Source organism: uncultured Psychrobacter sp. (assembly GCF_947500265.1).
Classification (GTDB): domain Bacteria; phylum Pseudomonadota; class Gammaproteobacteria; order Pseudomonadales; family Moraxellaceae; genus Psychrobacter.
This window is the reverse complement of sequence record NZ_CANMRN010000010.1, coordinates 57,672-105,188: the sequence shown is the minus strand read 5'-3', so window position 1 is coordinate 105,188 and position 47,517 is coordinate 57,672. Positions and strand designations below refer to the sequence as shown.

At 42.7% G+C, this 47,517-nt stretch carries 32 protein-coding genes and 1 tRNA gene (1 of these 33 cut by a window edge); 28 read left to right on the top strand and 5 right to left on the bottom strand.

The window, feature by feature from the left end; all coding sequences use genetic code 11:
* Nucleotides 1-336: 336 nt before the first annotated feature.
* The 10 genes from Q0788_RS12810 (at nucleotide 337) to Q0788_RS12765 (ending at nucleotide 14,194) form a co-directional block, all read left to right on the top strand.
* Nucleotides 337-412 (top strand) — tRNA-Trp (locus tag Q0788_RS12810).
* Nucleotides 413-463: 51 nt separating this feature from the next.
* Nucleotides 464-949 (top strand): preprotein translocase subunit SecE, encoded by a 486-nt coding sequence (secE, locus tag Q0788_RS12805; RefSeq protein WP_298811282.1) that lies wholly within the window; start codon nucleotides 464-466, stop codon nucleotides 947-949.
* A gap of 71 nt (nucleotides 950-1,020) precedes the next feature.
* Nucleotides 1,021-1,551, top strand: a complete 531-nt coding sequence (gene nusG, locus Q0788_RS12800; RefSeq protein WP_057761729.1) for a transcription termination/antitermination protein NusG — start codon at nucleotides 1,021-1,023, stop codon at nucleotides 1,549-1,551.
* A gap of 90 nt (nucleotides 1,552-1,641) precedes the next feature.
* Entirely contained in the window at nucleotides 1,642-2,073 is a 432-nt protein-coding gene (rplK, locus tag Q0788_RS12795; protein WP_057761727.1) for a 50S ribosomal protein L11, read from the top strand.
* Nucleotides 2,073-2,774, top strand: a complete 702-nt coding sequence (rplA, locus tag Q0788_RS12790; protein WP_057761725.1) for a 50S ribosomal protein L1 — start codon at nucleotides 2,073-2,075, stop codon at nucleotides 2,772-2,774. Before rplK ends, rplA begins: the two co-directional genes overlap by 1 nt.
* A 457-nt stretch (nucleotides 2,775-3,231) precedes the next feature.
* Nucleotides 3,232-3,759, top strand: a complete 528-nt coding sequence (rplJ, locus tag Q0788_RS12785; protein WP_057761724.1) for a 50S ribosomal protein L10 — start codon at nucleotides 3,232-3,234, stop codon at nucleotides 3,757-3,759.
* 120 nt (nucleotides 3,760-3,879) lie between these two features.
* On the top strand, nucleotides 3,880-4,251 hold the full coding sequence (gene rplL, locus Q0788_RS12780; protein ID WP_057761722.1) for a 50S ribosomal protein L7/L12: 372 nt from the start codon (nucleotides 3,880-3,882) through the stop codon (nucleotides 4,249-4,251).
* A gap of 764 nt (nucleotides 4,252-5,015) precedes the next feature.
* Entirely contained in the window at nucleotides 5,016-9,134 is a 4,119-nt protein-coding gene (gene rpoB, locus Q0788_RS12775; protein WP_298811279.1) for a DNA-directed RNA polymerase subunit beta, read from the top strand.
* Nucleotides 9,135-9,285: 151 nt separating this feature from the next.
* On the top strand, nucleotides 9,286-13,503 hold the full coding sequence (gene rpoC, locus Q0788_RS12770) for a DNA-directed RNA polymerase subunit beta' (RefSeq protein WP_057761718.1): 4,218 nt from the start codon (nucleotides 9,286-9,288) through the stop codon (nucleotides 13,501-13,503).
* 166 nt (nucleotides 13,504-13,669) lie between these two features.
* Nucleotides 13,670-14,194 carry a DUF6586 family protein gene (locus Q0788_RS12765; protein ID WP_298811276.1) on the top strand — a complete coding sequence of 175 codons (525 nt, stop codon included), beginning with the start codon at nucleotides 13,670-13,672 and terminating at the stop codon, nucleotides 14,192-14,194.
* A gap of 160 nt (nucleotides 14,195-14,354) precedes the next feature.
* Here the strand turns inward: Q0788_RS12765 and Q0788_RS12760 are convergent, their stop codons facing one another.
* Nucleotides 14,355-16,991: a penicillin-binding protein 1A gene (locus tag Q0788_RS12760; RefSeq protein ID WP_298811274.1), complete on the bottom strand. Its 2,637-nt coding sequence runs from the start codon at nucleotides 16,989-16,991 to the stop codon at nucleotides 14,355-14,357.
* A gap of 193 nt (nucleotides 16,992-17,184) precedes the next feature.
* Here Q0788_RS12760 and pilM point away from each other — a divergent pair, with 193 nt between their 5' ends.
* The 11 genes from pilM to Q0788_RS12705 all read left to right on the top strand — a co-directional run bounded on the left by pilM (nucleotide 17,185) and on the right by Q0788_RS12705 (nucleotide 34,173).
* Entirely contained in the window at nucleotides 17,185-18,240 is a 1,056-nt protein-coding gene (gene pilM, locus Q0788_RS12755; RefSeq protein ID WP_298811273.1) for a type IV pilus assembly protein PilM, read from the top strand.
* Nucleotides 18,240-18,893, top strand: a complete 654-nt coding sequence (locus Q0788_RS12750; protein ID WP_165598122.1) for a PilN domain-containing protein — start codon at nucleotides 18,240-18,242, stop codon at nucleotides 18,891-18,893. Before pilM ends, Q0788_RS12750 begins: the two co-directional genes overlap by 1 nt.
* Nucleotides 18,890-19,609, top strand: a complete 720-nt coding sequence (locus Q0788_RS12745; RefSeq protein ID WP_298811271.1) for a type 4a pilus biogenesis protein PilO — start codon at nucleotides 18,890-18,892, stop codon at nucleotides 19,607-19,609. The genes Q0788_RS12750 and Q0788_RS12745 overlap by 4 nt, the downstream gene beginning before the upstream one ends.
* Nucleotides 19,609-20,142, top strand: a complete 534-nt coding sequence (locus Q0788_RS12740) for a pilus assembly protein PilP (protein ID WP_298811268.1) — start codon at nucleotides 19,609-19,611, stop codon at nucleotides 20,140-20,142. The genes Q0788_RS12745 and Q0788_RS12740 overlap by 1 nt, the downstream gene beginning before the upstream one ends.
* A 27-nt stretch (nucleotides 20,143-20,169) precedes the next feature.
* On the top strand, nucleotides 20,170-22,521 hold the full coding sequence (gene pilQ / locus Q0788_RS12735; RefSeq protein WP_298811265.1) for a type IV pilus secretin PilQ: 2,352 nt from the start codon (nucleotides 20,170-20,172) through the stop codon (nucleotides 22,519-22,521).
* A gap of 205 nt (nucleotides 22,522-22,726) precedes the next feature.
* On the top strand, nucleotides 22,727-23,287 hold the full coding sequence (gene aroK, locus Q0788_RS12730) for a shikimate kinase AroK (RefSeq protein WP_102093188.1): 561 nt from the start codon (nucleotides 22,727-22,729) through the stop codon (nucleotides 23,285-23,287).
* Between the two features lie 75 nt (nucleotides 23,288-23,362).
* Nucleotides 23,363-24,469 (top strand): 3-dehydroquinate synthase, encoded by a 1,107-nt coding sequence (aroB, locus tag Q0788_RS12725; protein WP_298811262.1) that lies wholly within the window; start codon nucleotides 23,363-23,365, stop codon nucleotides 24,467-24,469.
* Nucleotides 24,470-24,599: 130 nt separating this feature from the next.
* A complete protein-coding gene (locus Q0788_RS12720) occupies nucleotides 24,600-25,691 on the top strand; it encodes a hypothetical protein (RefSeq protein WP_298811260.1) in 1,092 nt (363 codons plus the stop codon).
* Between the two features lie 864 nt (nucleotides 25,692-26,555).
* Nucleotides 26,556-31,019 (top strand): glutamate synthase large subunit, encoded by a 4,464-nt coding sequence (gltB, locus tag Q0788_RS12715; RefSeq protein ID WP_298811257.1) that lies wholly within the window; start codon nucleotides 26,556-26,558, stop codon nucleotides 31,017-31,019.
* Nucleotides 31,020-31,250: 231 nt separating this feature from the next.
* Nucleotides 31,251-32,672, top strand: a complete 1,422-nt coding sequence (locus Q0788_RS12710; protein ID WP_298811253.1) for a glutamate synthase subunit beta — start codon at nucleotides 31,251-31,253, stop codon at nucleotides 32,670-32,672.
* Nucleotides 32,673-32,961: 289 nt separating this feature from the next.
* The gene (locus Q0788_RS12705; protein ID WP_298811251.1) at nucleotides 32,962-34,173 is read left to right on the top strand and encodes an FUSC family protein; all 1,212 of its coding nucleotides are present in this window, start codon (nucleotides 32,962-32,964) and stop codon (nucleotides 34,171-34,173) included.
* A gap of 81 nt (nucleotides 34,174-34,254) precedes the next feature.
* On the opposite strand, the gene Q0788_RS12700 is transcribed toward Q0788_RS12705, so the two are convergent.
* The gene (locus Q0788_RS12700; RefSeq protein ID WP_298811249.1) at nucleotides 34,255-35,388 is read right to left on the bottom strand and encodes an extracellular solute-binding protein; all 1,134 of its coding nucleotides are present in this window, start codon (nucleotides 35,386-35,388) and stop codon (nucleotides 34,255-34,257) included.
* Nucleotides 35,389-35,763: 375 nt separating this feature from the next.
* Between Q0788_RS12700 and Q0788_RS12695 the strand changes: the two genes are divergently transcribed.
* Nucleotides 35,764-36,591, top strand: a complete 828-nt coding sequence (locus Q0788_RS12695) for a 3-oxoacyl-ACP reductase (RefSeq protein WP_298811247.1) — start codon at nucleotides 35,764-35,766, stop codon at nucleotides 36,589-36,591.
* A 219-nt stretch (nucleotides 36,592-36,810) separates the two neighbouring features.
* Here the strand turns inward: Q0788_RS12695 and Q0788_RS12690 are convergent, their stop codons facing one another.
* Nucleotides 36,811-37,641, bottom strand: a complete 831-nt coding sequence (locus Q0788_RS12690) for an HAD family hydrolase (RefSeq protein WP_298811244.1) — start codon at nucleotides 37,639-37,641, stop codon at nucleotides 36,811-36,813.
* A 299-nt stretch (nucleotides 37,642-37,940) separates the two neighbouring features.
* On the opposite strand from Q0788_RS12690, the gene Q0788_RS12685 reads away from it, so the two are divergent.
* The 4 genes from Q0788_RS12685 (at nucleotide 37,941) to Q0788_RS12670 (ending at nucleotide 40,799) form a co-directional block, all read left to right on the top strand.
* Nucleotides 37,941-38,447 carry a hypothetical protein gene (locus Q0788_RS12685; protein WP_298811242.1) on the top strand — a complete coding sequence of 169 codons (507 nt, stop codon included), beginning with the start codon at nucleotides 37,941-37,943 and terminating at the stop codon, nucleotides 38,445-38,447.
* Between the two features lie 453 nt (nucleotides 38,448-38,900).
* Entirely contained in the window at nucleotides 38,901-39,374 is a 474-nt protein-coding gene (locus tag Q0788_RS12680; RefSeq protein ID WP_298811241.1) for a BLUF domain-containing protein, read from the top strand.
* Nucleotides 39,375-39,747: 373 nt separating this feature from the next.
* Nucleotides 39,748-40,212, top strand: a complete 465-nt coding sequence (locus tag Q0788_RS12675) for a BLUF domain-containing protein (protein ID WP_298811240.1) — start codon at nucleotides 39,748-39,750, stop codon at nucleotides 40,210-40,212.
* Nucleotides 40,213-40,334: 122 nt separating this feature from the next.
* Nucleotides 40,335-40,799: a BLUF domain-containing protein gene (locus tag Q0788_RS12670; protein ID WP_298811238.1), complete on the top strand. Its 465-nt coding sequence runs from the start codon at nucleotides 40,335-40,337 to the stop codon at nucleotides 40,797-40,799.
* A 230-nt stretch (nucleotides 40,800-41,029) separates the two neighbouring features.
* Here the strand turns inward: Q0788_RS12670 and Q0788_RS12665 are convergent, their stop codons facing one another.
* The gene (locus tag Q0788_RS12665; RefSeq protein WP_298811237.1) at nucleotides 41,030-41,716 is read right to left on the bottom strand and encodes a hypothetical protein; all 687 of its coding nucleotides are present in this window, start codon (nucleotides 41,714-41,716) and stop codon (nucleotides 41,030-41,032) included.
* A gap of 94 nt (nucleotides 41,717-41,810) precedes the next feature.
* Nucleotides 41,811-44,120 carry a DNA topoisomerase IV subunit A gene (parC, locus tag Q0788_RS12660; protein ID WP_298811235.1) on the bottom strand — a complete coding sequence of 770 codons (2,310 nt, stop codon included), beginning with the start codon at nucleotides 44,118-44,120 and terminating at the stop codon, nucleotides 41,811-41,813.
* Between the two features lie 457 nt (nucleotides 44,121-44,577).
* Between parC and Q0788_RS12655 the strand changes: the two genes are divergently transcribed.
* Together Q0788_RS12655 and Q0788_RS12650 are read left to right on the top strand one after the other, a co-directional pair.
* Nucleotides 44,578-46,371: a von Willebrand factor type A domain-containing protein gene (locus tag Q0788_RS12655; RefSeq protein WP_298811234.1), complete on the top strand. Its 1,794-nt coding sequence runs from the start codon at nucleotides 44,578-44,580 to the stop codon at nucleotides 46,369-46,371.
* Nucleotides 46,372-46,724: 353 nt separating this feature from the next.
* Nucleotides 46,725-47,517 carry the start of an AMP-binding protein gene (locus tag Q0788_RS12650; RefSeq protein WP_298811233.1) on the top strand. 935 nt of this gene lie beyond the right edge of the window, so 793 of the gene's 1,728 nt are visible here — the first part of the coding sequence; its start codon is at nucleotides 46,725-46,727; the stop codon falls past the right edge of the window.

Genomic DNA, 47,517 nt, shown 5'->3' with positions numbered 1-47,517 from the left:
AACTAATCCTTAAGTCTCAGCAATGAGCTTATGAGTTAGTCATAAAAAAGGCCATCCTATTTAGGGTGGCTTTTTTTATTGGGCAAAGTTGATTCACTACTAAAAAAAGAATTATACCTAGCGTGTATTAATAGATTTGCAATATCCATGATAGAGACAATTATTTGTTAGATAGCATATTGTAATCTGCAGCATAGCTTGTTATATTATCGCTGCACTTAACACTAGCAGTTATTTTAGATTGCTACAGTGCAAAATCAGGTAAAATTAATAATTTTACCGTCAAAGGCTTGCATTCTATGCTAAATATTGTATAATGCTGTCCTTTACACCCATAGGCGATTGGCTCAATTGGTAGAGCATCGGTCTCCAAAACCGAGGGTTGTAGGTTCGAGTCCTACATCGCCTGCCATCTTCTTATCACATCTTTGTTGTACCCCACCATCTCCGAAGCGAGTTCTTTATGAGCAATGATCAAGATAACCTCGAGACTAAGTTATCTGATGCCAAGGCGGTTGCTGGTGGAATGCTGTCTAAAAATAAGCATATTTCAGCTAGCGGTACTACTGCTGTTGAAGTGGCTAAGACTGGCTCAATAAAAGATTTGATTTTGTGGCTACTTGCCGCAGCTGTATTAATCGGTGCGACTCTAGTAAATCAATACTTACCGGGCTATTGGCAACCTGCCAACGACGTTTGGGTACGTATTGGTATTATTGTCGCACTTGTTGTATTTGCATTAGTCTGCTTGGCGCTAACGCATCAAGGCCGTGCTTTTAAAATATTGTTAAAAGACGCTGCCGTTGAGCTTCGCCGAGTGACATGGCCAGGTAAAGACGAAACCTTTCAATATACATGGCAAGTGATTGTCGTGATTGCGATTGCCGGTTTCTTTATTTGGTTATTGGATAACTTTTTTAATTGGTTCGTTGGTATCTTTATCGGTTAATAGCACGTATTAGTGACTATTAGCGAGATATTTACTCATAACGACTTATTTATAATGATCAGGAGCGTGATATGCGTTGGTATATTGTCCAAGCGTTTTCAGGATATGAAAAACAAGTACAACGTTCATTAACTGATCGTATTAATCGTAGTGACTTTGCTGAGTCATTCGGTGATGTATTGGTTCCTACTGAAGAAGTCGTCGAAATGAAAGACGGCAAAAAACGTAAGAGTGAGCGTAAGTTCTTTCCTGGATATGTATTGATCCAAATGGAAATGAACGACAATACTTGGCACATCGTAAAAGACTGTCCTCGTATTATGGGCTTCATCGGTGGTACGCCTGAGATGCCTGCACCGATTACGCAAGTAGAAGCTGATCGCATTTTAAACCGTTTGAACCAGACTGAGACTGACCCACGTCCTAAGACTCTATTTGAGCCAGGCGAAGAGTTGTTGGTTATTGATGGTCCATTTACTGACTTTAAAGGGTTGGTAGAAAAAGTGGATTACGAGAAGTCTAAGCTACATCTAACGGTAAACGTATTTAATCGACCTACGCAGGTTGAGCTTGAATTTAGTAAAGTCGAAAAACTAGACTAAATTAGCAAAAAATTCATCAACCGGGGAGCTGTTAGTCAACTAGGTGTATACCACGTTGATTTGGCGCTATCACCCATTTAGGAGAGTATCATGGCTAAGAAGATTGATGGTTACATCAAACTGCAAGTGCCTGCAGGCAAAGCAAATCCTTCACCACCTATTGGTCCAGCTTTGGGTCAGAAAGGCGTGAATATCATGGCGTTCTGTAAAGAATTTAACGCTGCGACCTCAGGCCAAGAGCCAGGTCTACCGATCCCAACTGAGATCACAGTATACAGCGACAAATCTTTTACCTTCATCATGAAGTCACCACCAGCTGCATACTTACTACGTAAGGCTGCTGGTATTGCTAAAGGTTCAGGTACACCGAACACTGCTAAAGTTGGTAAAGTTGACCGTGCACAACTAGAAGACATCGTTAAGACTAAGAATGCAGATTTAACTGCAGCTGATCTTGACGCTGCTGTCCGTACCATCGCTGGTACTGCACGTTCAATGGGTATTACCGTGGAGGGTGTATAATGTCTAAGCTAACCAAACGTCAAAAAGAAATTCAAAGCCGTATTGATAACGAAAAACAGTACACTATTGAAGAAGCGGTTCAAATCCTAAACGATTTGCCAGCGCTAAAATTCAAAGAGTCTATCGATATCGCGGTAAACTTGGGCGTTGACCCACGTAAATCTGATCAAGTAGTTCGTGGTGCAACCAACCTACCTGCTGGTACTGGTAAAACCAAACGCGTTGCTGTATTCGCTCAAGGCGCTGCTGCTGAAGCCGCTAAAGAAGCTGGTGCAGACATCGTTGGTTTTGAAGACCTAGCAGAGCAAATCAAAGCCGGTAACATGGACTTTGATGTTGTTATCGCAGCTCCAGATGCTATGCGTGTTGTTGGTCAGTTAGGTACTATCCTAGGCCCACGTGGTCTAATGCCTAACCCTAAAGTTGGTACGGTAACGCCAAACGTTGCTGAAGCTGTGACTAATGCGAAAGCTGGTCAGGCTCAGTACCGTGTTGATAAAGCTGGTATCATCCATGCAACTATCGGCCAAGTTGGTTTCACTGCTGATCAAATCGAGCAAAACGCGCAAGCGATTCTTTCTGATCTAAAGCGTGCTAAGCCTGCTACTTCTAAAGGTACTTTCATTAAGAAAATTACCTTGTCTAGCACGATGGGTCCAGGTCTAACGATCGACGCTGTTCCTTATCGTACTGCTAAATAATTAAAGTTTTTATCTTCAAATATTTTGAATGATAAACACAAACAGTTTTTAAAGAATTAGGTCAGCGTAGTATTTGCTACGCTGTCTAAGACCGTAGGTAGAGAGTAGTTTAGAGTTATAGTCAGCTATCTTCGGATAGTTGCTTATGATAATAAGTCACTTTTGTTAATCGACGACAGATGAAAATCTTAGTTGTCCTACGCAGACGGTGGCCCACACAGTTTAAGACACGAGCGAATAGGGCGATAAGGTTATTTATAACCTTCAAACTATTACTCAACGTCATTCTGATAACGGTGCCGTAATCAGTCGTTACCAGTAGATGCTTTTTTTATTAATTGAATCCACTGGTAATGTGTCGTATCAAGTCAGTCTTAGCTTACAGTTTGAGCGCATAAAAACCTTGTTTTTGGCACTTTTATTATAAGTCGATTGATAAGATTAAAGGAGTCAACTTATGGCATTAACGCTAGAACAAAAACAACAAGTTGTGGCTGAAGTGTCTGAAGTTGCTGCTAATGCTTACTCAGCAGTAGCTGCCGAATATCACGGTATTGGTGTTGCACAGCTTACTAAGCTGCGCGAACAAGCTCGTGATAAAGGTGTTGTTTTGAAAGTGGTAAAAAATACACTAGCAAAACGCGCTTTTGAAGGCACTAAGTTTGAGAGCATGTCAGACCGTATGACTGGTCCACTACTTTTGGCTTTCTCTATGGAAGATTTGGGATCTGCTGCTCGAGTCGTTTTCGACTTCAGCAAAGATAACAAAGCTTTAGAGACCAAATTAGTATCAGTCGGTGGTGAAGTTTATGGTCCAGAAGAGCTAGAGCGCGTATCGAAGCTACCAACTCGCGACGAAGCAATCTCTATCTTGATGGCTACTATGAATGCACCAGTGACCAAGCTTGTCCAGACTATGAACGCTGTTCCTGGCAAGTTCGTTCGCACTGTAGCGGCAATCAAAGACGCAAAAGAAGCTGCTTAATTGCTTGTTTTAACGTAACTTTAACATCGCTAATTTTGGTTGCATTTTATTGTCACATTAGGCAAGCAATCAAGGCGATATTAGAATCAATTAATTTTTATCAGATAACGGAGAGTTCTCATGGCACTATCTAAAGATGACGTGTTAAATGCAATCGCTGAAATGTCAGTAATGGATATCGTTGAGTTAATCAGCGACATGGAAGAAAAATTCGGCGTAACAGCTGCTGTTGCTGCTGCACCTGCTGCTGCTGGTCCTGCTGCTGCTGCTGCTGAAGAAAAAGACGAGTTTGACGTAGTTCTTGCCAGCTTTGGCGAGAAGAAAGTTGGCGTAATTAAAGCCGTACGTGAAGCTACTGGTCTTGGCCTAAAAGAAGCGAAAGATTTGGTTGAAAGCGCTCCAGCTCCAATCAAAGAAGGCGCATCTAAAGCTGAAGCTGAAGAGTTGAAAAAGAAACTTGAAGAAGCTGGTGCAACTGTTGAACTAAAATAAGTTTAACACTGTACGAAAAAAAGCTGGTAATGCCTTGCATTGCCAGCTTTTTTTTACTATAATTCGTAGCTTGACCTTTTGTGTCTGCCAACATACGTATGCAACATCACGGTGGATACCCATCAAAAGGACAGACGATATACATGCAAGCACACATGCCAGTTTTTGAAATCAGTTAATATGAGCTAAACGTCTGTAGATGTTTGGCATTTTTTTGTGTCTGCATGCTTTCCTATCAACACTATAGTTTATACTGATTCTAAAAGTTATAGTTACCCCGATTATTAATCCTGAAAAAAGCGGTATTCTTAAAAAAGCTGTTGATCATAAGTTGCCTACTTGGTTTGGCATGACTGTCGATATTTAGTCTTATAGACAGTTTGTATGTGTAGGGAACATAGTTCGGTAATAAGTAGTCTAGATGGCAAGTGGTATGGATGCAATCTTAATAGACATTATTCCCCAGCAATGTATTTGTAAAGTAAGCCTGATAGGCAATGTGTTATAGATTATATAATATTGAATTTTTTGGTTGCAACAGTCATATAGACTGATTCACTTACCATGAATCTAGCAAGCAACGACGAGATTAAGTGAAGTGTGCTAGGTAAGCACTGAAGAGTAAAGTAGTAATTGACAGAAAAGACATGAACTGAACACGAAGACCCGTTTTATATTATCGTTTACGTCGCCACGTTTGCATCGTATTTATGCATACTGGCCACGCTTTTAATTTGTTTCCACGTTTACTGTAAGGACTCTCGATGGCATATTCTTATACTGAAAAAAAGCGTATTCGCAAAAGTTTTGCTGAATTGCCCACTGTAATGGACATTCCCTATTTACTGTCTATTCAAGTAGATTCTTACGAGCAATTTTTGCAAGAGCACAAAAAGCCGAAAGCTCGTGAGAATACTGGTTTGCAAGCTGCGTATTCCTCTATTTTCCCAATTGAGAGTCACTCTGGTAACGCAGAGCTACAATTTGTTGAGTACTATTTAGGCACGCCTGAATTTGATGAGCGTGAGTGTATCTTACGTGGTTCAACGTTTGCTGCGCCTATGCGTGTCAAAATCCGTTTGATCATCAAAGACAAAGACAGCAAAGACAAAGATAGCAAAGCTGCTATCAAAGATATCCGTGAGCAAAGCGTCTATATGGGTGAGATGCCTTTGATGACGGCTAACGGTACTTTCATTATCAATGGTACTGAGCGTGTTATCGTATCTCAGCTACATCGTTCACCTGGTGTGTTCTTTGACCATGATAAAGGTAAGTCGCATTCAAGTGGTAAAGTGCTTTATAACGCACGTATTATCCCTTACCGTGGTTCATGGTTAGACTTTGAATTTGATGCAAAAGATTTAGTATTTGCTCGTATTGACCGTCGCCGTAAACTACTTGCGTCAATCATTCTACGCGCACTTGGTCTAACAACTTCTGAAATTCTAGATTTATTCTTTGATAAAGTTGCTGTTTATAAAGGCGAAGAGACGTTTGAAATTGATCTAGTTGCCGATCGTCTACGTGGCGAGATGGCTCAGTTTGATATCGTATCACCTGAAGGTGACGTTATCGTAGAGCAGGGCAAACGCATTAACGCACGCCGTATCCGTCAGCTTGAAGAAGCAGGTATGACGAAAATTGCTGTGCCTGATGAGTATCTATACGAGCGTATCTTAGCAGAAGACATCGTTGTTAACGACGAAATCATCGCTAAAGCGAACACGCCAATCGACCATGAATTATTGGTTAAATTGAGTGCGTTTGAAGCCAGTGAGTCTATCAAAGAATTCAGCATTCTGTTCACCAACGATATCGACCAAGGTAGTTATATTGCCGATACGCTACGTGCTGATAGTACCTCAAGCCGTGAAGAAGCGTTGATCGAAATCTACAAAGTAATGCGTCCAGGTGAGCCACCAACGGTTGAAACTGCTGAGAAACTGTTTGAAAGCATGTTCTTTAACGCAGATCGTTATGACTTATCAAACGTCGGTCGTATGAAATTCAACCGTCGTCTTGGTTTAGAATTTGATAACACTGATGATCCTGATATCCAGCGTGAACGCAGTGTGTTGACCAATGATGATATCGTTAACGTTCTAAAAGAGCTTATCGAGATTCGTAATGGTCGCGGCGATGTCGATGATATTGACCATCTTGGTAACCGTCGTATTCGTTCAGTGGGCGAGATGGCAGAAAACCAATTCCGTGTTGGTCTAGTACGTGTTGAGCGTGCCGTAAAAGAGCGTTTAAGCTCAGCAGAGTCAGACAACTTGTCACCACAAGATTTGATTAACTCTAAGCCAGTAGCGGCTGCGGTTAAAGAATTCTTTGGTTCAAGTCAGTTGTCACAGTTTATGGATCAGAACAACCCGTTGTCTGAAGTTACCCATAAGCGCCGTGTATCAGCGTTAGGACCTGGTGGTCTAACTCGTGAACGTGCAGGCTTTGAAGTACGTGACGTACATGATACCCATTATGGCCGTGTATGTCCTATTGAGACTCCTGAAGGTCCAAACATTGGTCTGATCAACTCACTAGCAACATTTGCTAAAACCAACAGCTTTGGCTTCTTAGAAACGCCTTATCGCCGTGTGGTTGATGGTAAAGTGACTGACGTGATTGAGTATCTATCAGCAATCGAAGAAGTAGGTACTGTCATTGCACAGGCTGATTCTCCGATGACTGAAGATGGCGCGTTATCTGACGAGATGGTCAGTGTACGTAGCTATGGTGAATTTGTTCGTATGCCGCCAGAAAAAGTGACGCATATGGATGTATCACCAAGTCAGGTAGTATCGGTTGCAGCAGGTCTGATTCCGTTCCTAGAGCATGATGATGCTAACCGTGCCTTGATGGGCTCGAACATGCAGCGTCAGGCTGTTCCTACGCTACGTGCTGATAAGCCGTTAGTAGGTACGGGTATGGAGCGTCACGTTGCTCGTGACTCTGGTGTTTGTGTGATCGCTAAGCGTGGTGGTGTGATTGAAGATGTTGACGCATCACGTATCGTTGTTCGTGTAAACGAAGACGAGATGACTGCTGGTGAAGCGGGTATCGATATCTATAACTTGATCAAATACACGCGCTCTAACCAAAACACTTGTATCAACCAACGTATCATTGTTAACCAAGGTGACGAGATTGCTTTGGGTGATATCTTGGCTGATGGTCCATCAACGGATCTTGGTGAGCTAGCACTAGGCCAGAACATCCGCATCGCATTTATGCCGTGGAATGGTTACAACTTCGAAGATTCAATCTTGTTATCTGAAAAAGTAGTTAAAGAAGATCGTTTCACTACTATTCATATCCAAGAATTGACGTGTGTGGCTCGTGATACCAAGCTAGGTACAGAAGAGATCACTGCTGATATTCCAAACGTTGGTGAAGCAGCACTATCAAGTCTTGATGAAGCAGGTATCGTCTATATCGGTGCTGAAGTTGACGCTGGTGATATCCTAGTGGGTAAAGTGACACCAAAAGGTGAAACGCAACTAACGCCAGAAGAGAAACTACTACGGGCTATCTTTGGCGAAAAAGCGGCTGATGTGAAAGACACTTCACTACGCGTACCAACTTCAAGTAAAGGTACGGTTATTGATGTACAGGTCTTTACCCGTGATGGCGTTGAAAAAGACGCACGCGCAAGAGCGATTGAAAAATCGCAGCTTGATAGCTATCGTAAAGATTTGAAAGAAGAGCTACGTATCTTTGAAGAAGCAGCACGTGGTCGTATTGGTAATCTGTTAGATGGCCAAAAAGTCAGCGGCGGCGCTGGTCTAAAAGCTGGTACGGTTATGGCCTTGGCTGATATGAAAGATATGAGCCTTGAGACCTTGCTTGATATCCAACCAGTAGAAGAAGAAATCTCTGAGCGTCTAACGCAAATCGCTGATTACTTGGTTGATAAGCAAAAAGACATCGATGTGAAGTTTGCTGAGAAAAAACGCAAATTGACTGCTGGTGATGACTTGCAACATGGCGTACAAAAAATCGTTAAAGTATATCTAGCGGTTAAGCGTCGTATTCAGCCTGGTGATAAGATGGCTGGTCGTCATGGTAACAAAGGTGTTGTATCGCGCATCATGCCAGTTGAAGACATGCCTTATGATGAAAATGGTAATACCGTTGACATCGTATTGAATCCACTTGGTGTACCATCTCGTATGAACATCGGTCAGGTTCTAGAGACGCATTTGGGTATGGCAGCGAAAGGATTGGGCGAGAAGATTGACGGTATGCTCAAATCGCAAGCAGCGATCAAAGAGCTACGTGACTTCTTGGACAAAATCTATAACCAAGTAGGCGGTGAGCAAGTTGATCTTGATAGCTTAAGTGATGATGACATCATGGCGCTAGCAGACAACTTACGTGGCGGTGTACCGATGGGTACAGCAGTATTTGACGGCGCAAGAGAAAGCCAAGTTAAAGACTTGCTCGAGCTTGCTGGTATGGATCGCGATGGTCAGCAGACGTTATATGATGGTCGTACAGGTCAGAAGTTTGACCGTAAAGTAACTGTCGGCTACATGTACATGCTCAAGCTTAACCATTTGGTTGATGACAAAATGCATGCGCGTTCAACAGGTTCTTATTCTCTAGTAACGCAGCAGCCATTGGGTGGTAAAGCTCAGTTTGGTGGTCAGCGCTTCGGTGAGATGGAAGTATGGGCACTAGAAGCATATGGCGCGACTTACACCTTGCAAGAAATGCTAACGGTGAAGTCGGATGATGTTGAAGGCCGTACTCGTATGTACAAAAACATCGTTGATGGTGAGCAGTATATGGATCCAGGCATGCCTGAGTCGTTTAACGTACTGACCAAAGAAATCAAATCACTGGGTATTAATATTGAGTTAAAACAAAGCAACTAGCCCGTTGTTTAACTTAGTTGTCCACTAAAGGCAGTCTGCTTTATTGCTGCTGCTTTTAGTGATTTGTCTCAACCCTATTCATTGCCTTCATTCATCTTATCTGCGTTAATGGTACGCTGTCAGATGATTATAAAGATAACGGAGAAGCAACTTGAAAGATTTACTCGATATCATGCAAAGCCCTACCGGCAACGGTAACCAAGAGTTTGATAGCATTCAAATTACTTTAGCCTCACCTGACGTTATTAAGTCATGGTCGCACGGCGAAGTAAAAAAGCCTGAAACCATCAACTATCGCACGTTCAAGCCTGAGCGTGATGGTCTTTTTTGTGCCAAAATCTTTGGCCCAGTAAAAGACTTCGAATGTTTATGTGGTAAATATAAGCGCCGTAAGTTCCAAGGCGTTATCTGTGAAAAATGTGGTGTTGAAGTTACCACTGCTAAAGTCCGTCGTGATCGCATGGGTCATATCGACCTAGCCAGTCCTGTAGCGCATATTTGGTTCCTAAAATCATTACCAAGCCGCATCGGTCTATTGCTAGACATGACGCTACGTGATATCGAGCGCGTTCTATATTTTGAAAGCTATATCGTTACTGAGCCTGGTCTAACTAGCTTAGAAAAGTACCAGTTGCTTGATGATGAAGATTATTACAAAGCGCTTGAAGAGTTTGGTGATGAATTCACAGCCAAGATGGGTGCTGAAGCCGTTCAAGACCTATTAAAAGACATCGATATCGATCTTGAAATTGATGAGCTGCGCGAAGCGATTCCACAAACTGGTTCTGAGACTAAGCTTAAGAAGATGTCTAAGCGTCTCAAATTATTAGAAGCATTCCGTGATTCTAATAACAAGCCTGAGTGGATGGTAATGAACATCTTGCCAGTACTACCACCAGATTTGCGTCCTCTAGTACCGCTAGAAGGCGGCCGTTTTGCGACGTCAGATCTAAACGATCTATATCGCCGTGTGATAAACCGTAACAACCGTCTTAAGCGTCTGCTTGAGCTAAGCGCACCTGATATCATCGTACGTAACGAAAAGCGTATGTTGCAAGAGTCAGTAGATGCGTTGCTTGATAACGGTCGTCGCGGTCGTGCCATTACTGGTAGTAACAAGCGTCCATTAAAATCTTTGGCAGATATGATCAAAGGTAAGCAAGGTCGTTTCCGTCAGAACTTACTTGGTAAGCGTGTCGATTACTCTGGTCGTTCGGTTATCGTTGTAGGTCCAACACTACGTCTACATCAGTGTGGCCTACCTAAAAAAATGGCACTAGAATTATTCAAGCCATTTACTTATAACAAACTATTGTCTCATGGTTTAGCGACTACGATTAAAGCTGCCAAAAAGATGGTAGAGCGTGAAGAGCCACAAGTGTGGGATATGCTGGCCATGGTTATCCGTGAGCATCCAGTACTTCTTAACCGTGCGCCAACACTTCACCGTTTGGGTCTACAGGCATTTGAGCCAGTACTGATCGAAGGTAAAGCCATCCAGTTGCATCCGCTTGTTTGTACTGCATTCAACGCCGATTTTGATGGTGACCAAATGGCCGTTCACGTGCCATTGACGCTAGAAGCGCAGCTTGAATCACGTGCCTTGATGATGTCTACCAACAACATCCTGTCACCTGCGAACGGTGATCCGATCATCGTACCATCTCAGGATGTTGTACTAGGTCTATATTACATCAGTCGCTCGTCGATCAATGCCAAAGGCGAGAGCATGATTTTTGCTACCGTTAATGAAGCATTGCGTGCAATTGGTTCAAACGATCTACATGTAAACGCTAAGATCAAAGTGCGTGTTACTGAGACGCAAATTGACGAAGACGGTAACGAGACTAAAGAAATCAGTATCAAAGATACGGTTGCTGGTCGTCTACTTATCTGGAACATCATGCCTAAAGGTATGACGTTTGATGAGTGTAACCAAGAGATGACGAAGAAAAATATCTCTCGTTTGATTAACTCTTGCTACCGTAAAGTTGGCGTCAAAGAAAGTGTTATGTTTGCTGACCAATTGATGTATCTTGGTTTTGCTCAAGCAACACTATCTGGCGTGTCTATCGGTATCGACGACATGGTCATTCCACCACTTAAAAAGCAAATCATCGAAGTGGCAGAAGGCGAAGTTCGCGAAATCGAAGATCAGTTCGAGCAAGGTTTCGTAACTGCTGGTGAGCGCTATAACAAAGTAGTTGATATCTGGTCACGTACCAATGACAAAGTCGCTAAGGCGATGATGGACAACTTGGCAACAGATAAAGTTATCAATGCACAAGGTGAAGAAGACGAGCAGAAGTCATTCAATTCTATCTTTATCATGTCAGATTCTGGTGCTCGTGGTAGTGCAGCACAGATTCGTCAGTTGGCAGGTATGCGTGGTTTGATGGCGAAACCAGATGGCTCAATCATTGAGACGCCGATTAAAGCCAACTTCCGTGAAGGTTTGACCGTACTACAGTACTTCATCTCAACTCACGGTGCACGTAAAGGCCTAGCGGATACAGCACTGAAAACAGCTAACTCAGGTTACTTAACTCGTCGTCTAGTTGATGTGGCACAAGATTTGGTTATCACTAGTGATGATTGTGGTACTGAAGAAGGCCTACTCATGAAACCACATATCCAAGGTGGTGAAATCATTGAGAAGCTAGGTGAGCTAGTACTGGGTCGTGTGACTGCTCGTGACGTTACTTATAATGACGATGCTGATAAAGTATTGATTCCAGCTGGTACATTGATCGATGAGTACTGGGTTAACGTCCTTGATAACAACGCAATCGATGATATCTGGGTACGTTCAGTAATTACTTGTGATATCGAACATGGTGTATGTTCACAGTGTTATGGTCGTGACCTTGCACGTGGTCATAAAGTAAATATCGGCGAATCAGTCGGTGTTATGGCAGCTCAGTCTATCGGTGAGCCGGGTACTCAGTTAACCATGCGTACGTTCCACGTGGGCGGGGCAGCGAGCTCAGCATCTGTAGACAACAGCATCTCTGTACGTAATGCTGGTCAAGCGCACTTTGAGAACATGAAAACAGTACAGCATACCGATGGTCACTTAGTCATCGTATCGCGTTCAGCCGAAATCGCATTGACCGATGAGCTTGGCCGTGAGCGTGAGCGCTATAAAGTACCGTACGGTTCAAGCGTACTTGTGAAAGACGAAGAGCAGGTTGAAGGCGGTCAAACTATCGCTAAGTGGGATCCGCATACGCATCCAATCATCACAGAATTTGCTGGTACAGCACGCTTCAGTGACATCACTGACGGTATGACTGCAACAGTAAAAGTTGATGATGCGACGGGTATGAGCTCATTTGAGATTTTAGCTACTCGTGACCGTTCAAGCTCAGCAAAAGACTTACGTCCTGCGATTATCTTGAACACTGACGAAGGCAAAGAAGTGGTTTACTTCTTACCAGCTGAAACTATCATCCGCGTGAGCGACGGTGAAAAAGTAGCAGCAGGTTCGATTCTAGGCCGTGTACCACAAGCATCTTCTGGTACGAAAGATATTACCGGTGGTCTACCACGTGTTGCTGACTTGTTCGAAGCACGTCGTCCAAAAGATCACGCCATCATGGCAGAAATGACTGGTGTCGTTAGCTTTGGTAAAGAGACTAAAGGTAAGAACCGCTTCATTATTACTAATGAAGATGGTGAAGTACATGAAGAGCTAATCCCGAAATGGCGTCAAATTAACGTCTTCGAAAACGAGACGGTAGCACGTGGTGAAGTGATCGCTGATGGTCCACAAAACCCACATGATATCTTGCGTTTGAAAGGTCAGACTGCACTTGCTGATTACATCGTCAACGAAGTACAGGACGTTTATCGTTTACAGGGTGTAAAAATCAACGACAAGCACATCGAAGTTATCATTCGTCAGATGTTGCGTAAAGTTGAAATCACTGACGGCGGCGATTCAAGTCACTTCAAAGGTGATCAGGTCGAATATGCAGATATCAAAGCATTGAATGCGAAGCTAGAAGCGGAAGATAAATTCCCAGTACAGTTCGAGCGTCAATTACTAGGTATCACCAAAGCAAGTCTAGCAACTGAAAGCTTTATCTCAGCGGCTTCTTTCCAGGAAACAACCCGTGTACTAACTGCGGCTGCTGTGACTGGTAAAGTAGATGAGCTACGTGGTCTGAAAGAAAACGTAGTTGTTGGTCGCTTGATTCCTGCAGGTACTGGTCTTGCTTATCATAAAGCACGCAAAGAAAAAGCAGATCAGAAGCTACAAGATAAAGATTTGAATGCAGCGTTTGATATGACTGCAAGCACTGATAGCAAAGACTTTGCAAGCTTCGACGAAGCATTTGCTCAAGAGTTAAATCAAGATAATTAATCGTATTAAGTATTTTGATTCATTCTTAATTTGATAAAAAAGCCAGCCTAAGTTGCTGGCTTTTTTGTGCGTATAAAAAACTAAGAAAGGCATGGTGCTATTATCTAAAAAAATAGTACACTGGAATTATGCTCTAATTCACTACTCATAGAAGGATAATTAGCAAATGGCAGGTAAAACTCGCGTCGCCAAATATCAAGCAGATCGAACCAATCAAAAGTTATATTTCTGTCGTTTATCTTGCCAATCTGCAGGAAGTACCAATGATAAGCAGTTATACCAAGCACACTGTGAGACTGCTATTTTTCATTTGCATGGTGCTTTATTAGCATTTATTCAGGAGTTGGGTCATTTCTATAGCTTAAATATGACAGCGCCAACTTTGCTCGATATTGAACAAGCACTGAGCGAGCGTACGCAAGTATCTCCTGAGATTCAGCGTTTGCAGCAATTACAGCAGCAAGGTTTTATCGCAAATATAGAACGTGCTTATAAGCGTTGTCTGTATGCAGTACCGCCAGATACTATCGTCAATGAAGCGCTAAGCAGTCATTCAGCGTCGCCAGACTTGATTGTCAATGTTGTCACTTTATCTAATCAATGGCTGCCTGATGAGGCCACAATACGAGAATGGCGTAATCAGCTTTTAGAGCTGATTGAACAACTGCGTGCAGGTATGGTTGAATTCTAATAGAAAGTAAACCAGAAGATTTATTTTTTGATCGCTATTTATTGAACCACTTGAAAGGACGATTAAGTAGGGTAGATCATAATCTACAACGCATAAAAAAGGCTTATTCAGTCATTGCTGAATAAGCCTTTTTCTTATTAACTAAAAATAGCTTTGTTTGTTACTCTGGCATCGGAGGCATACTTTCAACTGGTGTTACCGTTAATGGATTCTCCGGTATGCTGTCATCACTACGATTGCTATTTGGTTTTGTTGATGGTGGAGTGCTGGTATCTTCAGTAGGCTCTGGAACCGAAGGCTTACGCTGCTGGGTTTGAGTCTTGACTGGTTTTGCTGATTTATTGGAGGCATCGTTAACTAGGACGCCATCATCAGTCATCTCTATGATGTCTTGCTGTTGCTTTCTAGATTTTGAGCGATTATTGATAGATACCCATTGGCTTGGCGTGTCTTTAAGCTGGGCTTTCATAAAGTCCATCCAAACTGGAAGCGCTGCCACACCACCATATTCACGGCGTCCCATAGTAGATGGTTGATCAAATCCCATCCATACTACTGTCGCATTGGTAGGATGGAACCCTGCAAACCATGCGTCTTTGGCCTGATTGGTGGTACCAGTTTTGCCACCGATATCATCACGTCCTAATGCCTTTGCTCTTACCGCTGTACCGCGTTGGACTACATCGCGTAGTATATCTGCCATCTCAAAAGCGACTCTAGGTTGCAGTATACGCGGCGCTTGTTTGGCTCTTACATATTGTACGGCAGGTGCTTTCAGGCGGTCTGACTGTGGACCTGCGTTATATACCGTTAAATCAAGCTCTTTATCTGCTGTTTCGCTATCATCATTGCTTTCTGATGATGAATTATCGGCAGTTATTTCATTAGTGCTATCATCAAGCGCTTCAATTGACTTCTCATACTCTTCAACTAAGCTGCTATTAACCTTTTCAAGTTTTTCGTTAAAGCATAGTGCACATGCTTGACGTGGATTTGCCTGAAACAACAGCTCGTTCTTATAATTGTAAATTTGTTCAATAAAGTAAGGTTGGACACGATGACCACCATTCGCGAAAGTTGAGTAAGCCGTGGCCATTTGTAAAGGGGTGGCTTGTCCTGCTCCGAGTGCTAATGACAAGGTTGTCGGCAGTTTTTCTTTATCAAGACCGAATTCATCTAATAGGTTGCGCGTACTTGAGATACCGATAGCTTGTAACAAGCGAATGGATACGAGGTTACGAGATAAATATAAACCACGACGTAAAGTGATATCACCTAAGAAACGTTCATCAGAGTTTTTGGGTTTCCAGTCACCTACTTGGATAGCTTTATCAGACACGATGGTATCTGGACGATAACCTTTTTCTAAAGCGGCCGTATAAACAAGTGGTTTGATGGTAGAGCCAGGTTGACGCCAGCCTTGTAGAGCGCGGTTGAACTTACTGTGGTTAAAATCAAAGCCACCAACCAATGCATTGACAGCACCAGTCTCTGGATTCAACGAAACCAAGCTGCCTTGGATTTTAGGTATTTGACCTAATTGCCAGTTGCCATTTGAAGTAGGTATCACACGAACGATATCGTTTTTCTTAACAACTTGACTGGCATTGCTAGGGTAATAACCAATACGGTCAGCAGAAATATATTTACGTGCCCACTTCATACCAGACCAATTAACGGTCACTTCTTCACCAGATTGTAGAACCGCATTAAAACTACGAGAATTGACTTTAGTCACTTTAGCAGGAGACATATTGCTGTAGCGTCGGAAGTTTTCGAGAGGCTCATCATTTGCTTCAGCCCCGCGCCAACCATGGCGATGCTCATAGGCAATCAATCCTGTTACTACTGCTGCTTCTGCATCTGTTTGCGCTTTACTATCTACTGTGAGACGTACGCGCCAACCACCGTGCATGACTTGATCGCCGTAACGTTCGACCAAAGAAGCTCGCGTCATTTCTGCCAAATAAGGCATGTTTACATCGAGCTTTTCTTTATATAGGTTGATACCTATAGGGGAGTTGACCGCTTCATCGTACTGAGCTTTGGTAATATAGCCAAGTTCGTGCATGCGTCCAACGATCCAGTTACGGCGAGTCAATGCACGGCTAGGATTGGCAACAGGATTATATTTAGAAGGGGCTTTTGGTAGACCTGCTAACATCGCCATTTCAGCAATAGTTAGATTGTCTAATGACTTACTATAATATTTCTTAGCCGCAGCGCGAATGCCGTAGGCGCCTTCGCCTAGATAGATCTTATTGACATATAGTGTCAAGATGTCGTTTTTGCTCAGTTCGTCTTCGATCTTACGGGCCAAAAATAATTCTGTTAGTTTACGGTTTAAAGTACGTTCTGGACTTAAGAAGTAATTTTTGGCGACCTGCATCGTAATAGTGGAGCCACCTGTTTGGCCATCGTCATCAGTGACTGCTTCGGTGACAGCGCGACCAAGACCTTTAATGCTAATTCCGCTATGCTGAAAGAAAGAAGCATCTTCGGCCGCTAAAAAAGCATGAGTTAAATCTTCAGGAATCTCATCAAAACTAACTGGTAACGATAAACGATTGCCATACTGACCAATCAATTTATCATCACTACTATAAATCTGTAATGGCATTTCTAGTTTAGCTGTTTTAATCTCTTGTGTACTAGGTAGGGTCGGCGATAGATACATGGCCATCCCATAAAAACCAATAGGTACAGCAAGTGCTAGAACAACTGCCAATGCTAGGCAAGCGACAAAGAGTCCCACCAAAAAGCGAATGAGACGAGCGGTAGCATTTGTTTTGGCCATAATAAGACTTATTAGTTAGAATTTGTAGCAGACAATATTATTATACATTGAACAAAATAGGCAGGTCATAATAAATGTGTAAGTTGGCCTTAATATATTTTTAAATGCTTGAATCTATCAATTAAGTAAAGTATTGTATTGAATTATTACAAATAACTACCAGATTGTACACTTAATATAAGGTATAGAGCTAGTGAGGCTATTTACTTCCAAAAGTCGACATTTGATTGGCGTGGATATTTGTGCCACTTCAGTAAAGTTGGTTGACATACAGCGTCAGCAAGGCATGTTTCACCTAAAATCTTATGGTATTGAAAGACTACCGGAAGGTATCGTGGTTGATAAGATTCTAGTAGACACAGAAGCTGCCGGTAATATTATAACGAGCTTGGCAAGACGCTGCCAAGTCGCGGGTAGCAATGCTGTGACCGCTGTTTCTGGCTCTGCAGTGATTACTAAAATCATTGATATGGATATGACACTCAGCGATGTAGAGCGTGAGGCGCAAATACGTTTAGATGCCGACCAGTATGTGCCTTATCCCTTAGAAGACGTCAATCTAGACTTTGAAGTATTAGGACCGTCTTTGGTTAGTGAAGATATGGTTCAGGTATTGCTTGCTGCTTCTCGTTCAGAAAACGTCGACCAACGTGTTGATGCTTTAGCCTTTGGTGGACTACAAACGAAAGTCATGGATATCGAGTCTCATGCAATCGAGCGTGCGTTTGGATTGATGGTAGATAGTCTGCCAAATGTACCAGAACTGGTAGCGTTGGTAGATATCGGCCATAATCAGACCACATTATATATTGCCAAGAATGGTGAGTTTATTTATAGTCGTGAGCAGTTATTTGGTGGTGCTCAGCTGACCGAGGCAATACAAAATCGCTATGGTCTGTCAGCAGAAGAAGCGACACTAAGTAAACGCGAACGTACCTTGCCTGATGATTACTATCCTGAAGTACTGACCCCTTTTATAGAAAATACCATTCAACAAATCACTCGCTCTTTACAGTTTTATTTTTCATCAAGTCAATATAGCAGTATCGATCATGTGGTGCTTGCAGGAGGCAGCAGTTCTATTGCAGGTCTCGCTGGTATGGCACAACAAAAGCTGGGTGTAACTGTCAGTGTTGCCAACCCTTTTACCAATATGACTATTGCACCAAATATCGATAATGAGCAATTGGCGGTCGATGCGCCAAGCTTAATGGCTGCATGCGGTCTTGCGTTAAGGAGCTTTGACTAATGGCTCGTATTAACCTTTTACCTTGGCGACAAGAAGAGCGTGAACGTCGTAACAAAGAGTTTATGACATTGATAGTGGCGGTGACGTTACTGACGCTATTAGCAGCTTTTGCTTCATGGAGTTATTTCAATAATGAACTTGATGAGCAGCTTGATGCCAACGCATTGATCGAACAAGAAAACACTCGCTTAGACACCGCATTGACCGAGATCGACAGTTTAGAGCAGCGCCGTGAAGACATTATTTCACGTATGCAAGTTATTCAAGACTTGCAGGGGCGACGTCCTGTGCCTGTACGCTTATGGGATGATCTTGCTAAAGCTATTCCCCCAGCGCTTTATCTAAATAACCTTAAACGTGAAGGTGATACGCTAACTTTGACAGGCTTAGCGGATAATCCAAATATTGTGTCCAGTCTAATTCGTAACCTTGACAACAGTAAATGGATGGGCAACTCAGCAGTAAGTAACATTCAGCAGAATATTAGCGCTTATGAGGCTGCTCCAGCCCTCAATAATACGGTGAATACTGGTGAGCAGGCGCGCCCCGTTTATCCTGAAGACAGCTACGTACAGTTTGTAGTAACGACTAGAGTACAATCTGAAACTCCGACTGCTGCTGATACCGATACTGGTCTAGGAGGTGCATTATGAAGCTTATCCGCAAAAAGAGCCTCTCTAAAACCAAAAAATCTGCTTTAAAGCCAAAAAAGCAATTTGATCTAAATGAGTTTCGCCGTAGTTTTGAGTCGTTAGATTCAGAAAACTATGGCAGCTGGCCATTACCTGTAAAGGTGACAGTGATTGGTCTTATCATCACTTTTATCGCAGCATTGTCATGGGCATTACCCATCAGTAGCAAAATCGATGAGATCAATGCGGCTGAAAGCCAGCAGCAGACCTTGCTTGATAGCTACCGTGAAAAAGAATCTCGTGCACGTCATTTAAAAGCGTATCAATCGCAAGTTATTCAAATGGAAACTGAATTTAATACTTTGTTAGATCAGTTGCCAAAAGATACACGTGTGTCAGAATTGGTGGAAGGCATAAACATGACAGGCGTTGGTAGCAATATCCGTTTTCAGGATATTTCAGTAGAGCCTGAAATTGAAAACGAATTCTTTATTGAGCAGCCAATACGTATTGCTGCTTTAGGCGAATACCATCAGTTTGGTAGCTTTATCAGTGGCCTTGCTGCACTGCCTCGAATTATTACGATGCATGATTTTGAAGTCAGCAATCCACAGCCTACGTTGGACGTTTTACCAGAGCTTAATCTAGTCTTGCAAACTAAGACTTATCGCTCTAAAGAAGCGGCTCCTGAAGGTGATGCAGCCGCTGCTACTGATGCAAATGCAGGAGGCAACTAATGAGTATTCAAAGAATGCCCATACTATTGGTTTTAAGTGTCGCTGTTTTATCTATGACTGGGTGTAGTGACCGTATAGGTATGGCAGAACAGGCAATGACCGATATCCGCAATCAGCCTGCACAGCCTATTGAGCCGCCGCCTAAAGCCGAGCTGGTAGAAGATTTTGTATATAGCGCTAGTTCGCAGCGTAGTCCATTTTTACCACCGAGTTTAGTCAATGTACAAGGCCCGACCACTCCCATAGATGGTGTACGACCAGATATCAACAGAATCAAAGAACCGCTTGAGCAGTATGAACTGTCGCAATTGGTCTTCCGAGGTGTAGTGATTTCGCCCGAAGGTCAGCGATATGCCTTGATACAACGTCCTGATGGTTCGGTTGCGAGTGTTAAAGTAGGCGATTATCTTGGATTGAATGACGGCCGTATTGTTGAAATCACGCCGACCCAGGTTAACTTGATTGAAATTGTGCCAGATAGCCGCGCAGGGTTTGTGGAAAAACCCCAGTCGCTGGTATCCCCTATAAGCTAAGTCGGCAGATTTTTTGAGGAATAAATAATGACAGTACGCAATAACAAGGTAATGATGATGAGCAACCGCATGTCTTCTGCTTTTGCCATTTCAGCACTGGCAGTCAGTATGGTGGCTGTAACTAATAGTGCTCATGCTACACAGCGCATCGATAATGTCTCTGTAGTGCAGACCGCACCTGCAGTGACGCAAATGCGTTTGGGATTTACAGGATTGCCAGTATTGCCTGCAGCCTATCAGCTTGATGACCCTAGTCGCTTAGTCCTAGATTTCGAACAAGTACAGAATGGGCTTGCTAGCCGCTTTAACGAATATAACATCGGTGCGATTAATGACGTTACTACGCTAAGTAGTGACAGTACCACGCGCCTCATTGTTGGTTTAAAAGAGTCAGGAAATTATACGACAGCGATTGAAGGCAATGATTTATTGCTGACCATCACTGACCCAAATCGTCCCGTCATTACTAGCGACCCGATTCAAGATGTGCTCAATAACAATAATAGTATGACAACGACCGCAATTGTTACGCCTATTGTTGAGAGCTCTACCGTACCAGTGGCACCTGTACGTACTACGAGCAAGGTTGTCGTGAAGAACGAAGTACCAGCTGATACGATGGTGGTCAGAGTCAATCCGCTTTTGAATCCTCAATTGGCAGCTTCACAAGTAAGTAAGCAGTATAGCTATGATGGGCTAAGCGCAGTCAATTTTTCAGCAGGTAACGACGGCGGCGGTAATGTCAGCATGGTACTTGCCAACGAAGCCATTCCAGTAGATGTGCAGCGTCAAGGTAATAAACTTGTCGTACGTTTGACTGGTAGTACGGTTCCGAGAAACTTACTACGCCGATTGAATATTAACAGTGGTCTTATTGGTAGTATTGATACCAAAAACCAAGGACAGAATGGCGTCGTCACCATTAACATGAATGACGATTATGAGTATCAAGCCTACCAATCAGGTAACCAGCTGAATATTGGTATTAAAAAGCCCGAGCTATTACGTGAACCGACGCTGGAAGAAAGAGTCTATAGTGGCGAACCGCTATCTATGGAATTCCAAGATGTTGAGGTTCGTAGTGTCTTAGATATTTTGGCGCAGTTTACTGAAATGAATATCGTGGCAAGTGATTCCGTTGCTGGCAACATCACCCTGCGTTTGATCAATGTTCCTTGGGATCAAGCCCTCGACATCATACTTAAGAGTAAAAATCTAGGCAAGCGTGAAAATGGCAATGTGATTTTGGTGGCGCCTTCTACTGAGCTCGCTGAGCAAGAAGCACGTGAACTAGAAGCACAGCAAGCTGTTCAATCTTACGCACCTTTGCGTACTGAGTATATTCGTTTAAGCTATGCAAAAGCACAAGATGTTTTAACCCTTATTTCGCAAGGTAGCGGCGCGACCGGTAATAGTAGTGGCCTCGCAAATCGTGAGGATAATAATACGTTGTTATCCAATCGTGGGACGGTAACGGTTGATGAACGTACCAATACTTTGATTATCAAAGACGTGGCTGATAGTATCGAAAATATTCATAAATTAATCAGCAAAATTGATATTCCTGTTCGTCAGGTCATGATTGAAGCACGTATCGTCAGTGCAACTGATACCTTTAGTAAAGAGATTGGTGTTCGCTGGGGTATCTTGTCAAACGGTGCAGCTAATAACCGCAGCTTATTGGTTGGTGGTAGCGATCAAACCTTATGGGATTTAAAAGATTTTGATGTAGAGACGACGACCGTAAATGGTCAAACAGTTTCTTATCCTTCGTATGATATTAGTCGCCCTGATAACTTAAACGTCGATTTAGGCGTTTCTAACCCAGCGGGTAGTATCGCCTTTGGTTTGCTCAGTATGTCTGATGTGATGCTCGATCTTGAGTTGTCAGCACTACAGGCGGACAACCGTGGTGAAGTTATTTCTACACCTAAGATTTTGACAGCGGACAAGCAGACAGCAAAGGTCTCTTCTGGTACTCAGATTCCGTATCAAGAAGCATCAGCCAGTGGTGCGACGACAACCAGCTTTAAAGAGGCTGCATTAAGTCTAGAAGCGACACCAAACATCACACCTGATGGTAAAATTGGTTTGCAATTGGTCATTACTAACGGAACGCCGACTATTATCAATAATCAGGTTGCCATCTCCGAGGACTCTATATCAACCAATGTTATTATTGAAGATGGTCAGACAGTGGTATTAGGCGGCGTCTTCAAAAACCGTACCAATAACGGTGTAGATAAGGTGCCTTTCTTAGGAGACTTGCCTTATATCGGCCGTGCCTTCCGTCGTGATGTACGTAGTAATAACAAAGAAGAGCTGCTGATTTTCGTAACTCCAAAGCTTATTAATGACGGTACTAGTCGTCTGAACTAGTCATAAAGCGATTAACTAATTGTTAAAAAAAGTAAGCCATAGAGCTTGCTTTTTTTATGCGCGCAATTAGGGATTTTAGTATTGCGATATCTATGTATGTACCGATGAATGGTGTGCTCTAAATTTTACTCACAATAATCACAGCTCATTACTAGCCAGAATAACAATGACGTTGTATCATACCTAATTTAGCTGAGTAAGTATTATGGGGCAGGAATTACCGTCGGTGTTTTTAGTGGGTCCGATGGGAGCAGGGAAGACGACAATCGGAAAACTGCTTGCCAAGCAGTTAGGTCGCACATTTGTAGACAGTGATTGGTATATTGAATCACAGACAGGTGCTGACATTGCTTGGATATTTGCCAAAGAAGGCGAAGCAGGTTTCCGTGAGCGTGAAACGCGTGCCATTGATGAATTGACCCAAAACTCTCAAATCGTATTGGCGACCGGTGGCGGTGCAGTTATGTGTGCTGAAAACAGAGAGTTTCTAAAACAGCGTGGCATCGTCGTTTATCTTAATGCACCTGTCGAGGTGCAGCTGGCACGTACCTCTAAAGACAAGTCTCGACCATTATTGCAGCAGCCTAATCCTAGAAAAATACTGCAAGATTTGTATAGTGCTCGCGATCCACTCTATCGCCAAGTCGCCCATATTATTATGCCTACGGGTCACACGTATCCACGCCACATGGTCAATCAATTGATGCAGCAGCTAGAATCATTCGTCGACTGCACTACCGACGCATCGGCGCACCAAGAAGATTAGTAATAGACTGGCAACTACGATTGATATGTAGACTCAATTACTTTTACCTCATTAGAAATGCTTTAGGAGTATCACATGGTAATGCCGTTTCATGATGGCCTAATAGTTCATACGCAAAGTCATGATTATCCTATTGTCATTACTGAAAAATCTACGACTGAACATAGCAGTATGGCGAAGCAAATCACGCCTTATATCAGTGGTCGTCAGGTTTTGATCGTCACTAATGACACTGTGGCACCTTTATACTTAAAAGTATTAGAAGATGAGCTAGCAGAGCAGTTTGTGGTAAAGGTGTGCGTACTGCCAGATGGAGAACAATACAAAAATCAGGCAAGTATTGATCAGATTTATGATGCGCTAATGACAGAACACTTCAATCGCGATGTGACACTTATTGCCCTTGGCGGTGGTGTGGTCGGAGATATGACTGGCTTTGCTGCTGCCAGTTTTATGCGCGGTGTCAATTTTATCCAAATTCCAACGACGCTACTGTCACAAGTAGATTCTAGTGTTGGTGGTAAAACAGGTATCAATCATCCGCAAGGTAAAAATATGATTGGTGCTTTTTGGCAGCCGCAAATGGTGCTTGCTGATATGAGTACGCTTAAGACACTACCTGCTCGTGAGTTGTCGGCTGGGGTGGCCGAGATTATTAAATATGCCCTTATTATGGATGAGGCGTTTTTAACGTGGCTTGAGGCAAGCTTGCCTGCAATGATGGCGCTTGACTTGGCAGTACTTGGTGAAGCTGTAAAGCGCTGCTGTCAGTACAAAGCCGATGTAGTGGCACAAGACGAAAGAGAGTCAGGTGTGCGCGCGCTATTGAACTTTGGTCATACTTTTGGTCATGTGATTGAAACGCATGAAGGCTATGGCAACTGGTTACATGGCGAAGCAGTAGCGGCTGGCCTGGTACAAGCAGCCGAGCTATCGCAAAAAATTGGCTGGCTAACTGATGATGAAGTTATACGTATTAAGCGTGTTTTAGAATTGGCAAACTTACCTATTACGCCACCAGATATCGATGTAGACACTGCTTTAGATTTGATGGGCCACGATAAAAAAGTGAAACACGGACAAATCCGCCTAATTTTGTTAAAATCAATAGGCGATGCGGTAATGACTAATGAGTTTGACAGCGAGCTATTGCATGAAGTTTTGTCAAAACATAGCGCGTAACGTCTCAAGAACTTATCGTTTATATATTTATACTAAAATCTCGTACTTATAGCCGACTGGTTAGCTGTACCTCTGTTTGAATAAGCATCTATATCATGCTGTAAAACATGTGTTTACCAAGGACCGCCTCATGGCAACATCAAAAACAAAAACGCGTACTGCTAGCCAATCATACAGTCGTCAAGCACTGATTTGGCTAATAGTGACCTTGCTTTTAGGGGTGGTCACAGCGTTAGTATGGATGTTTAGTCAAACGCCAGCCATGGGTGCCAAAATTGAAAATGCACCGATATCAGCGCCAGAGATTTTGAATGAAGAGTTTGAGCAACCATTAAAAGTTGAATCGCTACATGAGTTAGATACGGATGTGCAACCGATTAACTTTGATGCAACGATTCGAGATTTGCGCGATTATCCGGACGAGTTCAAAGACAAGCGTTATCTGCTAGCTAACAAAGGCAAGTGGACTGTTCAAGTAATGAATGTCGCTGAAAACGATGTGATTGTTAGTTACTTAGAAGGCCGTCAAGATCGCGATAAATTCGCTTATTTCCGTTATCTTGATGATGAAAAACAAGTCCGTTATATGCTGACTTATGGGATTATGAGCAGTCCGCAAGAAGCAGTAGGAGCAGCAAAGTTAATAGACTTTAAGCTACCTACAAATGTACGTGTACTGCCAGAAGAGATTAATCGGTATGTCAGTATCATTGATAATTATGAGCGTCCTGATCCAGTAAAAGATCTAAGTACAAAACGTACACGTGCCGTCGATTTAAAACCTACCAAGCGTGAAGTGCCTGCTCGTTTGCAAGAAGAAGCTGATGACGCCGCTGCTCAAGCAGCCAGTGCTAACAGTAATAGAGGTAACAAAGAAAGCAACAATAGTAGCACCGCTCAAGAGAGTATTCGTCAGTCGGTAGATACCTCTGCCACGTTATCTGTTAGTGAAGAGCGTACGGTTGGTGGTGAGACGCAGACAATATCTGAAGCATCTCCAAAAGACGAAAACAACGCAAGTAAGCCCGCGGCGTCAGAAAATAAAAAGCCTACGGCACCGACGGAGAACTCTACTAGTAAAAAGCCACCAGTCGTGCCAACGCCTAAGCCCCCTAGTAGCACAAACAACAATTCAAATGCTAATGGCAAAAGTGCTAACGCTAATCCTCCTAAAAATAATAGTGATAGTATAAAAGCGCTAATAGAAGACAAGAGTAATTAGTTTTTGCTTGATTAATTAAACCCACTAGCTATCTGGTCAGTGGGTTTTTTTAGCGCTATACAAAATAGTTTTATCGTCACAATAAGCGGCAAGCTACTATTGCTTAGTATTATCAAAGCCTTTTGCTAAATGTCACTTATATGGTTTACATTAAAATTTTAATAGCAGTTTTATTTGTCCTATAACCAATAGTAATAAGTCCTCTTACAATTTATGGCTGATGAATCGATAGAAAAGACTAGATTTTTCGACAATCATTAACTAATATAACTGTGGGCGACGTTCTGTATAGTTATCGTAAAAAATGTCTATTTAACAACTATTTAGTGGTTTTTTCTTAGTTTTTAGAGTTCTTTACTAAATATTATTGTCTCAAGCGCGGTTACTTACTATCTATAATAAGGTTATCGTAAGTGACGCAACCTCTCTTATTGTCACTCTTTTTAGGGTAAACAAAGTGCTTGAATACAGAGCGTCAGATATTCAAGATAAACAAGTGCACCGTTATTAAGTTATTGTATGCTTAGCTTTAAATGCTAGACATGACAACATAACAAATGATGCTTAAATGAATGGCATTAGATATCACTGATTGAGTAACTGGCATTTAAGGGCGTAGATTCTCCCGTTGCCAAGGGCTGCTACTTACTATCTTTTGATACACGGACCACATGTCAAGACATCAGCTAATGACCAGGAGGGTCAAGGGTTTTACTTTCTCTTAGAGTATGATGTCTATCGAGCATTGCACTATTTGCTAATTCGAACACACGAATATCCACTATCAGCCCGTTCTGCTTACGGGTACCAACTTATACTCCGCATTGGAAATGTAAGTTGCCCGTCTACTTAAAAGGACAAGCTATGTCAATGATTTCCTCACAAACACACCTGGCCACGCCAGATGATTTTTCTGATAATTGCGGTTTTGGCCTAATTGCCCATATTGAGGGTGAAGCGAGCCATGATTTGGTAAAAACTGCCATTCATAGTTTAAGTTGTATGACACATCGCGGCGGTGTTGCTGCTGACGGTAGAACTGGTGATGGTTGTGGCTTACTGTTGGCCACGCCTACCGATTTCTTTAAACAGATTGCTGACGAGCAGCAATTTGCTATTACGGACAACTTTGCTGTCGGTATGGTGTTCGTTAATTTAGATAGCGATAAAGCCAAGCATAGCCAACAAGTATTAAGCGATGAGATTACCGCCCAAGGATTAGAAGTGGCTGGCTGGCGTGATGTACCACTCGACTTGAGTATTGTTGGTGAGATTGGTCGTGAGACATTGCCAGACTTTAAGCAAGTGTTCGTTAATGCGCCAGATGACTTGGCAGCTGATGACTTCAACCGTAAGCTGTTTGTTGCACGTAAAAAAGCAGAGCAGCGTTTGACGGATGATGAGCTATTCTATGTATGCTCATTGAGTTGTCAGACCATTATTTATAAAGGCTTGGTAATGCCTTCAGATTTACCAGCGTTTTTCTTGGATTTGCAAGATGAGCGTTTGGCATCACATATCGTAGTATTCCATCAGCGTTTCTCAACCAATACCTTGCCGCGTTGGCCACTGGCACAGCCATTCCGTTATCTTGCGCACAATGGTGAGTTAAATACCATTACAGGTAACCGCAACTGGTCTAAAGCCCGTACGCCAAAGCTAAAATCAGACAAACTGCCTAACTTGAATGAGCTGACACCACTTGTAAATAGTACCGGTTCAGATTCATCAAGCCTAGATAATATGCTCGAAGTGCTTATGTCTGGTGGTATGAACCTGTTCCATGCGATGTCGATCTTAGTACCACCAGCGTGGCAGAACGTTGATAGCATGGATATGGATCTGCGTGCGTTTTATGAGTTTTACTCGCAGCATATGGAAGCGTGGGACGGTCCAGCAGGTCTAGTCATTCAAGATGGACGCTATGCGGTCTGTATGCTCGATAGAAACGGTCTGCGCCCATCACGTTGGGTAACTACCAAGAACGGCTATATCACTGTTGCATCAGAAGTTGGCGTTTGGGATTACGAGCCGCAAGACGTGCTGGCAAAAGGTCGCGTTGGACCTGGTCAAATGCTGGTCATTGATACGTTGACTGGTCAAATTTTAGATACGACTGCTATTGCAACTTTACTAAAAACGGCGCATCCATATCGCAAATGGTTGCGTGAAGAAGCGACGCGTGTTCGTGATGATGAGCGTCTAGAAGAGACATTAGCAACGCAAGCGTGCCGCGGTGATAAGCTAAAAGCGCTACAAAAGATGTATCACATCACCAATGAAGAGCGTACAGAAATCATTCGCCCTAATGCTGAAAATGGTCAAGAACCAGTCGGTTCAATGGGTGACGATACGCCAATGGCTGTACTGTCGCAGCAAATTCGCCATGTCGGTGATTTCTTCCGCCAACAGTTTGCACAGGTGACCAATCCGCCAATCGATCCATTACGTGAATCAATCGTAATGTCGTTGCAGACCTGTTTAGGCGCTGAGACTAACGTATTTGCGCCATCTGCGAGAGACGCTCATCGTATTATTTTGTCATCGCCAGTATTGTCAGCCAGCAAAATGCAGCAGCTTGAAACTTTGGATGATCCAGCGTTCAAGATGACTCGCATTGATCTGAACTATGACCGTACTTTAGAACTATCTGATGCTATCGTCGCTATTTGCGAGCAGGTAGCAGATAACATACGCTCGGGTAATACGTTGATTGTCTTGTCTGATAAAGATATCGATGCAGACAAAGTACCCGCCAATGCCATTATGGTTACTGGTGCTGTGCATCATTATCTAATCTCGCAAGGTATTCGTACCGATGCTAACTTAATCATTGAGACGGGTCTGGCACGTGATTCACATCAAATAGCGGTATTGATTGGCTTCGGTGCAACTTGTGTATATCCATATCTGGCATATGATGTCATTGATGATTTGGTCGCGACTGGTGAGCTACTCGGTGATCCGATTCAAGCCCGTGTTAATTTCCGCAAAGGCTTGGATAAAGGTTTGCTGAAAATCTTATCAAAGATGGGTATCTCTACCATTGTGTCGTATCGCGGCGCGCAGTTGTTTGAAGCGGTTGGCCTTTCAGAAGAAGTCGTCAATTTATGCTTTAAAGGCGTACAAAGCCGTATCAAAGGCGCTACCTTTGCAGACCTTGCTGCTGATCAAGCGCAATTGGCTGCCAATGCGTTTAAGCGACGCGCTCCTCTAGATCAGGGCGGTCTGCTTAAGTTCGTCTTCAACAAAGAGTACCATGCCTTTAACCCTGATGTGATTAACAGCCTGCATACTGCAGTACGTACTGGTGATTACGATAACTATCGCAATTATGCTGATCTAGTTAATAGCCGTCCAGTTGCTACTTTACGTGATTTGTTGCAACTGAAAACCGATAACAGTATCGATGTCAATGAAGTAGAAGATATCTCTGAAATCTTGACGCGTTTTGACTCAGCTGGTATGTCGCTAGGGGCGCTATCTCCTGAAGCGCATGAGTCGATTGCGATGGCTATGAATACCATCGGTGGTCGTTCAAACTCTGGTGAGGGCGGTGAAGATCCTGCGCGTTATGGCACATTGCGCAACTCAAAAATCAAGCAAGTTGCTTCTGGTCGTTTTGGGGTCACACCTGCCTACCTTCGTTCCGCTGAAGTCATGCAGATTAAAGTAGCCCAAGGTGCCAAGCCTGGTGAAGGTGGGCAGCTACCTGGTGGTAAAGTCAACGCGCTGATTGCACGCTTACGTTATTCGGTGCCAGGTGTGACTTTGATTTCACCGCCGCCGCATCATGATATTTATTCTATCGAAGATTTGGCACAGCTGATTTTTGATTTAAAACAAGTCAATCCAGATGCATTGGTATCGGTTAAATTGGTCTCACGTCCAGGTGTTGGTACGATCGCGACAGGCGTTGCAAAAGCCTACGCCGATCTGATTACTATCTCGGGCTATGACGGTGGTACGGCAGCGTCTCCGCTATCGTCTATCCATCATGCAGGCTCACCATGGGAGCTCGGTTTGGCTGAGACTCATCAGTCTCTACGAGTGAATGGGTTACGTGATAAGGTGCGTGTCCAGACTGACGGTGGTCTAAAAACAGGGCTAGATGTAGTAAAAGCTGCTATCTTGGGTGCAGAGAGCTTTGGCTTTGGTACCACGCCGATGATTGCAGTTGGTTGTAAGTACCTACGTATCTGTCATTTAAACAACTGTCCGACAGGTGTTGCTACTCAAAAAGCCAAGCTGCGTGATGAACATTTCATTGGCGAAGCAGAAATGTTGATTAACTTCTTTAAGTTTGTCGCAACCGAGACGCGTGAATGGTTGGCGGCGCTAGGTGTTCGTAGTATGGAAGAGCTGGTCGGTCGTACTGACTTGCTTGATATCTTAGAAGGTAATACGGACAAGCAGCGTCATCTTGATTTAACGCCATTGCTATTTAGTCACCCAGCCAGTGTGGGCAAAGCACAAACTTGTCAGGTTGAGCGTAATGAGCCGTTTGATAAAGGCTTGCTTGCTGAGCAGATGATTAGCGATATGCTTGTGAACATTCGCAAAGGGGCAGGCGGCGATTATAGCTATTTCGTTGGTAACTGTGACCGCTCTATCGGTGCTCGTATTTCTGGTGAGATTGCGCAAGTCTGGGGCAACCTTGGCATGAGCGATATGCCAATTAAGCTTCGTCTAACTGGTACCGCAGGACAAAGTCTAGGCGTGTGGAATGCTGGCGGTTTAAATATCGAGCTTGAAGGCGACGCCAATGACTATGTGGGTAAAGGTATGGCAGGCGGTGAGATTGTGATTTATCCGCCGAAAGACTCAAACTTTGTAGCACAAGAAACGGCCATCATCGGTAATACCTGTCTCTATGGTGCAACTGGCGGTAAGCTATACGCTGCTGGTACAGCAGGTGAGCGTTTTGGCGTCCGTAACTCTGGCGCACACGCAGTTATCGAAGGCACAGGCGACCATTGCTGTGAGTATATGACTGGCGGTATCGTCACGATTCTTGGACGTACTGGACTCAACTTCGGTGCTGGTATGACGGGTGGTTTTGCGTATGTACTCGATATGGAAGGCGACTTCTTTGACCGTTGCAACCATGAGCTAATCGATCTAAACCGTATTTCAAGCGAGCAAACAGAAGAGCATCGCATTCATTTGCAACAAGTGATTGAAGCTCATGTAGATAAAACAGGCAGTGCATGGGGTCAGACAATTCTGAATGACTTTGAGCACTATGTTCGTAAGTTCTATTTGGTTAAGCCAAAAGCGGCGAACATTGCAAGCCTTCTTAAAACTACCATGGCCGACCCACAATAGCCGATACGTAACTGCCTATCGTATCAATGGAATGCATTGATGGATTGTATTGATGGATCGGCAGTCGCTTTAATCAGGTTAGCCAGCGTTCCGTTTTTAGAGACGTTTTAACTCACAGGTTTTCAGCAGGTACGTGACAGCAGTGATATATGTCTTAGATTTTAGACAAACCAAACATCGCTGACTGTCGCCACCCACTGCAAAAGAGCCTTATATAAAAGAGATAGCACCATGGCAAAACGCTTAAAAAATAACTTCCAGTTTTTAGATGTACCGAGATTTGATCCAACCAAAAAAGACATTGCAACGCGTTCAACAGAGTTTGTTGAAATTTATAAACCTTTCGAAAACGAAGCTGTTGCTCAGCAAGCGCATCGCTGTCTTGAGTGTGGTAACCCGTACTGCGAGTGGAAATGTCCAGTACACAACTATATTCCTAACTGGCTAAAGTTGGCGACAGAAGGTCAGATATTTCAGGCAGCTGAATTGTGCCACCGTACCAATACCTTGCCTGAAGTATGCGGACGAGTTTGCCCACAAGATCGTCTATGTGAAGGCGCTTGTACGTTAAATGATGGTTTTGGTGCAGTTACCATTGGTAATGTTGAAAAATATATCAACGATACTGCGTTTGCACTTGGCTGGCGTCCAGATATGTCTGAAGTCGTTTGGACAGATAAAAAAGTCGCTATCATTGGCGCGGGACCAGCAGGTCTGGGTTGCGCGGATATTTTGGTCAGAAATGGTGTCAAACCAGTCGTCTTTGATAAGCGCCCTGAGATTGGTGGCTTACTGACATTTGGTATTCCTGAATTCAAAATGGAAAAAGACGTTATGCGCAATCGTCGTGTGATCTTTGAAGACATGGGTATCGAATTCCGTTTAGAGACAGAGATTGGTACAGACGTCACGATTGATGAGCTATTGGCTGAGTATGATGCGGTGTTTATGGGTATGGGTACATACACCTATATGCGCGGCGGCTTCGCTGGTGAAGAGCTGACAGGCGTCTACGATGCGTTAGATTACCTGATTGCCAACGTGAACCGTTGCAATGACTGGGAAAAAGACGCTGAAGAGTACATCGACTTTAAAGGTAAAAAAGTGGTGGTACTTGGTGGCGGCGATACAGCAATGGACTGTAACCGTACCAGTATCCGTCAAGGCGCCGAAAAAGTAGTTTGTGCTTATCGCCGTGACGAAGAAAACATGCCAGGTTCACGCCGTGAAGTGGTCAATGCTCGCGAGGAAGGTGTCGAGTTCTTATTTAATCGTCAGCCAACCGAAATCATCGGCTTAAATGGTAAAGTTAACGGCGTAAAAGTTGTTACTACTCAGTTAGGCGCACCAGACAACCGTGGTCGTCAACGCCCTGAGCCAATTCCTAATTCTGAAGAGATCATCCCATGTGATGCAGTCATCATGGCCTTTGGTTTTAGACCAAGTCCTGCTGATTGGTTCGAGTCTCAGCAAGTGGCGATGGACAGCTCTGGTCGCGTATTAGCAGCCGAAAAGCAAACCTTCAAGTTCCAGACTCAGAATCCTAAAATCTTCGCTGGTGGCGATATGGTGCGCGGTTCTGACTTGGTTGTGACCGCGATTTGGGAAGGCCGCGAAGCTGCGGAAGGTATTCTAGACTACCTAGAAGTGTAATACGCTAGCGCAATAGACTATTATTCATTCACACTGATGCAGTTCTCAATGAATAATTTGATAAGTCATTTTATGAACAGTCTTCAATAGCGTAGATTTCAATATAGTGTGCTAGGATATTTTTTATAACGCCTTTTACCTGTGAACAATAGGTAAAAGGCGTTATTTTTTGCCCGTCATTTTGCTGATAGAATATTAACTTATACTTACCGCTAGTTATTGAGATATTTTAATAATACTTTATTAGAATGTCTCACCTAAACATTCCACCCAAAAAGAGTAGCCTTGCGTGAAACCCACCCTTTATCAGCGTATCACTGCTCCATTTGTCGAACCCTATGTTCGCTACCAACATGCAGATATCCTACATGCCACCCGACTAGGTACGGCTGTGATACTGGCTTTATTGGTCAATAAAGTCACCAATCTTCCGCACGGTGAATGGACGACTATTACCGTATTTATCATTCTAGGGTTATTGCAATACCAAGGCGCTATTTATACCAAGGCTAAAGAGCGCGTAATCGGTACTTTATTAGGTATTGGTACTGCGCTTGGGGTGTTATGGTTTAATCAGAACGCAGGCGCATGGCTGTGGGTGGACTATGCCCTCATTGGTCTGCTCAGTGGCATTATTGGCTATCTAGCCGTCAGACAGCTCGGGTATACAGGACTGTTAACGGGTATCACTATGTTGATGATTGTCTCTGATTTAGGCAATAATAGCATTGGTCAAGACGGCATCTACCGCGCGCTAAATATCCTACTGGGGACAGGCGTTTCGGTAGCAGTGACGCTGATTTTGCCGCTAAAGTCGACCTTGATGTGGCGGTTCTTATTGAGTAGCAACCTTGACGCTTGTAGTAGCCTCTACGCGGGCGTAGGTCATCATATTGACGCAACGGATGGAGTAGTGGACGATTCTGTTCAAAAGTTAAACCCCGTGGCCTTTCCTGTTAAGGAAGTACCCGTTGATAGAGCGTTGGTCACAGCGTTACAACAGATCAATAAACGCTTGCTGGCTGTGCGTCCACATATTGCGGCGACTGCCAGTGAGTCAGGAATCGAAAAGGAAACGCTAGAGACGATTCAACGTACCCACCGTAATATTATTGGGACGATTGATTTATTGTTAAGTGCGGCTCCGCGCTTGGCAAATATCGAAATTGATGAAGAAAATCATGTTTTATTGGTACATTATCAGCATGAGCTAACCCAAGCGATGCAGCATATGGCAGCGGTATTACGTAGTCCAAGTGACGAAGTATTCCGGCCCATTACCCGTATTGCTGTCTCGGAGTATCCAAGCGTACAGCACCTAGCATTTGAGTGGCAGGGCTATTTTTGGTTGACACAAACCTTGCAGACTCAGTTGCAGCAGCTGAGTGATTTATTACAAACATCGAAGCCGCATTGGTTTGCTGCATCTGGTCTAGGCTATCAGCGCCGCGAGCAGCGCCGGATGAAAGAGCAGGGCGGCGAGACGGATTTACATTTATAACGTAAAAAAACGCTGACCATTTAGGATCAGCGTTTTTACTTTAGAAGACTACTTTAATTTTAAAGTACTAAATCAAAACTATTAACGACCAGTCTTTAGCTTATCCCAATACTGTTGATACACTTGCAACGCTTCGTCGCCCACATCTTCTTGGAACTCAGCTTTTGCCAGTACTTCTTTGGAAGGATAAATCGTTGGGTTGTTTTGGACACTCTCATCCATCAGCTCACGCGCTGCTATATTTGGTGATGCGTAGCCGATCTCTTCGCTGACAATTTTTGCATTTTCAGGACGTAATAAGTAATCAATAAATTTATGTGCTGCATCAACTTGCTTGGCATTTTTTGGAATGACAAAGTTGTCCATCCATAAGATAGCGCCTTCGGTTGGATACTTATAAACCAAGCTAGTCAAACCTTCGTCATTGGCCATGACTGCTTCGCCATTCCATGTCATACCAAGCGCAGTCTCACCTTCGATATATGGCATACGTGTCGCATCAGAGTTAAAAGTTTTGACGTTTGGCATCAACGTGGTGAGCTTATCGTAAGCGGCTTCGATTTCGTCAGGATTGCTACTATTACCTGAGTAGCCAAGAGTCAGCAGTGCCATACCAAATACTTCACGCACGTCATTGGTCAGCATCACCTGACCCTTATACTTAGGATCCCATAGGTCATTCCAGCTATTGACAGTTTTCGGATCGACACTGTCACCGTTAATGGCTAGACCGGTGCTGCCCCACATATAAGGGATAGAATATTTGTTATCAGGATCGACTTTGGTATTAGTAAATGAGGTATCAAGGTTTTTGAAATTGCTCAATTTTGATTTGTCTAGCTCTTGCAACAGCCCTTCTTTCGCCATTTTTTCGACATAATAAGTCGATGGAATTGCTAAGTCATACTGACTAGAATCATCCAATAGTTTGAGCTTGGCATACATGGCTTCGTTAGAGTCAAATGTGGTGTAATTAACTGAGATGCCAGTCTCTTCTTCAAAGCCATCTAAAATTTCTTGCGGCATATATTCTGACCAGTTGTAAAGGTTCAGCGTCTCATTGCTCGCCGCAGCGCTGCCATCCGCTGCATTGTCAGAGTTGCTACAGCTGGCAAGCACCAAGCCGACAGCCACTGCTAATAATGCTTTTGGCACTATGCGACCGACACTAGCCGAGGTGTGAGTAGTTGGATGGGACGATGATAAATGGGTCAAAATATCTCTCCTAAATAAAGATAATGCAAATCAGAAAAATTCAATAAAAAAGCCAAAAAGATAAAAGTCTGACATGGCCAATAAAACTATTATGGTCATTAATTTATACAATTTAAAGGGTTATTATTAAGGCAGTGCTTGACAATACTAATAAAAATAGCCAGTTGGGCTAATGAGATGAGTAGCAAAACTAACTCAATGACAGCTAATTCTGAGTAGAATTGCTAGCGAGCTGCTAACGTCGAATCGAAAAAAGATAGTATATAACCATGCTATGATTGGCGCAGGCCGAAGTATGACGAACATCATCTATGCAGATATCAGCCTTTGGCTTTAAGACACCAACCATACCATAATAATAAAGGATACAGCACAATGACCGAAAGTACCTCAACTCAAAACGCCTTGAATAAAAACCACTCAGTTATACCAGCCTTGCTTATGGATAAAGTCGCCATAGTCACTGGTGCCAGTCGCGGGCTTGGTGCACAGATTGCACAGCAAATGGCAGCAGCAGGCGCTATCGTTTGCGTCAACTACCTCAATAGTAAACAGGCTGCTGAGGCGGTAGTGGCTGATATCATTGCGACAGGTGGCCAAGCATTTGCTTATCAGGCGGATGTGACCGATCTTGAGCAAGTACAAGCCATGGCAGCTGAAGTCACCGCTCGTCATGGTCGTATCGATATATTGGTCAATAATGCCTTGCCGAATTATCAGTTCAATCCAAGCGCTGCGTACACCAGTATAGAAACGGTGAACTGGTCGCACTTCTCTCAGCAGATGGATGGCATCGTTAAGGGTGCAGTCAATACAGTGCAAGCGGTATTGCCACAGATGAAAGCACAGAAAATGGGCAAGATTATCAATATCTCAACCAACCTTGTCTATAATCCGGTGGTTACTTATTACGACTATACGACTGCTAAATCGGCGCTAATAGGGCTGACACGTAACTTGGCATCTGAATTGGGGCAGTATGGTATCCGCGTCAATCTACTGGCAGGCGGACTTTTAAAGACGACTGATGCGAGTAGCCTGACGACAGAAGAGGTATTTGATTACATTGCGACTACAACGCCGCTACGACAAGCGACTTCAGTAGCTGATTTTGCCAATTCTGTATTGCTCATGGCATCTGATTTGAGTATGGCTATTACTGGACAATCTATCGCTGTTGATGGTGGATTGACCATGCCTTAATTGAGGCCTTAACCGGTGCCTTACGTTCTATTGGATTTGTAGAAAGAATGAAATGAATACTCGACAAGGTATTGGAATTATCACCGCTACAGTTTCCAGTTGAAACGTTTATATAAAATTAGACCATAATAAAAAGCCCTTACTAATCGGTTAGTAAGGGCTTTTTTTAAATGAACGTTAATTAGATGAATATTAATGGCTTTATGTGCCTGAACAGTCTTACGACTTCATTGCTAACTGATTAAGCACGGTTTGAATACCATACTCTTCGATCGTCCCAGTGATGAAATCAGCGCGTTCTATTAAAGCTGGCTGCGCATCTCCCATGGCCACAGCAAATCCAACCAAGTCGAACATTTCTAAGTCATTCATACCATCACCAAATGCAATACACTCGCTTGCATCTACCGCATAGTACTTGCATACATCTTTGATACCGCGAGCTTTTGATGCCTCTGCTGGTAATATATCAGCACCAATCTGATGCCAATGTACCAGCTTTAAATCATACTGAGCAAAATCGATGTCTTGCATCTTTTCTTGCTGATTATTAAAGAATACCGAGCACTGATAGACAGTATTTAATTTGTAGTACTCAGGGTCAAGGATCGAATTGGGCGTGACCGCATTGAACTCGCGTAAACGTTCATTTTCACCTGACCAAGCGATATGAGTGGCAGAGTCAAACTTATGAATCAAATCACTCTGTTGGCATAGGCGTACGATTTTATATGTCTGTTCAGCCGTTAACGGGTAGTGGCTGATTCGGCCGCTTTTATCAAAACTATATTGTCCATTCATACAAATAATGGCGTCCAATATATCTGCATCAAGCAACGCTAGAATGTCTTCAGGCAATATGGCTTTAGAACGACCAGTCGAAATCACTAGTTTAATATCGGTATCTGCAAGCTGCTCAAGCGTCGCTTTATTGTGTTCAGCGATAATGCCGTTACGGCTTAAGGTATCATCGATGTCAAAAAAAATGATTTTTGGGGTCGAGATTTTAGTAGTCATACTTTCTTTGGCAATCTTATCTTCGATAAACATGATGATCCTATTATTTTTAGTCGTGTAGATACAATGATTCAGATACTACTACAACATACCCAATCAGATAAATACCTATCGAGTAACCTATGATACTGCAGGCATGCTTATTGAGACAGTATTTGCATGTAGCCTGTAGAACCGCTCATTGTTTGTCCAGAGGATTAACAAAAATGCTAAACGATATGATTAACTTAACCGTGTTTATTTATTATAAGGTTATATTCAATTATCAAAATTAATCTACGAAACAAGATGGACTATCGTTATTAATGCAGCAGTTACCTAAAGGAATAAATATGAACTTTTTCACCTTAAAGTTGGTTACAGTTTTGGCAACCTTGGCTTTATCTACCAATGCTTTTGCAATGGATGTTAAATTTAATGATGCTGTTTGGGATGGCAAGAAAATACCTGAGGGGCAGCAATGTTTAAACTATGACGGTAAAAGCCCAGCCACACCTAGCATGACTGTTTCAAACATTCCGGCAGGCGCGGAAAGCTTGGTATTCGTCTATAACGATGTAAGCAACAAACGTATGCAGCATGGTGGCCATGGCATTGTAGAGTTCGCACTACCAGAGGGTGCTACGAGCGCAGAAGTGCCACGAATATTTGGTCATACTTACGAAGTACCAGTCGGTATTGAAATGGTCGCAGAATACCGTAACCGCAAAGGTGAGGCGGGCGGTGCATATAAGCCGCCTTGCTCTGGCGGCAAGAACCATCTGTATACGGTAGATGTACAAGCATGGCAAGGCGACTCGGTACTTGCTGAAACAACAGTTGAGATGGGACGGTATTGATACGTTAGCTATTCAATTAATATGCAACAGTTAGTATGCAACAAAGTCGTCTATACAAAACTGTTTATACATAGCGTATACGGCTTTTTATTGAGGGTGGGTTGTGTTTTACATACCTACAAATGCGTTAACTCAACAGACATTAAAGACCCTGATTGATGTTTATAATATTTGGCCAATAAGTAAACCTGGCTTTGTTATATAAGTGCGTTGAGGCAGGGCTATAGGAAAATATAGATTAGGCTTGTTAACTATTGGAATAATGCCAAGATACTGAACGTGACAACTTTGTAGTATAATTTTACTACTATGGATATAGGTATGCTATATCATTGAAACTTCTATGTTATAAATCTAAAAAAATCATAGCAAATGATAAAAAACGTTATTAATTATACTTTATCTTAAAGTATACCTTGATTTGAATGAATTATTTTATAAATAAGGTTTCTTATGAACATAACGACAAGCCAACCTTCAGAAGATAGAAAAAGGCATGGTGAACATATTCTTATCCATATGACATATATCGCCAAAAATGTCGATCTAGATTCTGGGATTGAGCTGACTCGCGCACTTGAGTACTGGCGCAGATATTTTGAAGAAAACGATATCGTTTCAGCTTTAGTCATTAGTGAAGGTTATTTCGTTCAAAGTTTCCAAGGAACAAGACCTGCTATCAATACTGCCTTGGAAAAGATACTTGACGAGCATTCCACTATTGTTCCTAATATTGTGAATATAGAGGAAATTGAATCGCGCCAATGGAGTGGGTTTTTAGTTAAACATCTAACCTCAAGCGTTGAAGATGAAGAGCATGCCCTAAAGAACTTCTCAGCAGGCTCTGATTACAATCCTTATCTAATGAAAAGCTCTCAGATTGAAAGCTTCTTGAAGGCGGTTTTTGAAAATGCTGAATCTAATTAATTTTAAATGAATAGCATTTATTTCTTGAATATTTGCCTCTTAGAGTTGTTAGTAGTCACTTGTCCTAGCTTTCAACAAAAAGCCGTCCATACGTTTGTATAGGCGGCTTTTTGTTGAAAGTAAGTTAGCAGTATCGGTATAGGATGTTTTCTTAGCAACTGAATAAAATATTGGCGGATGTTCATAAGTGACTATTCATACTTGACTCTTGCAAGATTTAACTACTAAAAATTACCTAGTGATAACTGTTTTTATCATGTTATTACAAATTATAGATGACAAGAAACTGGTCAATTCCCAAGAGTTTTATTGATTATACTTTATGATAAAGTGTATATTAATTTATATACCTATTATATAAATGGATTTTCTTATGTATATAACGACCAATCAAACGTCAGAAAATAGGAAAAGACATGGCGAGCATCTGCTAATTAGCCTAACGTATATCGGTAAAAATATCGAAATGAAAACAGGTATAGAGTTGACTCGTGCTCTTGAACAGTGGCGAAGATACTTTGAGGAAAGTGGGCTAGTTGCAGCGCTTGTGATCAATGACGGTTACTTTGTTCAAAACATTCAAGGCTCAAGACCGGCGGTCAACGCTGCTCTAGCGAAGATAATTGATGAGCATTTCAAGATTATTCCTAATGTTGTCAAGGTGGAAGAGATAGAAGCGCTTCGGTGGGATGGATTCGTAACCAAACACCTGACGGAAAGTGTCGAAGATGAAGAATATGCCTTAAAAAGTTTCTCAGCGGGTTTTGACTTCAATCCTTATCTAATGAAAAGTACTCAGATTGAAAGCTTTTTGACAGCGATATTTGAAGATGGTTAATTCAGAAATTATAAATGCGTAGTATGCGCTCAGTATAAAGGCCATCTGCTCTAACTAGCATAAAAAAGCCGTCTATAAAGTATCTTTTGATTTAGATAATTTTTATATAAATAAGGTTTCTTATGCAGATCACTACCAGCCAACCTTTAGAAAATAGAAAAAGACATGGTGAGCATATTACTCTAAGCCTAACGTATATTGGCAGAAATAGTGACAATAATAATGGAATAGGGTTGGCTCGTCTGCTTGAGCAATGGCGAAGGAATAATGAAAAAAGTGGTGTAACCTCAGCGCTTGTCGTGAATGACAATTACTTTATTCAAAATATTGAAGGTCCAAGACCTCTTATCAATGAAATACTAGTAAAATTAATCAGTGAGTACTCTTACCTAGTACCCCACCTCAGTGAGATTGAGGAAATAGAAGAACGTAGGTGGGATGGGTTTTTAATAAAATATTTAACATCAAGTGCAGAAGACGAAGTATATACCCTAAAAAGCTTCTCGGCAGGTGCTGACTTTAATCCGTATCTAATGAAAAGCACTCAGATTACAAGCTTCCTGGAAGCGATCTTTGAAGATACCTAATCAAATAAGTCTTAAATAAGTTCTATATTCTGATTGGCGTAAAAAAGCCGCCTATACATTGTGTATAGGCGGCTTTTTGGTAAAAACATTGTGAGCTTTAAGTGTTAGCAGTTGTAGGGTGCATTCCACGCACCTTTTTGAAATTTTTTATATAATCAATACGTGAAACTTATCCTACATTAGCTAACCAGCCCTACGAGCTAAAAGCTTAGCCTACGCTTGCGTATGAATTAAATCCACTCATTTTTTACTTTTTTTGAATTCAAATATCTCTTGGAGTAGTAAATACTTACTATTGAAATAATTATCACTGTGGCTGCTAATATGGATATAGTTGGTAAAAGTATTTTTAAAATGACTTCAGATACAGGTGAATAAAGTTCGGATTTTGTGGTTCTGCCTGTGTAAAGCGTAAGCATAGTTACCATAATTGTCGAAGTTAATCCTAATATAGCACTCATTCTTGCATTTGAACGACGACGATAATCGTCTTCTTCAAGTTTCAAGTCAGAATATAGTTCATCTATATTAGTAGTATTAATGGAGGGCAAAATCAAATGGAGTAGACTGTCGCAATAATCTTGTTTAGTGTCAGAAGAGATAAAACTAGAGTCCATTATTTCTTTTATTAACTCTTCTGCAATCTGTTTAGGCTGGAAAACATCTTCTCTACTTACTTTATAGCGACGAGCTGTTGCACTTAGAAGAGAATCTAAAACCTCGTCGGTAGGAAATTTTCCTTCTGATATACCAGGGCGAAGTGCATATATTATCTCTCGATTTACAGCAAAAACCTTTTGCGTATATTCACGGTTATCTTTTTTAGCGAATAGATATCTTGAAATAAAAGCGACAAATAAACCGCTTAAGATTCCTCCTCCTATTCCTACAACCCAAACGTTATTTAAAATACTCATCAATCAATTTTTACCTTTAAAATCGTTAATAATATTAGTTATTATCCAGCTCTGAGCTTTAAAAAAGCTTGAGGTTCTTAATCATGTGTTATCTTTAGCCAACCACTTCAACACTCGTCACATTCTGAAAGCCTCTTGGCAACTGACCACCACGATTACCGCGAACACCCGTATAGTTAGCCAAATCATTTGGCTTGAGTGTCACATGGCGTTTGCCAGCAGTGATGACAAGACTGTCTTGCTGACTAAGTGGTGTGATAGCGAGTACCTCTTCACCGTCTTTCAACTTAATAAGTTTGTTCCCTTTACCGCGAGCCTGTTCAGGCAAATCATCAAGAGCAAATATCAGTAGATACCCTGCATTGGTCGCGACAGCAACATGATCAGGTGTCACACGCACATTGCTATTTTCACCTTCGGTATTAGCGGCCGTCTCTACTGGCGCATCGATACGTGCAACAGGGAGCAGTCGACTGTCAGTTGCTAGGTTAATGACGTTTTTACCAGCTTTTTGATTGCTATCGAGGTTACCAATGGTATTGATAAAACCATAACCTGCTGAACTAGCAAGGATAATGCGTTGCTCGTTATCACCCGTTAATAGCTGCTCAAAGCTAGCGCCTGCTGGCGGCTTTAACACACTGGTTAGCGGATCACCTTGACCACGCGCAGACGCTAAATTATGCGCATCGATACTGTAACTGCGTCCAGTGCTGTCGAGCACGTAGATTCGCTCGTTAGATTTGCCGCGCACGTGTGCTTGATAGCTGTCACCTGAGCGGTAACTCATACCAGCAGCATCGACATCATGACCTTTAGCGGCTCGAATCCAACCCGCTTTTGATAAGATGGCAGTGACCGGCTCACTCGGTACGAGGTCTGACTCTTTTAGTGCTTGTGCTTCTTCGCGCTCTGCTAATGGTGATACACGCTCATTGCCATGTTCTTTCATATCGGCGGTAAGCTCATCGATCATCAGATTGGTTAGACTGTCTGGATTGTCTAAGTACTCTTGAATGATGGCACGTTCGGCAGCGAGTTCATCTTGCTCGCGGCGCAGCTCAATTTCCTCTAATTTTGCCAACTGACGCAAACGAATATCCAAGATAGCATTGGCTTGAATGTCAGTCAGGTCATAGTCCTGCATCAAGGTCACTTTTGGATCGTCCTCTTCACGAATGATGCGAATCACTTCATCAATATTCAGATAAGCAATCAGCAAGCCCGCCAAGATATGCAAGCGTTTATCAATTTTATCGAGGCGATATTGCAGGCGGCGCGTGACCACCGAGCGGCGACAGATTAACCATTCTTCCAAGACTTCCTTTAAGTTTTTTACCTGCGGCTTACCATTTAAGCCAATCATATTCATATTGACGCGGTAATTGCTTTCTAGGTCAGTACTGGCAAACAGGTGACTCATGACACGATCGACATCGACTCGCGTTGAGCGCAACTCAAGGACGATACGGCAGGCATTTTCGTGATCTGATTCATCATGAATGTCGGTCACCCAAGGCAGCTTCTTATCAGTCATAAGCTTAGCAATTTGCTCTTGGATTTTATTACCTGAGACTTGGTAAGGTAGCGCATCGATGATGACGAGGTTCTTTTCTTTAGGGTCAACATGAAAGGTGGCGCGCATCTTATAACTGCCACGTCCAGTCTCGTACATTGCTTGCAAATCTTTTTTACTAGTGATGATTTCCGCTGGCGTTGGTAGGTCAGGCGCAGGTATCGATTGGGTAAGCTGCTTAATCGATAGCTCTGGGTTTTTAAGCAATCGAATAGCCGCACGTACCACTTCATTAAGGTTATGCGGTGGAATATCGGTTGCCATACCAACAGCAATACCTGTCGTACCGTTTAATAAAATATTAGGTAAGCGGGCAGGGAGGGTGGTCGGCTCTTGCATCGTACCATCGAAGTTATCTTGCCAATCGACCGTGCCTTGTCCCAATTCTGCGAGCAACGTATTGGCATAAGCCGACATTTTAGCTTCGGTATAACGCATCGCGGCAAATGATTTCGGATCATCTGGGCTACCCCAGTTACCTTGACCAGTGATGAGCGGATAGCGATAGCTGAACGGCTGTGCCATTAGTACCATCGCTTCATAACAAGCGCTGTCACCATGCGGGTGGTATTTACCCAATACGTCACCGACTGTACGGGCGGATTTCTTGGCCTTAGCAGAGGACTTTAGCCCAAGCTCGCTCATGGCATAGACGATGCGACGCTGGACAGGTTTTAGACCGTCAGCAATATTTGGCAACGCCCGATCCATGATGACGTACATGGCATAGTTGAGATAGGCCTGCTCGGTGAACTCTGCGACTGAACGAGTATCCATCGGCTCATTGGGAATAATTGGGGCGATCGTATGATCAATAACATCAGACATAAAATAGGATTCACTTATCAGTTTTAATAGGTATAGATAATTGGTTCAAGCATACAAATAGGATAGTGCTATCGTAAAGGATATTGCACCAATTAAAAAGACGTATGTCAGAATATACGACATCTCGTGACGTGCTTAAAACAAGCGCTTATAAAGGGCTTTTATAGTATGGTGATTCATAGCTTTTATAGATTAAGTTAAGTATAGTAAATCTAATATTTGTTTTTTATATGGTTAATAAATATCTTAAGGTTGAATCGTTTTTATTTGGGATATTTTATCTATCATTAGTCTAAAGAAAGTAGGTACAGAATAGTTTTGATGCAAAATTAATAACTGAAAGTATGACAGTTAATAGACTAAATAAGGTAGCTGTTGTGCTTATTTAAATAGCGTTAACCATATATTGACACGGACAAGTCGCTACTGAATAATCTTACAATAAGGAGTTTCTGTTATGTCATTTGACCCTTTATCTAAAATTTCCGCCTCTAAAATGCTAAAAAACGAAAGTAAGCACCTAGGGAAAAACACTACTAGAAATGTGCTGTTGATTACTGCTGTAGCCAGTTTAGGATTAACAGCCTGTAATACTTCACAAATGAGCAAAACGCTACCAGCCGAGACAAGCAGCACAGTCAATCAAGATGCAGCAGTGGTGTCAGAGTCTATCATGGCGTCACCCAGTGTTAAGCCCTCAGTCATCAGCCAACAGATGATGATACGTTCTGCGGAGCAGACAGGTATCGTACGCCCATTACCGAGCATCATAGTCACGCCAGAGGCAAAAGACAACTATCAAAAAAACGCAGCCAATCCTGTACATCGAACTACGGATATGGCGGTATCAACCTTGTCTATCGATACCGATACGGGCAGCTACGCCAATGTGCGCCGCTATTTAAACGAGGGTCAACTACCACCTGTTAATGCCGTACGGGTCGAGGAATTGATTAATTATTTTAACTATCAATTTGATGATGGCAAACGCTTAGGTAGTGCCCCGTTTATTGTGTCAACTGAGGTAGTAGACTCACCTTGGGATAGAGCAGATCAGGATAATAAAATCGTCAAAGTCGGTATCAAAGCCGTTGATGGTAGCTGGTCGCAAAAAACAGACAAGCAATCTATGCCACCTGCCAACCTCGTATTTTTAGTAGATGTGTCAGGCTCTATGTCGTCGCGCGATAAGCTGCCACTGGCACAGTCTTCGCTTAAGCTGTTGACAGAGCAGATGCGCGCCCAAGACAGCATCAGTATCGTGACCTATTCAGGTCGTACTAGTGTGGCGTTGCCTGTGACCAATGGTGACCAAAAAGCAAAAATATTGGCTGCTATCGAGGAGTTGAATGCCTCAGGCTCAACCAATGGGGAAGACGCTCTGAAATTGGCCTACAGGCAAGCTGAACAAGGACTAAAAAAGAACGGTATCAATCGAATCATGATGTTAACGGATGGCGATTTTAACGTAGGTATTAGTGATGTCGATGAGATGTTAGATTTGGTCAAAGCCAATCGCGATCGCGGTATCTCTTTGTCTACCGTTGGCTTTGGTCGTGGTAATCTGAATGATCACATGATGGAACAGATGGCGGACAACGGCAATGGTAATTACAGCTATATTGACAGTCTAACTGAAGCAAAAAAAGTCTTTGGTGATGAACTAGCCGCGACATTTAACACCGTCGCTAAAGACGTAAAAGTCCAAGTTGAGTTTAATCCTGATGTGGTGAGCGAGTGGCGCTTGATTGGTTATGAAAATCGCGTACTGGCTGAAGAAGACTTCAATAATGACAAAATTGATGCAGGTGAGCTTGGGGCAGGTAAGGCGGTTATCGCTTTGTTTGAGGTGACACCAAAAGGACAAAAAGGGTTATATAGCGATCGCCGTTATGCTAATAGCAATGCCAGTATTAGTTCGAATAACAAACAGAGCTCTAATGAACTTGGCTATCTAAAAATTCGTTATAAAGCACCGACAGGTGGTAGCTCTAAACTGATTAGCCAACCGATTAATAAAGCCAGCCACGCTTTAAATAAAGCCAGTATCGATACTCAGTTTGCGATGGCAGTAGCAGGGTTCGGTCAACGCTTGACTCAAAGTGATTATATTAATGATTGGCAATACAGAGATAGCACTAAGCTTGCCAAAAGCAGTATCGCAGATAGACCGAGTAGCGATACTGATGGTACTCGTCGCAACTTTGTGACGTTGACTGAGCTGGCGAGTGCGCTAAAAAATAGCCGATAGTGAACAGATATCGTGTCGGGATGGTCATTAGGGAGCAGAAGTCAAGGGTCATATTTTCTAATAGCTTGACTGAGTTTTTTAATCTAATATATTGATATTTATAGGGATATTGAGCGTCAAGCCTATTTGAGAACTGGTGTAGCAATCTTTTGTATTGAGTACTATGTATAAAGTGTGTATGTTAATGAACAAAGGGCTATTTACCGCTATATTGTTCGCTCAGCACTATACAAATATGTCGCAGCCTTGCTTTTTATCATAACGATAGGCAAGACTCTGACGTTTTGTATATTTATCACACTGTGATTGGCGTGGGTTGACGGTAATGTATTATTACTAGGAGAGAAAAGATTATGGAAAATCAAGGAAACTTAACCCGTCGTGACGATAAAGTTTGGCTAAAAACGTATGAAGAACTTGGTCTGGAGTATGACATTGAGTTGCCAGCCGACAATACGTCACTTATCGATATTTTCGAAAAAAGCTTCGCTGAAAATGCTGATAAAACTGCCTATATCTGCATGGGTTCATCGTTAAGCTTCCAAGAAGTAGATTTATACAGCCGTCAAATGGCCGCTTATCTACAGTCATTAGGATTGGTCAAAGGCGATAAAGTTGCGGTCATGATGCCCAACATTTTGCAGTTACCAATCTCTGTCATCGCTGTACTACGTGCAGGCTTTACCTTAGTCAACGTCAACCCTCTTTACACTACCAGAGAGCTTGAGCACCAATTGACCGATTCAGACGCCAAAGTGCTGATCATGGTCGAAAACTTTGCCAAAACCTATCAAGACATCGGTCGCAATGTAGTCGATAAAGTCGTGATTACGGGTATGGGCGATTTGATGGGTACGCTCAAAGGCTTTATGGTTAATACGGTCGTCCGCCATGTCAAAAAAATGGTGCCAGACTATAGCATTTCTAATAGCATCAGCTTCAAAACGGCATTAAAGCAAGTCACCGCTAGTAAATATAAGCGCCCAACCAATATCACGCTTGATGATATCGCTGTCCTACAGTATACCGGTGGTACGACAGGTGTGGCGAAAGGTGCGATGCTAACGCACAAAAACTTGGTGGCAAACTTAATTCAGTCTAATACCTTTTTGGGCACCGCTTTTGATGATTTCGATCAAAGAGGTG

Coding starts and splice junctions, on each gene's coding strand:
- Q0788_RS12670 (WP_298811238.1), top strand. CDS start 40,335: ATGCAGATCACTACCAGCCAACCTTTAGAAAATAGAAAAAGACATGGT.
- secE (WP_298811282.1), top strand. CDS start 464: ATGAGCAATGATCAAGATAACCTCGAGACTAAGTTATCTGATGCCAAG.
- pilQ (WP_298811265.1), top strand. CDS start 20,170: ATGACAGTACGCAATAACAAGGTAATGATGATGAGCAACCGCATGTCT.
- aroK (WP_102093188.1), top strand. CDS start 22,727: ATGGGGCAGGAATTACCGTCGGTGTTTTTAGTGGGTCCGATGGGAGCA.
- aroB (WP_298811262.1), top strand. CDS start 23,363: ATGGTAATGCCGTTTCATGATGGCCTAATAGTTCATACGCAAAGTCAT.
- gltB (WP_298811257.1), top strand. CDS start 26,556: ATGTCAATGATTTCCTCACAAACACACCTGGCCACGCCAGATGATTTT.
- Q0788_RS12675 (WP_298811240.1), top strand. CDS start 39,748: ATGTATATAACGACCAATCAAACGTCAGAAAATAGGAAAAGACATGGC.
- Q0788_RS12665 (WP_298811237.1), bottom strand. CDS start 41,716: ATGAGTATTTTAAATAACGTTTGGGTTGTAGGAATAGGAGGAGGAATC.
- Q0788_RS12765 (WP_298811276.1), top strand. CDS start 13,670: ATGGCAGGTAAAACTCGCGTCGCCAAATATCAAGCAGATCGAACCAAT.
- rplK (WP_057761727.1), top strand. CDS start 1,642: ATGGCTAAGAAGATTGATGGTTACATCAAACTGCAAGTGCCTGCAGGC.
- Q0788_RS12695 (WP_298811247.1), top strand. CDS start 35,764: ATGACCGAAAGTACCTCAACTCAAAACGCCTTGAATAAAAACCACTCA.
- Q0788_RS12720 (WP_298811260.1), top strand. CDS start 24,600: ATGGCAACATCAAAAACAAAAACGCGTACTGCTAGCCAATCATACAGT.
- Q0788_RS12745 (WP_298811271.1), top strand. CDS start 18,890: ATGAAGCTTATCCGCAAAAAGAGCCTCTCTAAAACCAAAAAATCTGCT.
- parC (WP_298811235.1), bottom strand. CDS start 44,120: ATGTCTGATGTTATTGATCATACGATCGCCCCAATTATTCCCAATGAG.
- Q0788_RS12750 (WP_165598122.1), top strand. CDS start 18,240: ATGGCTCGTATTAACCTTTTACCTTGGCGACAAGAAGAGCGTGAACGT.
- Q0788_RS12740 (WP_298811268.1), top strand. CDS start 19,609: ATGAGTATTCAAAGAATGCCCATACTATTGGTTTTAAGTGTCGCTGTT.
- rplL (WP_057761722.1), top strand. CDS start 3,880: ATGGCACTATCTAAAGATGACGTGTTAAATGCAATCGCTGAAATGTCA.
- rpoB (WP_298811279.1), top strand. CDS start 5,016: ATGGCATATTCTTATACTGAAAAAAAGCGTATTCGCAAAAGTTTTGCT.
- Q0788_RS12685 (WP_298811242.1), top strand. CDS start 37,941: ATGAACTTTTTCACCTTAAAGTTGGTTACAGTTTTGGCAACCTTGGCT.
- rplA (WP_057761725.1), top strand. CDS start 2,073: ATGTCTAAGCTAACCAAACGTCAAAAAGAAATTCAAAGCCGTATTGAT.
- Q0788_RS12690 (WP_298811244.1), bottom strand. CDS start 37,641: ATGTTTATCGAAGATAAGATTGCCAAAGAAAGTATGACTACTAAAATC.
- nusG (WP_057761729.1), top strand. CDS start 1,021: ATGCGTTGGTATATTGTCCAAGCGTTTTCAGGATATGAAAAACAAGTA.
- Q0788_RS12760 (WP_298811274.1), bottom strand. CDS start 16,991: ATGGCCAAAACAAATGCTACCGCTCGTCTCATTCGCTTTTTGGTGGGA.
- Q0788_RS12710 (WP_298811253.1), top strand. CDS start 31,251: ATGGCAAAACGCTTAAAAAATAACTTCCAGTTTTTAGATGTACCGAGA.
- rplJ (WP_057761724.1), top strand. CDS start 3,232: ATGGCATTAACGCTAGAACAAAAACAACAAGTTGTGGCTGAAGTGTCT.
- Q0788_RS12655 (WP_298811234.1), top strand. CDS start 44,578: ATGTCATTTGACCCTTTATCTAAAATTTCCGCCTCTAAAATGCTAAAA.
- Q0788_RS12680 (WP_298811241.1), top strand. CDS start 38,901: ATGAACATAACGACAAGCCAACCTTCAGAAGATAGAAAAAGGCATGGT.